Genomic DNA, 53,675 nt, shown 5'->3' with positions numbered 1-53,675 from the left:
TCTGGGTCGACGGTCGGCTGGGTGACGTAGACGGTGCACTCGGTGTCGGAATCCCAGAATCCAATGCGCCGGGCGAGGTGCAATTCATTCGGGGCTGGGACGGCTAGGCGAAGAACAGTCATGTTCGTCCTATCAATCGGGCCGCCGGCTGATGTTGCTGCCGGGGGCGCCTATTGTGTGCTCCTGGCGTGGTTTGGCTAATACGGCTAGGTAAGTATCCCTCCAAAGCGGTTCCGTACCGTCTCCTTCGGCCAGTGACCAGCATTTTTCGCGGTCGGCACCGGCCGGGAACAACGCAAAAATCATAGCGGCGACACCTACCACTCGAGCTGGCAACGCATTAGGGCTGCTAATTTTCATTGCTAGAGCCAAATCTAAGGTCGGGAGCGCAAGTTATCGCGGGCCGCATTCGCGTTTACGAGGCGGGCCACGGTGTTTAGTTGCCCGGGGTAGTGGATGAAATGATCTGAGCCGATTGACGCGTGGGTGGCTCCGTTGCAACGGTCGCCGCCGTATCGGGCGGTGGTTCGAAAACAACGGTCTGCACGTCCGGCCGAGGGCACAGCGAGGTGGGTTCGCGCCGGCCACGCTACAGCGATGCCAGCCGTGGCAACGTCGCATGACGAGGTTGCTGTGACAGGAACCGCTATTACCGTCCCTGCCGCCGCGCACGGTTCTGTCGTTTGCGCGGGTGCAAATCGGGGTTGTCGCAGCGGTTTCCCACGCGCAAGTCGCTTGTGATCGTTTTGCGGATCAGCACCCTCTCACTTCGCGCCCGCATGCCGCATGGGGCGCGAAGCGGTACCCGGGAGTCGGTGAAATTCGGTTTTCGCTGCCGGCGCGGACCAGCGCGCAATCGGCACCGTGTTGCGCGGGATGGGTGAACGTTAGCAATGAGTCGCGGCCCCCGCGTGTCGGCAGGACATCAGCTCCGACGTTTGGCTTTCCGCCCTGTTCTCATTGTTGTGTCGTCGAATATGCCGGTGAGAATTCGGGATCACCCAATCTTGGGCGGCGTAGCTGAGCGTCCGACAATACGGTCACCAGCAACTTAACCAGCCAGCCGGCGCGAATTTCGCCACCACCCTCGTGTGGGCGGTAACCGCCGCGGCAGCGACCTTTCGCCGTCAGCAGGCGTTCGAATGAATCTCGGACAGCAGCGACAAGTCGGGCGGCGCGGTCGCGTCGGGCCGCAGGGTGGCAAGCGTCGCGTCAATGGCGTCGCTGTGTGCGAGCGTGGTGAACTCCGTGCCGAGGGCCAGGTCGACCGTGTCATCCGGTCGTTGGTCTTGAAACAGCTCCATACACGGGGCCACCAGCCAGACCGCCGCGGCGGCTGCCTGGCCCGCGGTCCCGAACCTGAGTTGTCCCTGACACGTCAGCCGGGTGTTGGCATAGATGGGGTCGTTGGCCGCGGTCGGTTGCCCGAATCCGAGGTCGCGCAGCGCACCCGCCACATCGCCGGCCTGACCGCCTTGACCGCTGGCGTTGAGCACCCGGATTTTGGTGTCTACCAGGCGGGCGGGCGCCACTTCGGTCATGGTGGATCGCGACACCTGGGTGCCCAGCCTTGGCGCCGACGGATCGGCGGCGGGCGGTGGGTTGCACGCGACCGCCTCGTGGACCTGGTTCGGCCGGGTCAGCGCGATCACCCAAATGATGGCGGTGATCACGAACATGACCGCGAACACGATGATGGCTGGTCGGTGGTTGCGTCGCCGGAAGGGGCGTCCCCGCTTGTCGAAGGCCGTGCCTTCGGTGATTTGAGCGACCACATCTGAACTGTAAAGGCACTGTTTCGGTAGCCTCTGCGTGGGCCACCAGCAAGTGTGATGCAAATCACACTTGAACATGCCATAATCCGGGCACGAATCCGTTAGGGAATGCGTTCGACGCTGGTACACAGCTCTGCTGCCACGGTTTACGAGGGGACAAGACGATGGCTACGGACTATGACGCGCCACGGCGTACCGAGACCGATGATGTGTCCGAAGACTCGCTGGAGGAGCTGAAGGCGCGTCGCAACGAAGCGCAGTCGGCCGTGGTCGATGTCGACGAATCAGAATCCGCGGAGTCCTTCGAGCTGCCCGGCGCCGACCTGTCCGGCGAGGAACTGTCGGTGCGAGTCATCCCGAAGCAGGCCGACGAGTTCACCTGCTCCAGTTGCTTTCTGGTGCACCATCGCAGCCGTCTCGCCAGCGAGAAGAACGGCGTGATGATCTGCACCGACTGCGCCGCCTAGCCGACTGCGCCGCCTAGCCGACTGCGCCGCCTAGCGGCTCTCAGCTCTGCAGCGCGACCAGCACGCGGTCCGGATGGCGCGTGCTCACCAGCCAATACGGCGTGGGATCGTCGAGGTCATCGAGGACGAGCAGCACCATCGGCCCGATCCAGGCCCGATGCAGGACGTACGCGGCAGGATCGAGCTGGCGACCGAGCGCGGCGAATTTCGCCGACCGCGGAACTTTCGCCTGGCGCGCGATGACGTCGACCGGAAGGTGCGCCTGTCCCGCCCACAACTCGACCTGCCCCGGTTCACCCGCGACACGTACCTCGATTCTGCCCAGCCACACCAGTGCCGCCGCCGCGACCAAGAACAGCGCCGCGAACGCGACCCAGTCCGGCAGGTTCCGCGCGGCCTGGTTCACCTCGAGTGCAATCAGCGCCGCCACCCCGAACGCCGGTGGCCACCACCACCACGGAACCCACAACCGCTCGCGATAGCGCACCGTTTGCGACGTGGCGCGCGTATCGGACACCCGGCCAAGGGTAATCTCTAACGTCGTGTCCACCCCTCTGGCCGTCGTCCGTTTGGACCCCGGGCTGCCGATGCCCAGTCGCGCCCACGAGGGCGATGCCGGCATCGATCTTTACAGCGCCCAAGAGGTCGACCTGGCACCCGGACAGCGGGCCCTGGTGCCGACCGGTATCGCGGTGGCCATTCCGTTCGGGATGGTGGGGCTGGTACATCCGCGGTCGGGTCTTGCGGCGCGCGTGGGGCTTTCGATCGTCAACAGCCCCGGCACCATCGACTGCGGCTACCGCGGTGAGATCAAGGTGGCGCTGATCAATCTCGATCCGAGCACCCGCATCATCGTGCATCGCGGCGACCGCATCGCCCAGCTGCTGGTGCAGCGGGTGGAGCTGCCCGAGCTGATCGAGGTGACCTCATTCGACGAGGCCGGGCTGGCCGCGACGTCGCGCGGTGACGGCGGCCACGGTTCGTCCGGCGGGCATGCGAGTTTGTGATGGCTGACGAACAAGACGAATTCGAAGGTCCGTTCGACATCGACGATTTTGACGATCCCGAACAAGCGACGGTGGGCCGCATCGATCTGGGCTCGGTATTGATTCCGATACCCGAAACCGGCCAGCTGCAGGTGGAACTCACCGAGACGGGCGTGCCGAGCGCGATATGGGTCGTGACGCCGCATGGCCGGTTCACCGTCGCGGCCTATGCCGCGCCGAAGAGCGGCGGGCTGTGGCGCGATGTGGCCAAGGAACTGGCCGACGCGCTGCGGAAGGATTCCGCCAAGGTCAGCGTCGAGGACGGGCCGTGGGGCCGTGAGGTCGTCGGCGCCACCAACAGTCTGGTCAGGTTCATCGGTGTCGACGGCTACCGCTGGATGATCCGCTGCGTGGTCAACGGCCCATCGGAAGGCATCGCGACGGTGACCGAGGAGGCGCGTAACGCGTTGGCCGACACCGTTGTTCGCCGCGGCGACACGCCGATGCCGGTGCGCACGCCGTTGCCGGTGCAGCTGCCCGAGCCGATGGCCGCTCAGCTGCGGGCCGCGGCCGAACAGGCCGCCGGTGAGCAGGGCGTCCCGCAGCGGGACGAGCCGCCGCAGCCGGCAGCCCGCCGTACCGCTGCGATGCAGCAGCTGCGCACCACGATGGGCGGCTAGGCGCACTCAGACGTCGGTGAGCGCCGCGAGGCAGGCGGCGCCCAGCGCGCTCGGATCGGCCCCGATCTCGGCCAGCGTGACCGTGCGCAGCGCCGCCCGCGGCGCGGCGGCCACCCATTCCACGCCAACCTCCAGCGGATGCACCGGGTCGTCGACGGCAGACACCACCCCCATCGGGGCCGCGAGACCTTCCAACTCCCGGCACGACGGCGCGACGTAGCGCGACGCCTCCTCCAATGCGTCGGGCAGGTCCGGCCACTGTCCGACCCACGACCGCGTCAGCTCGTCGGCCAGCCACTCGGGGCTCGTCGAACGCATCTGAGCGGTTGCTGCGACCAGCCCGTCGCGGCGCAGCGCGTGCGCAGACTGCCGCGCCGCCAGTGCCGCCGGGGCAACTTCGGGCGAACCCGTCCACGCGGGCAGCGCGGCCAGCACGGCGACGGCACGACCGGGGTGGGCCAATGCCCAAGCGGCGGCCACCGCGGCGCCGATCGACACGCCGCCAACCGCGATCGGTGCTTCCCGGGCAGCGCTGTCGAGGGCGCCGGTGTACCCGCCGATCAGCCCGTCGGGCTGCGGCGGCTGGGCCATCACCAGGGCGCCGACGTCGTGCAGGGGCCCGGAAAACGCCCGGTAGACGTAGTCGTCGTCGGAACCGGTGCCGGGCAGCAGGACGGTGCACACCCCGCGCAGGTTGACAGCCATCACCCGATCCTGCCCGGCCAGCAAAACAGGTCGTGGACCGGGCCCGGTGCGGCGTGGCGCTGCGGTTCTAACAGGTCTACCGTTGCGGTGGCAGGGTGAAAAACCCACAACAACAGGAGAGGCCATGGCCACGGCCGAAGGATATCTGCGCCGCCTCACCCGCCGGTTGACAGAGGACCCCGAGCAACGTGACGCCGAAGAGCTGACCGACGCGGCCACCAATACCGGCGCGCACCGGGCGATCGATTGCCAGCGCGGCCAGGAAGTGACGATGGTCGGCACTTTGCGCAGCGTCGAGGCGAACGCGAAAGGCTGCGCCGGGGGAGTGAAGGCCGAGCTGTTCGACGGCACCGACACGGTCACACTGGTTTGGCTCGGGCAACGCCGAATTCCCGGCATCGAGTCCGGGCGCACGCTGCGGGTGCACGGCCGGCTGGGCAAGCTCGAGAACGGCTCCAAGGCGATCTACAACCCGCACTACGAGATTCAGCGGTGACGGCGGGCGCTGACGCCGACCGGTCCGACGGCCGGGCGGCCGAAGAACCGCAATCCGACCAGCATGCGCCGCCAAATCAAACCGGCGCGCAGGCGCTGCTGGCGCAGATGGGCGGCGTCAGCGGGCTGATCTATTCGTCATTGCCGGTGGTGGTTTTCGTGCCAGTGTCGACGACACTCGGGTTGCTGCCGGCCATCGGCGCGGCGTTGGCAGTGGCAGCACTGGTGCTCATCTGGCGGCTGTGGCGACGTGAGTCCGCCCAGCCGGCGATCTCGGGCTTTTTCGGCGTCGCGGTGTGCGCCGTGATCGCATACCTGGTGGGCGAGAGCCGGGGCTATTTCTTGCTGGGCATCTGGACTTCGCTGCTCTGGGCGGTGGTCTTCGCCGCGTCGGTGTTGATGCGACGACCGGTGGTCGGCTACATCTGGGGCTGGTTCAACGGCCACGACACCGGTTGGCGCAAGGTGCGACGCGCGGTGTGGGCGTTCGACATCGCCACCCTCACCTGGGTTGTGGTGTTCGCCTCGCGGTTTTTCGTGCAGCATCGCCTCTACCAGGCCGACCAAACCGGCTGGCTCGGGGTGGCCCGCATCGCCATGGGCTGGCCGCTCACGGCGCTGGCCGCGCTCGCGACGCTGCTTGCCATCCGGGCCGCCCAGCGCGCGGTGCGGCGGAGCCGGCCCGCGGCCGCTACGGAATAGCCGGCTTCAGCAGCAGGTCGCGCAGCTGGTCCTCGACCTCGGGCACCGCGACGAACAGCAACTCGTCGCCGCCCTCGAGCGGCTCGTCGGCCGCCGGGACGATCACCCGCGGACCACGCACGATGGTGACCAGCGCGGCGTCGCGCGGTAGCTGGAGCTTGCGCACCGGGCGGCCGCCCCACGCGGTGTCGTCGGGCAGCGTGATCTCGACGAGGTTGGCCTGGCCCTTTCGGAACTCGATGAGCCGCACCAGATCTCCGACGGCGACGGCCTCCTCCACCAATGAGGCCAGTATCCGGGGGGTCGACACCGCGACATCCACCCCCCACGCGTCGTCGAACAGCCACTCGTTGCGCGGGTCGTTGACCCGCGCCACCACCCGCGGCACCGCAAACTCGGTCTTGGCCAGCAGACTGACCACCACGTTGGCCTTGTCGTCGCCGGTGGCGGCGATCACCACGTCGAACTCCTCCATGTGCACCGACTCCAGCAGCGACAGCTCGCAGGCGTCGCCGAGACGCCAGTGCGCCGACGGGATCGCGTCGACGTCGACGTGGTCGGGATTGCGTTCCAGCAGCGTCACGTCGTGGCCGCTCTCGAGGAGTTCCCGAGCGATCGAGCGGCCCACCGCGCCCGCCCCGGCGATCGCGACCTTCATGCCTCGAGGTCCTCGCTGGGCGGCCGCGCGGCGATGGCCATCGTCTCGGCGATGTGCCCGGACACCGCCGCGACGTACACCTGGTCGCCGGCCTGGATCACGGTCTTCGCGTCGGGCAGCACGCCGCGGCCGAACCGGATCATGAACGCCACCCGCGAGCCGGTGGCCGCCTCCAGCTCCGTCACGCGGTGGCCGACCCAGTCCTCGTGCAACGCCACCTCGGTGACGCCGACATGGCCGGTCGGGTCGCGCCACTTGGTGGTTTCGGTCTCACCGGTCAGGATATTGAGCAGGCGATCGGTGGTCCACGGCACCGTCGCGACGGTCGGGATGCCCAGCCGCTCGTAGACCGCCGCGCGCTTGGCGTCATAGATGCGGGCCACCACGCGCTTGATCCCGAACGTTTCGCGGGCGACCCGCGCGGAGATGATGTTCGAGTTGTCGCCGGACGACACCGCCGCGAACGCGCCGGCCTCCTCGATGCCCGCCCGCTGCAGCACCTCCCGGTCGAAACCCATGCCCACCACCCGTTCACCGGAGAAGTCCGGGGACAGGCGGTGGAAAGCGGAGCTGTCCTTGTCGATGATCGCGACTTCATGTCCGATTCGCGACAAGCCGTCGGCCAGAGATGCGCCGACGCGGCCGCACCCCATCACCACTACGCGCACTGCGGGGTCCTTTCGACTGCGTCGAGCGGCCGGCGACGGTGAACTACCGGCACAACCGTACAGCGGCTACCCCGGGGCGAATAGTCTTACTCCTCGTGTCCAAGGTCATGACCGCCGCGCGCCGGCTGGTCCTCGGTCGGCCCTTCCGCAGCGACCGGCTCGCCCACACGCTGCTGCCGAAGCGGATCGCGCTGCCGGTCTTCGCATCCGATGCGCTGTCGTCTGTCGCATATGCGCCGGAGGAAATTTTCCTCGTGCTGTCGGTGGCCGGCCTGACCGCCTATGCGATGGCGCCGTGGATCGGTCTGGCGGTGGCCGCGGTGATGCTGATCGTGATCGCGAGCTACCGGCAGAACGTGTATGCCTACCCGTCGGGCGGCGGCGACTACGAGGTGGTGACCACGAACCTCGGGCCCACCGCCGGGCTCATCGTCGCTAGCGCGCTGCTGGTGGATTACGTGCTGACGGTCGCCGTTTCAATGTCCTCGGCGATGTCGAACATCGGATCGGCAGTGCCGTTCGTGGCCCAGCACAAGGCGCTGTTCGCGGTCATCGCGATCCTGATCCTGACGTCGATGAACCTGCGCGGCATCCGGGAGTCGGGCACCGCCTTCGCGATCCCGACCTATGCGTTTATGGTCGGGATGTACATCATGCTGGCTTGGGGTCTGTTCCAGATCTACCTGTTGGGCACCCCGCTGCGCGCCGAGTCGGCCGGATTCCAGATGCATTCGGAGCACGGCGACGTGCTCGGCTTGGCCCTGGTTTTCCTGGTGGCGCGGGCGTTCTCGTCCGGCTGTGCGGCGCTGACCGGTGTCGAGGCGATCAGTAACGGCGTGCCGGCATTCCGAAAGCCCAAGTCCCGCAACGCCGCCACCACGCTGCTGCTACTGGGGGTCATCGCGGTCAGCCTGTTCCTGGGCATCATCATGTTGGCCAGGGAGACCGGTGTGAAGATCGCCGAGCGGCCCGGCGAGCAATTGATCGGTGCACCCGCCGGCTACCACCAGAAGACTCTGATCGCGCAACTGGCCGACGCCGTCTTCCACGACTTCACGCCGGGTCTTTGGATCATCGCCGGCGTGACCGCGTTGATCCTGGTGCTGGCCGCCAACACCGCATTCAACGGCTTCCCGGTGCTGGGATCGATTCTCTCCCAGGACCGTTACCTACCCCGCCAGCTGCACACCCGCGGCGACCGGCTGGCGTTCTCCAACGGCATCTGGTTCCTGGCGTTCGCGGCGATCGCGTTCGTCGTCGCGTTCAACGCCGAGGTGACCGCGCTGATCCAGCTGTACATCGTCGGCGTGTTCGTGTCGTTCACGCTGAGCCAGATCGGCATGGTGCGGCACTGGACGCGGCTGCTGCGCACCGAAACCGACGGCGCGGCGCGGGCGCGGATGATGCGCTCGCGGGCGATCAACACCGTAGGCTTCATCTGCACGGGCACGGTGCTGATCATCGTCGTGCTGACAAAGTTCGTCGCCGGCGCGTGGATCGCGATTCTGGCGATGTCGGCCATCTTCGTGATCATGAAGATGATCCGCCGGCACTACGACACCGTCGCCCGGGAGCTTGCCGAGCAAGCCGCCGCCGAGGACGGGGACATGGTGCTGCCCAGCCGCAACCACGCCATTGTGCTGGTGTCGAAGCTGCATCTGCCGACGATGCGCGCGCTGGCGTACGCGCGGGCCACCCGGCCCGACACGCTGGAAGCCATCACCGTCAACGTCGATGACGCCGAAACGCGCGAGTTGGTGCACAAGTGGGAGGAAAGCGACATCAGCGTGCCGCTGAAGGTGATCGCCTCGCCCTACCGCGAGATCACCCGCCCGGTGCTCGACTACGTCAAGCGGGTCAGCAAGGAGTCGCCGCGCACCGTCGTTACGGTGTTCATCCCCGAGTATGTCGTCGGGCATTGGTGGGAACAGCTGCTGCACAATCAGAGTGCCCTGCGGCTCAAGGGTCGGCTGCTGTTCATGCCGGGCGTGATGGTGACTTCTGTTCCGTGGCAACTAAATTCGTCGGAACGGCTCAAGACGCTGCAGTCTCAGCATGCACCGGGCGACGTCCGCCGCGGCTTCCTCGCGTGATCGAAACCGGCACTGAACTCACGCTGAGGACCAAGGCTCCGGCCAACGGCGGCAGCTGCGTTGCCCGCCACGACGGACGCGTGGTGTTCGTGCGCTTCGCGCTGCCGGGAGAACGGGTGCGGGTCCGCGTCACGGCCGACCGGGGGGCATTCCTGCACGCGGAGACGATCGAGGTGGTCGAGCCGTCGCAGGATCGAATTCCGTCGTTGTGCCCGATCGCCGGCGTCGACCGGTCCGGCTGCTGCGACTTGGCATTCGCCGCACCGCGGGCCGCACGAACCCTGAAGGCCGAAGTGGTGGCCAATCAGTTGGCCCGGCTCGGCGACCACCAATGGTCCGGCGCAGCCGAACCCGTCGGATCGGGATCGCCGACCGGGTGGCGGACGCGCGTCCGGCTGGCCGTCGGGGCGCACGGCGAGCAGGCCGGCCGCGCCGGCTTTCACCGCTACCACAGCGCCGAACTGGTCACCACGCTGCTGTGCGGTCAGCTGGCGGCGGGAATGCTCAACGGGTTGGCAAAACGACGGTGGCCGCCCGGCGCGGAACTGCACGTCGTCGTCGACGACGCCGGACGGCGCCATGTGGTCTGTTCGCACCGGGTCCGTCGCGGACACCGACACGAGGTCATCGAGGGTGCCGGCACATCCGAGCAGCGGGTTGGGCTGCGCCGCTGGCAGGTACCGGTCATCGGGTTCTGGCAGGCCCATCGCGACGCCGCGAGCATCTACAGCGAGTGGGTGGCCGGGTGGGCGCAACTGGAGCCGGGCATGACGGCGTGGGACCTCTACGGCGGTGCCGGCCTTTTCGCCGCGGTGCTCGGCGACGCCGTCGGCGCGGGCGGTCGCGTGGTCAGTGTGGACATCTCGCCGGCGGCGGCCCGTGCGGCGCGCGCGGCGCTGGCGGACCTCCCGCAGGTCGAGGTGGTTTCCGACTCGGTGCGGCGGGCGCTGGCCGCGCAGCGAGTGCCGGCCGACGTTGCCGTTCTTGACCCGCCGCGCGCCGGGGCGGGGCGCGAGGTGATCGGCCTGCTGGCCTCCGCCGGCGTGCGCCGTGTCATCCACATCGGTTGTGATGCAGCGTCTTTCGCGCGAGACGTGGGCCTGTATCGCCAGTGCGGCTACGCGGTGGAGGAACTGCGCGTGTTCGACTCGTTTCCACTCACCCACCACGTGGAATGCGTGGCCGTTTTCACCGGCCAGGGCCGCACATCCGGCCGCTAGCCGAACAGCTACCCGAACACGAAGTACCGCAGCCACAGGTAGATGGCCGACAGCCCGATCGACACCACGGTCACCAGCGCGCCCTTTCGGGTGAATTCCCAGAATGAGATCCGATCGCCTGCGCGCCGGGCGATTCCGAGCATCACGACGTTGGCGCTGGCACCGACGGCGGTCAGGTTGCCGCCGAAGTCCGCGCCAAGCGCAAGCGCCCACCACAGCGCGTCTTGGTGGACCTGACCATGCAACGCCGCCGACAGCTCGCCGACGATCGGCGTCATTGTGGCCACGTACGGGATGTTGTCGATGATGCCGGACACCGGTGCCGAGACGCCGAGGATCAGCATCCCGGTCAGCAGCGCGTTTCCGCCGGTCAACTCGGTCGCCGAGCGGGCGAGGTGGGCGACGACGCCGGTCTTCACCAGCGCCCCGACCATAATGAACAGCCCGGCGAAGAACAGCAGCGTCTCCCACTCGACGCCGGACAGGTAGTCGGACCGATCCAAGCGCGACAACAGCACAAGAATGCCCGCGCCCAGCAGTGCCACGATCGACGGCGCGATGTGCAGCACCGAGTGGGCGACGAATGCCGCGAACACCGCGACCAGCACCACGGCGCACTTGATAAGCAGCGCCGGATCGCGGATCGCCTCCCGCTCTTCCAGCGACAGCACGTCGGCGACCCGATCCGGGTCGACGTCGAACGAGCCGCGGAACAACCGCGGCAACAGCGCGACGAAGACCACCATGACGATCAGCACGATCGGCGTGGTGTGGACGAGAAAATCGTTGAAGGTCAGACCCGCCCGGCTGGCGATGATGATGTTGGGCGGATCCCCGACCAGCGTCGAGGTGCCACCTATGTTGGAGGCGAACACCTCGGCGATCAGAAACGGCGCCGCGCGGATGGCGAGTCGGTCGCAGACCAGCAGGGTGACGGGGGCGATCAACACGACCGTGGTGACGTTGTCCAGCAGCGCCGACGCAAACGCGGTGACCAGCACCAGCAGCACCATGATCCGCATTGGGGAGCCCTTTGCGCGTTTGGCCGACCAGATCGCGATGTATTCGAAGACCCCGGTCTGCCGCAGTACGCTGACGATGATCATCATGCCGAGCAGCAAAAAGATGACGTCCCAGTCGATTCCGGTTTCGCGCGAGAAAAACACGTCGTCGGAGTCGATCGTGTTCAGCACGGCGCCGACCGCGACCACGATCGCCGCGCCGGCGAGTGCGATGAGTGTCTTGTTGACGCGATCGCTGGCAATCAGCGCATAGGCGACCACGAAGACCGCGATCGCGAAGAAGGTCATCGGTCAACGCGTCAGCGCCGCAGCCAACAGACGCGATGCGGTGATCACCCCGTGCAGCTTGCCATCTTTCATCACGGCGAGCAGCGGACTCCTCAGCCGCGCCATGATTGCGGCCACCTCGATGATCGTGTCATCGGCGTTCGCCGCGGGTACATCGAGCAGATGCTCCGGCAGTACGTCGCGCACCGTCTTGCCGCCCAACTTGTCGGCGGCGCGGTCGGCCATTGACTCGTTGAGCACACCGGCAAGCGAGGGATCGTCTTGGACGTACTGCGGCACGATGAACCGCACCACCTGCGACGCGGGCAGGATCGCGTATGGCTTACCGGACGAGTCAGTGACGACGATTCCCGGCAGGCGGTGCTCGGCGAGCATGCGCGCCGCCTCCAGCGCATCCGAGTCGACGGTGACGACGGGGAAGTCTTCGGCGATCTCCTCCGCGTGCATACGAGCACGATACGACCGGCGGTCACGGTTGACGGCGAGAGCGGACATGGTGGCCTTTCGCGGACCGGCTACTGACCACCGACCCGACTTCCCGGCACACCCGCACGAAAATGTAGTCGAACCCGGCAGCCCGCACGAAACCTTTTTCCGGAGCATTCTCCGATGCCCTTTTCGAAGGCCTTCGCCAAGGGCTTTTCCGGGCCTTTCCGGCAGGGTTTGTCAGGACCGCACGGCGACGGCATGCGTACACTGACCGAATGCTTGAACAGATCCGCGGTCCCGCTGATCTACAACACCTTTCCCAGCAACAGTTGAACGCGCTGGCCGAGGAGATCCGCCAGTTCCTCATCCACAAGGTCGCCGCCACCGGTGGTCATCTGGGGCCTAACCTCGGAGTCGTCGAGTTGACCCTCGCGCTGCACCGGGTGTTCGACTCGCCCCACGACCCGATCGTGTTCGACACCGGGCACCAGTCCTACGTGCACAAGATGCTGACCGGGCGCTGCCAGGACTTCGACAGCCTGCGCAAGAAGGGCGGGCTGTCCGGTTATCCGTCCCGCGCCGAGAGCGTGCACGACTGGATGGAGAACAGCCACGCGTCGACAGCGCTGTCGTACGCCGACGGCCTGGCCAAGGCGTTCGAGCTGACCGGGCACCGCAACCGTCACGTGGTCGCGGTGGTCGGCGACGGCGCGCTGACCGGAGGCATGTGCTGGGAGGCGCTGAACAACATCGCGGCCGCGGGCCGGCCGATCGTGATCGTGGTCAACGACAATGGCCGCAGTTATGCCCCGACGATCGGCGGGTTCGCCGACCACCTGGCCGCGCTGCGGCTGCAACCCGGCTACGAGAAGCTGCTGGAGGGCGGCCGCAAGGCGGTGCGCGGCATGCCCGTCATCGGCGAGCTGTGCTACCACGCCATCCACAGCATCAAGGCGGGCCTGAAGGATGCGCTGGCCCCGCAGGTGATGTTCACCGACCTCGGCGTGAAGTACGTCGGGCCAATCGACGGGCACGACGAGCACGCGGTCGAGGTGGCGCTGCGCCACGCACGCGGCTTCAACGCGCCGGTGATCGTGCACGTCGTCACCCGCAAGGGCATGGGCTATCCGCCCGCGGAGAACGACGAGGCCGAACAGATGCATTCCACCGGGGTCATCGACCCACTGACCGGGATGGCCACGTCGGTGGCCGCGCCGGGGTGGACGTCGGCGTTCGCCGACGCGTTGGTGTGCTACGGCGCCAAGCGCCGCGACGTCGTGGCGATCACCGCGGCGATGCCCGGGCCGACGGGCTTGATCAAGTTCCGCGAGCGCTTCCCGGGCCGGTTCTTCGACGTGGGCATTGCCGAGCAGCACGCGATGACGTCGGCGGCCGGGTTGGCGATGGGTGGGCTGCACCCGGTGGTCGCGATCTATTCGACGTTCCTCAACCGGGCATTCGACCAGATCATGATGGACGTCGCGATGCACAAGCTGCCGGTCACGATGGTGCTTGACCGCGCGGGCATCACCGGCCCCGACGGCGCCAGCCACCACGGCATGTGGGACCTGTCCATGCTCGGCATCGTGCCCGGCATGCGGGTGGCCGCGCCGCGCGACGCCACCCGGCTGCGCGAGGAGCTCGGCGAGGCGCTTGACGTCGACGACGGCCCGACCGCCATCCGGTTCCCGAAAGGCGATGTGGGCGGGGACATTCCGGCGATCAACCGGCGGCACGGCGTCGACGTGCTGGCCCTGCCCGCGACCGGGCTCTGCGAGGAGGTGTTGCTCGTCGCGGTCGGGGCGTTCGCGTCGATGGCGCTGGTGGTGGCAGAGCGGCTGCGTGACCAGGGCATCGGCGTGACGGTGGTCGACCCGCGGTGGGTATTGCCGGTGCCCGACGCGGTGCGCGAGCTCGCGGTGCGCCACAAGCTGGTGGTCACGCTGGAGGACAATGTCGTGGGCGGCGGCGTCGGGTCGGCGGTGTCGGCGGCGCTGCGCCGGGCCGAGGTCGACGTGCCGTGCCGCGACGTTGGGTTACCGCACGCGTTCCAGGCTCACGCGTCGCGCGGCCAGGTGTTCGCCAACGTCGGGCTGACCGATCAGGACGTGGCCCGCCAGATCACCGGCTGGATCGCCGCGTTGGGCAGCGCCGACGCCGAGTCGGCTGTCAGCGAACAGGTCGACTGAGTCCGGGTGTGAACCAGCGCGAAGACGTCCGGATCTCCTCCCACGGTGAGCAGCTCGCCGCTTACCTGTACCGGCCGAAGAAGACCAGCGGCGACATGCCCTGTGTTGTGATGGCCCACGGGTTCTCGGCGACCCGCGACGACGGCTTGCCCGGCTACGCCGAGGCATTCCGCGACGCGGGGTTCGTCGTTGTGCTCTTCGACTACCGGCACTTCGGCGCCTCGACCGGCGAGCCGCGCCAGCTGCTCGACATCGCTCGCCAGCACGACGACTACCGCGCGGTCGTCGACTGGGCACGTCGACTGGATGGGGTCGACCCCGACCGGATCGTGCTGTGGGGTTCGTCGTTAGCCGGTGGGCACGTGCTGGCGGTCGGCGCTACCGATCCGCGCATCGCGGCGGTCGTTTCGCAGGCGCCGTTCACCGACGCGATCCCGACGCTCATGTTGGTGCCGCTGCGCAACCAGGTCCGGATGCTGCTCGCCGCGCTGCGTGACCTGGCCGGCGCGTGGCGTGGCCGGCCGCCGGTTCTGTTGCCGGCCGTCGGTGAGCCCGGCACCCTCGCCGCGATGACCGCGCCAGAGGCCAAGCCCGGCTTTGACGCCCTCGTCGGGCCGGATTCTAAGTGGCGCAACGAATTCGCCGCGCGACTGATGCTCAGCTTTCCGTTCTACCGGCCGCGTCTGAAGGCGTCGAAACTGACGATGCCGCTGCTGATGTGCGTGTGTGAGCGGGATGCGACGACACCGGTCGCGCCGGCGCTGAAGGCGGCGCAGCGTGCGCCCGGCTCGGAGCTTCGGCGCTACCCGTACGGTCATTTCGACATCTACCACGATCCCGCGGTGAAGGCGGATCAGGTCGCGTTCCTGCAGCGCACGTTGGCCGGCGCGGCGACACAATGACAGCACAATGACAGGGTGGGATTGTGGACGCCGAACTCGAAGACTGGAAATCGCGTGGGAACTATTTCGACTACCTGGGTTTCGACGTCTTCTACCGCACCGAGGGCACCGGACCGCGGCTGCTGCTGATCCACGGTTACCCGTTCAATTCGTGTGACTGGGCGCCGATTTGGCCCACGTTGACGAAACGCTTCAGTGTGATCGCCCCGGACATGCTGGGCATGGGGTTCTCCGACAAGCCCGTCCGGTACGAGTATTCGGTGCCCGACCACGCCGACATGCACGAGGCGCTGCTGGACCATCTTGGTGTCGACAGCTGCCATGTCGTCGCCCACGACATCGGTGTCTCGGTTGCCCAGGAGATGCTGGCCCGTCACGACGCCGCCCAGCAGTCCTACCGGCGGTTCCGGATCGAGTCGATCACATGGCTCAACGGTGGCCTGTTCAACGAGGCATACACGCCCCGGCTGATACAGCGGCTGATGTCGCGCACCCCGGTGGGCGAGCTCGCCGGCCAGCTGCCCCGCGTGGTGTTGTCACGACGACTCCTCGAGCGTGCCATCGACGAGTTGTTCGGGCCGAACACCAAACCGACCGCACGGATGCACGAGCTGTTCGACCAGATCCTGGAGTTCAACGACGGCAAACGAGTCAGCCACAAGGTCGGCCGCTTCATCAACGACCGCTACGTGTACCGCAACCGTTGGGTCCGCGCGATGCGGCAGACGACGGTGCCGATGCGGTTCATCGACGGGCCGGTCGATCCGAACTCCGGCAGGCACATGGCCAACCGCTACCGCCAGCTCATCGATGATGCGGATGTCGTTGTGCTGGACGACGATATCGGGCACTGGCCGCAGATCGAAGCGCCCGAGGCGGTACTGACCCACCTGTTCGACTTCCTCGGCCGCGCTTAGTCGGCGGCTTGCTCCGCGCTGTCGGGTGACAGCGCCTTGGCCAGCACCGGCACCACAAGCTCGCGCTGCCATCGTCTGGCGCCGCCGTCGCGCAGGAAGGTCTCGACCGCTTCCGCAGCGTTGTCGGCGCCCGGCCAGTCCCAGCACAGCCGTCGCACCAGGTCCGGACTGACGAGGTTTTCGATGGGCACCGACACCCGCTGCGATACTTCGGCCAGGCCGTTGCGCACCGCGGTCAGCCGCGTGGCCGCCTCGGGTTTGCGCCTGGCCCACCGCGACACCGCCGGGGGACCCGTCGACGGTTCAACCGAATTCGCCGGCTCGGGATTGTCGCGGGCCCTGGCCAGTGCCGCCAGCCAGACGTCGGCGTGGCGGCGTTGCCGCGACCCGCCGAACACCGCCAGCGCGGTCAACTCTTCGACGGTCTTCGGGTCGACGGTCGCGGCCTGGATGATCGCCGAGTCGGGCAGGATCCGGCCCGGCGCGATGTCACGCCGCTGCGCAATCAGGTCCCGGGCGCTCCACAGCTCACGTACCGCGGCAAGCCCCTCGGCAGTGCGCACCTTGTGAATGCCCGACGTTCGCCGCCACCGGTCGCGCCGCGGCGGCGGGGGTTCGGCGGTGCGCACGTACTCGAATTCCTCGGCGGCCCATTCCGTCTTGCCCTGCCGGGCAAGCACCTCGGCCTCCGCCGCACGCAGGTCGATCAGCACCTCGACATCCAGCGCGGCATAGTTCAGCCAGGCCGGCGGCAACGGTCGCTTCGACCAGTCGGCCGCGCCGTGGCCCTTTGCCAAACCAAGGCCGAGCAGCCGCTGCACCATCGCGGCCAGGTTCACCCGTTCGTAGCCGGCCAGCCGCCCGGCCAACTCGGTGTCGTACAGCGCCGGCGGCCGTAGGCCGACGTCCGCGAGCGAGGGCAGGTCCTGGTCGGCGGCGTGCAGAATCCACTCGTCGGTGCGCAGCACCTCGGCGATCGGCCGCAGCCGTTCGGTCGGGTCGCCGTCGCCGCTGACCGGATCGATGAGCACGGTCCCGGCCCCGGCCCGCCGCACTTGGATCAGATACGCCCGGCTGGAATACCGGTACCCGGATGCACGCTCCGCGTCCACCGCGAACGGTCCTCGCCCCGACGCCAGAAGTCTTGCAGCCGAAGCTATTTCGTGGGCAGTGCTGGTGAGTTCCGGCACCCCGTCGGCGGGCAGCAGCAGCGGCGACGGCTCGGGCTCGCCGGGCTCCGGCTGCGAGTCGGGACCGACCTCGTCGACGTCGGTCATACCCCTAGTCGCTCCGCTCCTGCCCGCCGGACGGTCATTCCCCTAGTCGCTCCGCTCCTGCCCACCGGACGGTCATTTTCAGGCGCGCGAGCGCGAGCCCAGGTCCGTCACCCCCACCGGGGGCAACCCCGCCGCGTGTTCCAGCACCTCGCAGAACGCCTCAACGTGGACACCGAGGTCCGGGCTCGTTGCCGTCCACGACGCTCGCAGCTCCAGTTGGTGTGCGCGCGGCGGCCCGGAGATGTCGCCGTAGCGCACCGACGTGGTGGCGGTGACGGTGCCCCCGAGCGCGGTGACGTGCTGAGACCGCGACTCCAGCGCCTCCACCAGCCAGCTCCAGGCCACCTCGGGCAGCAGCGGATCGACGGCCTCACTGCCGTCCAGGTCGGCTTGGATGTAGGCGACCAGCCGCATGGTGCCGTCCCAGGCGTCGGCGCCGTCGGGATCGTGCAGCAGGATCAGCCGGCCGAACGCATCGCCTTCGGAGCGCTCCGGAACGATGTCGGTCTCCGGGTGGCGCACCTCGGCACCGAGCGCATAGCTGAACGGCGCGAGCCGCTGCGGTGGCCGGATAGGCCCGAGTTCGATCTCGGGTCGCACGATTGCGGCGTTCATCGCCGTGACGGCCGCGCGGAAGACAGCCGGTTCGGCATGGGTCACAGGTCGACGCTAGTCCAATTGCGTCGGCGCGGTCGCAGACGCGCCGAATCCGCCCCTCCCGGGTCGCCGATCTCCCGCCGGTCCCCGATTGCTGCGCCCCCTGCCCGCCGCGAGGTCGTGGCAGCATGGAAGGCCATGAGTACCCGCCGTGACCTGCCGAATTCCGCCTATTTGGCCGCCGCGACCGGGCGCAAGCCCCCCCATGTGCCGGTCTGGTTCATGCGGCAGGCCGGTCGTTCGCTGCCCGAGTACCGCGCGTTGCGCGCACAACACAGCATGCTGGCGGCCTGCTTTGATCCCGAGCTGGTTTGCGAGATCACGCTGCAGCCGGTGCGCCGGCACAAGGTCGACGCCGCGATCCTGTTCTCCGACATCGTCGTGCCGCTGCGGGCGGCGGGTATCGAGCTGGACATCGTGCCCGACGTCGGCCCGGTGATCGAGCATCCGGTGCGTTCTCTCGCCGACGTTGCCGCGTTGAAACAACTTGAGCCCGAACAGGTTTCCGGAGTCGGCGAGGCCGTCGGGTTGCTCGTCGACGAGCTCGGCGACGTTGCGCTCATCGGATTCGCCGGCGCGCCGTTCACGTTGGCGTCGTATCTGGTCGAAGGCGGCCCCAGCCGCCACCACGAGCACACCAAGGCGATGATGCTCGGGGAGCCGGCGACCTGGCACGCGCTGATGACCGCGCTGACCGACATCACGATCGCGTTCCTGCGCGTGCAGATCGACGCCGGCGTCGACGCGATCCAGGTCTTCGACTCCTGGGCGGGCACGTTGTCGCTGGCCGACTACCGGCAGTACGTGTTGCCACACAGCGCAAGGGTTTTCACCACGCTCGCCGGCGCCGGTCTGCCGATGACGCACTTCGGAATCGGCACCGCCGAGCTGCTCGGGGCGATGTCGGCGGCCGGGGCGACCGTCGTCGGCGTCGACTGGCGCACGTCGCTGGTCGACGCCGCGGCGCGCATCGAACCCGGCAAGGCGCTGCAGGGCAACCTCGATCCGGTCGTGTTGCTGGCCGGTTGGCCGGTCGTGGCGGCGGCGGTGCGGCGCGTGGTCGACGATGGCCGCCGGGCGGTCGACGCGGGCGCGCGCGGGCACATCTTCAACCTCGGTCACGGTGTGCTGCCGGACACCGATCCCGACGTGCTGACCGACGTGGTGTCGCTGGTGCACTCGCTGTGAGCCGCGCCCACTCCCGAGCCGATTCCGGCGCCCATTCCGGCGCCGATTCTCGCGCCCATTCGCCGGCCCATTCGCGTGCCTATTGCGTTGTCGGCGGCGGTATTTCCGGCCTGGCGGCGGCGTATCGGCTGCGGGTGGCCCTGGGACCTGCGGCGCCGATCACCCTGTTCGAGCCGGCCGACCGGCTCGGTGGCGTGTTGCGCACGATCCAACTCGGCGGCCAGCCGCTGGACGTCGGCGCGGAGGCGTTCGTCGCGCGCCGTCCGGAGGTGCCGGCGCTGCTGGCGGAACTGGGCATGGCCGACGAGCAGCTGGACACCACCGGTGCGCGGCCGCTGATCTACGCCGGCGGCACCCTGCACCCGCTGCCGGAGCAGACCATCCAGGGCATCCCCATGACGGCGGCGTCGGTGCGCGGCCTGGTCGACGACGCGACCGTCGAGAAGGTCGCCACCGAGCCGACTCGCCCGCTGACGTGGTCGCCGGGCGCCGACCCCGCGGTGGCCGACCTGGTGTCGGAACGGTTCGGGCCACAGCTGGTGGCCCGGTCGGTCGACCCGTTGCTGGCCGGTGTGTACGCCGGGTCGGCGGCGACGATCGGCCTGCGCTCGGCGGTGCCGGGGGTGGCCGCGGCCCTGGACCAAGGGGCCCACAGCCTGACCGAGGCGGTCCGCACCGCGCTGCCGCCACCGACCGGTCGCTCGGTGTTCGGTGCGGTGCGCGGGGGATACGGCGTGCTGGTCGACGAGCTGGTCCGCCGCAGCCGCATCGACTGGGTGCGGCAGGCCATCGTTTCGGTGAGCCGAGACCTACGGGGTTGGCAACTGTGCGGCGAAGACGGCGACCTGTGGCACGCCGACGCGGTGGTGGTTGCGGTGCCCGCCCCCCGGCTGCCCCCGATGCTGACCGGCGTCGCACGCCGGACAGTGTCGGCCGCCGGCCGAATCCCGGTGGCGTCGTCGGTTGTCGTCGCGTTGGCGGTGCCCGCCGACACCCCGCTGCCCGACCGGTCGGGTGTGCTGGTAGGCAGCGGAGAACCGTTGCACGCCAAGGCCATCACGCTATCCAGCCGCAAGTGGGGTCAGCGCGGCGATGTCGCGCTGCTGCGGCTGTCGTTTGGACGCTTCGGTGACGACGTGGCCCGCGGCGTCGGCGACGCCGAGCTGCTGGCGTGGGCCGTCGACGACCTCGCCGCCGCATTCGGGGTTAGGGTCGAGCCGCTTGAGGCGCACGTGGCGCGGTGGCTGGACTCGATGCCGCAGTACGGGCCGGGCCATGCCGGCCTGGTCGCCGAGATGCGCGCCGGGCTGCCACCCTCGCTGGCGTTGGCCGGCAACTACCTCGAAGGGATCGGCGTGCCGGCGTGCATCGCGTCGGGCACCGCGGCGGCCGCGTCGCTGGTCACGGCGACCGTGGCACCATAGAAGACATGGCCCGGCTGGATTTCGACGCGCTCAACTCGACCATTCGCTACCTGATGTTCTCGGTGTTCGCGGTGCGGCCGGGCGCACTCGACGAGGACCGGGCCGCGGTCGTCGACGAGACCGCGACCTTCCTCAAGCAGCAAGAAGACAACGGTGTGGTGGTGCGCGGGCTCTACGACGTCGCCGGGCTGCGGGCCGACGCCGACTTCATGATCTGGACGCACGCCGAGCGGGTCGAGGCGCTGCAGGCGACGTATGCCGACTTCCGGCGCACCACCACGCTCGGGCGGGCCACCACGCCGGTGTGGAGCTCGGTCGCACTGCACCGCCCCGCCGAGTTCAACAAGAGCCACGTCCCGGCGTTCCTGGCCGGTGAGGAGCCCGGCGCATACGTCTGCGTATACCCGTTCGTGCGGTCGTACGACTGGTATCTGCTGCCCGACGAGGAGCGCCGCCAGATGCTGGCCGAGCATGGCATGGCCGCCCGCGGTTACAAGGACGTGCGCGCGAACACGGTGCCCGCGTTCGCCCTCGGTGACTACGAGTGGATCCTGGCGTTCGAGGCGCCGGAGCTGCACCGGATCGTCGACCTGATGCGCGAGCTACGCGCCACCGAGGCCCGCAGGCACACCCGTGCGGAGACGCCGTTCTTCACCGGCCCGCGGGTGGCGGTGGAGCAGCTGGTACACGCGCTGCCGTAATTTCGACCAGATTGCCGCCACGGCTGTCGTCCCGCCAAAATCACGACCTCGGCGGCCGACATCACGACGCCCGGAATTCAAGTTCGGCGCCTACCCTCGCCGGTATGACTGCTCCCGTCGATCCGACCCGCTTCGAAGAGATGTATCGCGATGACCGCACCGCCCACGGCCTGCCTGCCGCCACGCCCTGGGACATCGGCGGCCCACAACCCGTGGTGCAGCAACTGGTGGCGCTGGGCGCGGTCAGGGGCGAGGTGCTCGACCCTGGTACCGGCCCCGGCCACCACGCGATCTACTACGCGTCACAGGGTTACGCCGCGACCGGTATCGACGCGTCGCCCGCCGCGATCGAACGTGCCCGGCAGAACGCCCAGCGCGCGGGGGTTTCGGTGAACTTCCAAGTGGCCGACGCGACGAAGCTGGACGGACTGGAGGGTCGGTTCGACACCGTCGTCGACTGCGCCTTCTATCACACGTTCAGCACCGACGAGATGCTGCAGCGGTCGTATCTGCAAGCGCTGCACCGCGCGACCAAACCGGGTGCGCGGCTGTATATGTTCGAATTCGGCACACACGACGTCAACGGGTTGAGCCTGCCCCGCTCCATTCCCGAGCAGAGTTTTCGGGAACTGCTGCCCGCCGGCGGTTGGCAGATCACATATCTGGGGCCTACGACGTATCAAGTCAACGTCAGCATCGAGGCGTTCGAGGCGATGGCCGCTCGAAATCCCGACATCGCCGACCAATTCCAGCCGCTGATCGAACGACTCCGCGTGATCGAACCGTGGCTCGTCAACGGCCGTGCTCACGCCCCGTTCTGGGCGGTGCACGCCACCCGCGTCGACTAGAACCACTCTTCCCGGCGTCGCAACGTTGCTAGTCTTTGATGGCCTCGTGCGCCGAGAGCTTCATCGCCGACGCCGTCGACCGACGCGCGGAGTGCCGGATTTTGCGTGGACTGTGCCATGGTCCACTGATGGGGTTGCCGAAGGTGGCGTGGATCAAGGGTATCGCCGCGGCGGCGGGCATTGTGTTCGCTGCCTGGCTGATCATGGGCTGGGGCGGCGCGTCGACGGTCCGCATCGTTGACGACGTCGGGCTACTGATTTTCGCGGTATTCGCCGCCGTCTGTGTCGGGTTAGCCGCGTGGTCGGCCCGCGGCCGGCAGCGAGCCGCCTGGTTTTGCCTGACGCTCGGGATCGTCGGTTGGGTCGTCGGCGAGGCGGTGAGGACCTACTACCAGGTGGTTCGGGGAATGGCATCCGCCCCGTTTCCGTCGCTGGCCGACGCGGGTTTTCTGCTGTTTCCGGTCGGCGCCTGCCTGGCGTTGGTGTTCTTCCCGGTCGGATATGCCGGCCGGTCGCAGAGCCGCCTCGTGCTCGACGGGCTGATCGTTGCCGGCTCGCTGTTCTTCATCTCCTGGGTGACCGTGCTGGAAAGCGTTTACCAGGCCGGCGGCGCAAACCGCTTCGCGTTGGGTCTGTCGCTGGCCTATCCGGTCGCCGATCTGGTGATCATCACCGTTGCGGTGCTGGTGCTGGCCCGGGCCCCCACCGGTCAGCGCATGGCGTTGGCGTTGCTGAGTGCGGGGATCGTTTTCATGGCGGCGTCCGACAGCGCGTTTGTGTATCTCGTCGCCCGGAATGCCTACAACAGCGGCAACGTCATCGACGCGGGCTGGGCAGCCGGTCTGTTGGCGGTGAGCATGGCTGCGCTGGCCGGTCGCCGGTCGCCACACCCCGATGCCGAGGCGGCGCAGGTGCCCTCCCAAGTTTCGCTGTGGTTGCCGTACGTGCCGCTGCTGTTGGCCGGCGCAGTCGGAGTCCGGCAGTTTTGGCCGAGCGTCGGATCCGGCCCGACGCTAGCCGTGGCGCTGCTGCTGGTAATCGCCGTGCTGGCACGGCAATTCATCGCCGTGGGGGAGAACCAGCGGTTGCTGGTGATGGTGGCCGATCAGGCATTGCGCGACCCGCTGACCGGTCTGGCGAACCGCACCCTGTTTCACGACCGGCTGACGCATGCGGTGCAACTGCATCAACGCGACCAGCGGCCGGTCGCGGTGTTGTCGCTTGACCTCGACGATTTCAAACTCGTCAACGACACCCTTGGTCATCCCACGGGGGACGCCGTGCTGACCCGGGCCGCCGAACGGCTACTCGGCTGCGTCCGGACCGGCGACACCGTCGCCCGGCTGGGCGGCGACGAGTTCGCCGTGCTGTTGGAGGGCGGAGTCGAGCACTCGCACCTGGTCGCGCATCGAGTGGTTGAGGCCTTCGACGAACCCTTCGTCATCCACAGTCAGAAGTTGTTGATGCGGCCCAGCCTCGGGCTGGCCGTGGCGTCGGCCGACAACCCTGGCCTGACCGCCGACACACTGCTCAAACAGGCCGATGTGGCAATGTATTCGGCGAAGCGTTCGAGGGCCGGCGGCCTGCATACGTTCACCCCGGAGATACATTCGATCGAGCCGGACGAACCCGACGCGGAAACGGAATCCGACGGAGCCGCCCGAGCCGGTGGCACGGGTACGGTCCGGCTGCTCGCCGAGCTGCGCGATGCCATCGACCGCGTCGACTTGAGCGTGCTCTACCAACCGAAGTTCGACCTGCGCACCGCCGACGTCGTCGGCGTCGAGGCACTGGTTCGCTGGCCGCATCCCGAACGCGGCCTGCTGGGTCCGGACCGTTTTCTACCGCTGGTCCGCCAGCATGGCCTGATGCGGGCCGTCACCGAACTGGTGCTGGCACAGGCCCTCGATGACGCCGCGCACTGGCATTCGAAAGGTATCGGGGTACCGGTTGCGGTCAACCTTTTCGCACCGTCGCTGGCAGACATGCATCTGCCCACACAGATCGCGCACGCGCTTGCCGACCGCCACCTGAACGCGGACGCGCTGATGGTCGAGATCACCGAAGACCTTCTGCTCGACAACGTCGGCCGGACTCGCGCGGTGCTGCATCGGCTGCGAGAGCGCGGGATCCGGATCGCCATGGACGATTTCGGCAGCGGCTATTCGGCACTGTGCTATCTGCGCGAACTGCCCATCGATGAGGTCAAGCTCGACCGGCAGTTCATCGCGCCGATAGTCGCCGATCCCCGGGCCGCGGCAATCGTCCGTGCCGTCATCGACCTCGCGCACGTCTTGGGTGTGACGACCGTCGCCGAGGGCGTCGAGAACGCAGAAACCGCGGGCAAACTCCGCGAGTACGGCTGCGAAGTGGCCCAAGGTTTTTACTACAGCCCGCCGGTCACATCCCACGTGATGCTGAAACTGCTTTCGGCGCCACGCCATAACGGTGCCGTCGGAGCGCTGCCGGGTCCCGATGCAACCCCGGCAATACCGACCCAGGATCAGGTCCTCACCACCCGGCTAACGCCACCGCCGTAAACACCCTCGGCGCGGGTGTCCTCACGCCTCCACGGTGGCTCGCTGCTCTTCCCTGCGCGGCTGCAACCAGGCCGGATCGAGGCCGGAATCGAGCCGATTCTCCGCCTTGGCGTCCAGGTAACGGAAGTACAGCACCGAGAACACCACGACGAGCATCAGTGACCAGCCCCAGGTGACCTTCATGTACTCCAGGAACCGGCCCGTCGTCGGCCAATGCCCGAGCAGCCACCGGTCCGCGCTCATGAAACCGTAAATCGCGACCCATGCGGGCCAGTTCCGGATCACCGAGTTCGGCAGCACCACCGTCATCAGGAACGGGAACAGCATCATCGAGTAGTAGCCCTGGCCCAGCGACAGCACCAGGAACGACGCGATCAGCAGCACGCCCGACGACGTGCAGAACCAGAACAGTGGATCGCGTGTGCGGTAGTAGCGATACAGCAGCCACAACGACGCCACCGCGATCACGGCGAATGCGATGCGCAACAAGACGATCAGCCAACCGGGCAAGCCGTAGTAGACGCCGTTGCCGAGAATCGAGCTGTTGAAGTAGTCACGGGTGCTGAAGATGTAGGGAAGCGTGCGGGTGACGAAGTTCATCGGATCGCTGACCAGCGGCCACGCCGCGGCGTTGAACAGCAGCGGCACCCCGATCGCGGTGACGATGCACCGCCATTGCCGGTTCAGCAGGGGCAACAAAAGCAACGGCGCCAGCACCGGTTTGACCACCAGGGACAAGCCGATCGCCACCCCCGCCCACCACTGATGGCTCGCCTTGCCGTCGAGCAACCACCGGAAGAACAACACCTCCAACAGCAGGACGCAGCCGTTGATGTTGCCGAAAACCAGTGTGTTCACCACGCTTTCGGTGCAGAACATCGCCGCCAACAGGGCCGGCGCGGCGACCGAGGTGATCGTGAAGCCGAACAGCCGAAGCAGGAAATACGCGGCGATGACGATCGCGACGGTGTTGATGGTGATGAACCAGTAGCGCGACGCGTCGACGGGCAGATAACCGAATGGCGCCATCAAGAGCGTGCCGCCGGGCGGATACAAGTAGTGCGGGTCGACGTAGTCGAGATGCTCGTTGTAGATGTCCCAGCCGCGCTTGAAATTGACCACCGCCCGATACACCGGCCCGTAGTCGTCGGTGATGTAGCCATTGGTGGCCAGCACGTAGCTGCGGTGAACGATGAAAATGATCGCCAGCGGCCACAGGATCGAGCGCAGCACCGCCGCCGTGCTCGGCGGGCTGGTGGGAGGCCGGAACGCGGTCAGCAGGGCGGCGCGAACCGGGCCAACCGGGCCGCCGCGGGTCCAGGCGCGTGGCGTCACGAGCGCACCATATACCGGCGGCCTGGACCAGCCGATCAAGCGGGGCAGTACGTATCGGTGGGCGGCAGGTTGCCGCTGTCCAGATAACCGATCAACGGCGGCATCGCGCACGCCGAGTAGAGGCTCACGCCGTGCCCGATGCCCTGCCACATCACCCGCTTGCTGTTGGCACCGGCGTTGATGATCGTCGCCGCCGACGCCGCGACGCCGTCACTGCCGGCGATCGGATCGAACTGCCCGCCCAGCAGCAGCACGTGGATCTTGAGGTTCTTCGGTTCCTGCGGCGCCGACCCGCTGGGCCAGTTAAGGCACTTGACGAGGTTCAGCGCGCCGACCGTGCCGAACTGCGGATAGAGCTTGCCCCACGCGACGTACAGCTCGCGGACCCGGTCGGGGGTCGGACGGTTGAGCGCGTCACTGCAGCCGTTGATGAACTGGCCGTCCGTCCCGCGCACCGATTCGGCCTGGTTGATCAGGTTTCGCAGTTGATTGGTGTCGCCCGACCGGGAGGCCGCCAGCGCGGCGGCGAGGCCGTTGGTCGTCGAGACCCGGTCGCCGTGCGGGAACGCCAGCGCGGTGGTGATCGCCGAGACCACCGCCGCGACCGAATCCGCCCCGGGACCGCGGGCCCCGCGCGCGGTGGCCAGCAGCGAATTGACCGCGCCCTTCGGGTCGGGGCCCAGCGGGCAGTTCGGCGCCGCCGCGCACTGCGAGGTGAACGCGTCGAGCGTGGCCTGCTGACCCTTGACGCGCTGTTCGGCGGCCGCCTCCGCGCTGATGCCCGCCGGGATCGGCGAGTCCAGGATCAACCGGGCCACCTTGCCCGGATGCGAGCCGGCGTAGGCCAACGCCACCTGGGCGCCGTTGCCGATGCCGAGCAGCGCCAGCGCCGGCACGTCCCACGTGCTGCGCAGCCGTTCGAGATCCTCGGCGGCGTGCGCGTTGTCGTAGGCGGAGTCGCCCGGCGCGATGGTGTCGGTGCAACTGGTCGTCGCCGTCGTCGAGATCGCGCCGAGGTTGGCCACCGGATCGTCGCCGGACTCGAACTGCGCCTGGTCGCGCATCTCGCGGCGGTCGAACGGATCGCGGCACTCGATCGCCGCCGACGTGCCCATCCCGCGCCGGTCCACGGCCACGATCGGGTGGCTCTTCAGCACGTCGCCTCCGGCCCGTGACAGCCACACCGGCAGCTGCAGCGACGACGGCAGGTCCGACCCGGTGGTAATGACCAGCGGCCCGGCGTCCGGCGGCGTTTGCGGCGAGCGGGCGCGCATCACGCCGATGCTCAGTGTGCCGGTGGCGCCGTTGATCGGGTCCAGGTCGGCGTCGTAGTTCGCACAGTCCAGGGTCACCCCGACGGGCGGTGTGGCCGCCGCGGCGCCGAACGCCCGCGACGTGCAGTCGTGCCAGGCCAGATCGTTCTTGGGGGCGCCGATCTTCGGCGGACCGCTGGGCGGGGGCGTGGTGTTGACAGCGCCGCGCGGGTGGTTGTCGGAGTTGGTGGCATACCGCGGATTTGCGGCCAGGCCCGGCGCACACGCGGCCAGCAACGCGGTAACCGCGACGGCGACCGTCGCACGCTGAGCTGGCCCAGGCATGCAGCCCAGAGTAGCGACAGTCCTACGCATCCCGGCCGAACAGCGTGTAAAGGTACCCTTCGGCATCGGTCAGGATGTGCACCGCGCGGAGATTCGCCGTCACGGCCGCCCTGCCGCCGGCGACGCGCGGTGCGCCGCCGGCAACGAGGATCGGCGCGATGGTCAATCCGAGCTCGTCGAGCAAACCGTGCCCGATGATGTCGCCGAGCAGCGTCGGGCCGCCCTCGCACAGCACCCGATACAGCCCACGCCGGCCCAACTCGGCCACCACCGCCGCGGTGTCGACGGCGATCGGGTCCGATGTCGACGCGTCGATCACCTCGGCCCTGCCCTGCAGCCGGTCACGGGTGGCCTCGAACGACACGGTGGTCGTGAAGATCAGCGGCGGCGCCTCGGTGTGGGTGAACAGCTTGCTGTCGGGTTCCAGCGCGCCGGACCCGGTGACGACGGCGATCGGCGGGATTTCGCCTTGGCCGCGTCGCTGCCGTCGCTGGCGGCCGGCCACGGTCAGGACCGCGCCGGAGTAGTTCTCGGCCCGCACCGTGCCCGCGCCGACGAGCACGACGTCGGCGACCTCGCGCATGACCTTGAACAGTGCCCGGTCACCCGCGCCGCCGAGCCCGCCCGCGCGGCCGTCAACGGTTGCGCCGCCGTCGAGGCTGGCGATCATGTTCGCCCGCACCCAGCAGCCGTTCAAGCCGGCGGGATAGGCATACAGGTCGGCGAGCCCGGCGGTATCGACCGCGGTGGCTACACCGAGCACGGTGAACTGCGTCGCTGCGTCGTCGTCGGACACAGGCTTGATTGCAGCATGTCATTAAGGTGCGAGCATGCACGCCCCCGTCGACCGCGGCCCCGCCCACCTGGTGGACCGGCATCCGACGGTGTCGGCGGACCGGCTGATCCGCGACCTGGCACCGCCGCCGACGTTCGCGGCGGTGAGCTTCGACAGCTACCGTCCCGACCCGGCCGAGCCCAGCCAGGCCGCGGCAGTGCAGGCGTGCAAGCAGTTCTGCGAGGTGGCCGTGGCGCGCCGGGCGGGAAAGCGACGGCTGTTCGGCAAGCCGGCGGTGCTTGCCGGCGCGGGCCTCTACCTCGACGGCGGTTTCGGCGTCGGCAAGACGCATCTGCTGGCGTCGATCTACTTCGCGCTGCCGGACACCGCCCCCAAGGCGTTCTCGACGTTCGGTGAACTGACCCAGCTGGCCGGCGTGTTCGGCTACGCGGAATGCATCGAACTGCTGGCCGACTACGTCATGGTCGGCATCGACGAGTTCGAGCTGGACGATCCCGGCAACACCACGCTGATGTCACGGTTGCTGTCCGAACTCGTCGCCCGCGGCGTGTCGGTGGCCGCGACCTCCAACACGCTGCCCGAGCAGCTCGGCGAGGGACGGTTCGCCGCGGCGGACTTCCAACGCGAAATCGGTGCTCTTTCAGCAATTTTCCACACCGTGCGGATCGAGGGACCCGACTATCGGCACCGCGATCTGCCGCCGGCGCCGGAGCCGTTGACGGACGCGCGGGTGCGGTCGCGGGCCGAGTCGGTCCCCGGTGCCACGATCGACGACTTCGACGCGTTGTGCGATCACCTGGCCACCATGCACCCTTCGCGCTACCTGGCGTTGATTGACGGCGTCACAGCGGTGTTTCTGACCGGTGTGCATCGCGTCGACGACCAGAACGTCGCGCTGCGGCTGGTGTCGCTGACCGACCGGCTGTACGACGCCGGGATACCGGTCGTCGCGTCGGGAGCCAAGCTCGACACCATCTTCAGCGACGAGATGTTGGCCGGCGGCTTCCGGAAGAAGTATCTGCGCGCCACGTCGAGGCTGCTGGCGTTGACGACGATGCCGCCGCCGATGCCGCCGGCTACAGCGGGCGCACCATGACGTAGTCGTTCTCGATCGCGTCGCCGATCCGGAAGGTCTTGGTGCCGGCGATCGCAAACTTGTGCCTGGCGTAAAACCGTTGCGCCCGCTGATTTTTCTGGTTGACGCCCAACCACACGCACCGGGCGCCCAAATCCCTGGCGTGCGCCAGTGCGGCGTCCATCAACGCGTCCGAGACGCCGCCGCCGTGATTGTCGGGCAGCACGTACATCTTGGACAGCTCGGCGGCCGGCCGGATCGTGACGGCACGCTGCACGTCGGCGTCGTCGAGCACGCCCCGAATCAGCATGGCGTATCCGATGATTCGTCCGTCCCGGTGCGCGCCGATAACAACACGCGCGGGGTCGGCGACGTATTCGGTGAACCGCGCCGCAGACAGGTTGGCGTCGATGAACTTGACGATGTCGTCCGGCGTCAACGACGGCGGGCAGGCCAGCGGAAAGGTGCGCGCCGCGACGGCGGCGAGTTCGTCGGCGTCGGCGGCTCCGGCCACCGCGACTTGCACAGCCATGCGACCTTACGGTAGCGGCGATCCCGGCTGCCAGAAATTCCACTGGGCCAGGTGGCTGCCCGACTTCTTGTCCAGCAGAACGACGTTCGTCACCAGCCCGCGCCAGACGTCCCAGTACACCGCGCCGCTGACGGGCGAGCCCGGCGACGCGCGCAGCAGCGCGGTGTCGAGCGCGTCGGGGGCGTCGGTGTGTCGCGAGGTGTAGGCGTCGGCGTACGGGGTGACGCCGTCGAACGTGAACATCACCGACAGGATGTAGGGGCTGGGGACCTTGATCGGTTGCACGGTCACCAGCCCGCGCCACGGCCAGCCGCGGCAGGGCGGGCCGAGCGAATGACCGGTGCCGGGCTGGTCACAGCCCCAGCCCGGCGGGATGGCGTCGGCCGGCAGCACGTCGTGGACCGTGACGTCGGCGATGACCTCGCCGAGGTTGGGCTCGGTGTACTGCACGCGCAGCGTGTCGCCCTTGTTGCCGATCGGGGCGTCGGCGTGCGCCGGCGGTGCGAGGACGGCGGCGACCGTAACGATGGCGGCTACCAGGGCCGGCGCGTATCGGCGCATCATCCCTCCTTGGCTGCCCTCGCATCTTGGCACATCGGCCGGGTGCCCACAGGACGGTTAGCCGAAGCCGGGCGTCAGCCGGCCCACGGACCCATGCCGCCGACTTGCTCGATCGTGATGCGGGTCAGGTAGCCGGGCGGTGCGTCCGGCGGCGGGAAGTGGGCATCGCGGCCGATCATGGTCTTCGCCAGCTCGGCGAGCAGTTCGGGCGCGCCGCCCTCCTCGATGCGCGCGGTGCCCTTGATCGACAGATACGGCGTCATCGGCGCGCTGCGGTCGGTGGACAGCACCGTCACCGCGACCCGGGGGTCGCGGCGGACGTTGCGGACCTTCTGGTGTTCCAGCAGGTGCGCGGTGACCAACTCGTCGTCGCCGTCCGGGGTGGTCTGCAGCGCCACCCACACCACGCTGACTTGCGGGCTGCCGTCGGGGTTGAGGGTGACCAGCGTGGCGTCCGCGCCGGCTCCGATGAGCACGCGGGCGTCGTCGTCCAGTTTCATGATGCGACCGTACTCCCGCCAACGGCTAGGCCGCTTCCAGTTCCAGCAGCGCCGACTTCGCGGCACGCCCGCCGACGTACTGGCCCGTCGAACCGTCCGAACGCACCACCCGGTGGCACGGGATGACGACCGGCAGCGGGTTGTGCGCGCACGTCGAGCCGACGGCACGCACCGCCCGGGGATTCCCCACGGCCGCGGCCACCTGCGCGTAGGTCTCGCGATGGCCGTAGCCGATGTCGCGCAGGTGCGCCAAGACGCTGCGCCGGAAGCCGTCGGCGAGTCGCAGATCCACCGGCAGCGCGAACGTGGTGCGCCGCTTGGCGAAATACTCCTCGAGTTGGCGGGCCGCGGCGTCCAGACGGCCGGGTGCACGCAGCACCCGGGGACTGATGGCGTCGGCCAGCTTGGCCAGTACCGCGTCGTGGTCCTCGACGTCGTAGGCCACCCGGACCAGGCCGATGCCGGTGCTCGCCAGCAGCAGCGTGCCGACCGGGGTGTCGATGGTGCGGTAGGCGACGTCGAGTAGGCCGGCGTCGGTGGCCTTGCGCTCCAGCGTGGCGTGCAGCCGGGCGAGTGTGGCCGCCTCGTTTGGGGCGGCAAAGATGTTGGCGGTCATGACGTTTCCTCCGGGTATATCTTTCGCAGGGTCTTGATGCCGTCGGCCGCGGCGCGTCGGGCGGCGTCGGGGGAGTTGCCGATCAACTCGGCGATCTCGGCGTAGGGCAGGCCGGCGATGTAGTGGTATGCCACCGCGCGTCGTTGTTTGTCCGGCAGCCGCTGCACCGCCGACCAGACGCCGTCGTCGCGGCTGGCGGGATCCGCGTTGGTCGCAGGCCGTTCCGGCACGGCCTCGGTGGGGACGGGCCGGCGGGAGCGGGCGCGGACGACATCGATGGCCCGCCGGTGCGCGATCCGCACCAGCCAGCCTTCGACGTTGGCGTCGCGCGGCAGATCCGGGTACGCGCGCAGCGCCGACAGGAACGTCTCCGACCACGCGTCGTCGGCGTCGACCGGGCCGAGCACCGCGCGGCACACCCGCAGCACCGTGGCGCCATGCTGGGCCACCACGTCTTCGAACGGTCGCACCTTCACATCCACATCTTGTAGACGGTGCGCGGCGTCGCGACGTGAGGTCCGGTTATTGCTCGCCTTGCTCGGCGCGCCCCTTCAGGATCTCGTCGAAGACCTTGCCCAAGTTCGCCTCGACGGGTTCCTTCTCGAGGCCGGCTCGGTGCAACGGCCCGTCGCCGTCTTCGAGTTCGAGCAGCGCCAGCAGCATGTGTTCGGTGCCGATGTAGTTGTGGCCCAACCGAAGAGCCTCACGGAAGGTCAACTCCAGCACCTTGCGGGCCTGACCGTTGAACGGAACCAGCGCCGGCGGGTTGTCGACACGCTCGGGCAGGGTCACGGCGCCGCGCACGTTGTCGACGCTCACGCCTTGCCCGGCGATGACCTTCATCGCCAGCGATTCCGGGTCTTCGAGCAGACCCAGGACCAGGTGCTCGGGCCGGATCTCGGCGTTTCCGGCCGCATGAGCCTTGTTCTGAGCGAACACCACGACGCTGCGCGCCCGCGGGGTGAACCGCGCGAAGCCCGCGTTCGGGTCCAGCGCCGCCTCCGGCTTCGGCACGAACCGCTTCTGGGCGGCCTGCTTCGAGACGCCCATGCTGCGGCCGATGTCGGTCCACGACGCGCCGGATCGGCGGGCCTGGTCGACGAAGTGGCCGATCAGGTGGTCGGCGAGCTCGCCGAGGTGCTCGGCGGCCAGCACCGCGTCGGCCAATTGGTCCAGCGCGTCGGTGTGCACCTTCTTGATCGCGTTGATCAGGTCGTCAAGGCGGACGGGAGAGTCGATGGGCGCGGGCGAAGTCATGCGTCAACTCTAGGTTGACGACCCCAAATCGTCAACCCAGAGTTGACGTACGGCGCGCGTCATTTCCGTCGGTGCGGGTATCCGGTACCGAACTCGGACGAAAGGATGCAAGCGAATGTCAGTGACACGAGACATAGCGACCCCGCCCCAGCGGGTATGGGACGTGCTGGCCGACGGCTGGCTGTATGCGAACTGGGTCGTCGGGGCCAGCCGGATACGCGCCGTCGACAAGGACTGGCCCGCGCCCGGCACCCGCATCTGCCACTCGGTCGGGCCGTGGCCGTTGGTCATCAACGACGAGACCGTCTCGGAAGACTGCGTCCCGCTGCAGCAACTGGTGCTGCGGGCCGGAATCTGGCCGGTCGGCGAGGCGCGGATCACCATGCGGCTGACGGAGATCCCCGGCGGCTGCCGCGTCGAGATGGACGAGGTGGCCATCGGCGGACCGCCGAAGCTGCTGCCGACGGCCGTGCAGCACACCGCATTCGCGCCGCGCAATCGCGAGTGCCTGTGGCGGCTCGCGAATATCGCGGAACACAAGCAGCCCAGCGAGGTTTAGCAGCGTGACCGTTTCCGGCGATACCGACGCGGTGGTGATCGGGGCGGGCCACAACGGATTGGTGGCCGCCGCGACGCTCGCCGACGCGGGCTGGGACGTGCTGGTGTTGGAGGCCGGGGATGAGCCGGGTGGTGCGGTGCGTAGCGCCGAGCTGATTCCAGGATATGTAACGGATCTCTACAGCGCGTTTTATCCGTTGTCGCTGGCGTCGCCCGCCATTCGCGGGTTGCATCTCGAGGAGCACGGGCTGCGCTGGTCGCATGCCCCGGTGGTGGTCGGACACCCGCGCCGCGGCGACGATGCCGATGCACCCGTCATCTACCGAGACCCCGCGCGCACGGCCGAGCAGTTCGCCCGGCGGGAACACAGCGACGGCGACAACTGGTGGCGGCTTGTGGAGCTCTGGCAGAAAATCAAGGCCCCGCTGGTCAATTCGCTGCTGCTGCCGTTCCCACCGCTGCGCGCGCCGATTCAGTTGCTGCGGAAGCTCGGAACGGCTGAGGCCTTGCGGCTGGTGCGGCTGTTGATGTTGCCCGCAGGCGTGATGGGCGACGAACTGTTCGACGGCGAAGCACCGAAGCTGCTGCTGATGGGCAACGCGATGCATGCCGACGTCCCGGTCGATGCGCCCGGCAGCGGCGCGATGGGCTTCCTGCTGACGATGATGGCGCAGGACGGCGGATGGCCGGTACCGGTCGGCGGCGCCGGGCAGCTGACGGCGGCGTTGATGGACCGGGCCCGCTCGGCGGGCGCCGAAATCCGTTGCGGCGAAGAGGTGTCCGGCATCGAGGTGCGCGGCGGACGCGCGGTCGCCGTCCGCACCGGCGGTGGCCGGACGGTAACGGCCGGCCGGGCGGTTGTCGCCGACGTGTCCGCGCCGCGGCTGTACCGGGAGTTGCTGCCGCGGGCGGCGGTTCCGCAGCGGATGCTGCGCGATCTCGACCACTTCATCTGGGACACACCGGTTGTGAAGGTGAATTACGCCCTGGACGCGCCGATCCCGTGGCGCTCGCAGAACCTGAAAAGCGTCGGCACCGTGCACCTGGGTGCCGACGCTCACGGGCTGGTTCGCTGGATGGCCGACCTGAACACCGAGGTCGTCCCCGACCATCCGTTCATGTTGCTCGGCCAGATGACGACCGCCGACCCCAGCCGCTCGCCGGCCGGAACCGAAAGCGCTTGGGCCTATACACACTTGCCGCGAGAGGTGATTGACGACGCGTCGGCGGACAAACTGGCCGAGTCCGTCGACCGAGTGGTGGAGGAGCATGCGCCCGGCTTCCTCGGCCACGTGATCGGCCGGTTCGTGCAGCGCCCGTCGGATCTGCAAGACTCGGACGCCAACCTGTACGGCGGCGCCGTCAACGGCGGTACCGCCCAAATTCAGCAGCAGCTGATCTTCCGCCCGACGCCGGGGCTGGCGCGACCCGAGACGCCCATCGAGCGCCTGTATCTCGGCAGCGCCTCGGCCCATCCGGGCGGATCCGTTCACGGGTCGTGCGGGCGCAACGCCGCGCTGGCTGCCTTGCGCGCCGATGGAATGACGGGCTGGCCCCGGCGCCGACTCAACCAGGCGCTGATCTCGCTGCTGAATCGCTGAGGCGTCACCCGCGCCCTTGACGCAGTCTTACTCGCCTACGTATATTCGTCGACGAGTATTGCTGGGAGCACGGAATGGCCACGAAACGCAAGGTCGACAACTTGATGGCGCTCGCCGTGCTCGCGACGGTCGTGCAGCGGCCGATGCACCGCTACGAGATGGCGTCGATCATGCGGGCGCGCGGCAAAGACAAGGACATGCACGTCAAGTGGGGATCGCTGTACACCGTCGTCGGCAACCTGGCCAAGCACGGATTCCTTGAGGAGATCGGCAGCACCCGGCAGGGCGCCCGCCCCGAGCGCACGGTGTACCGCATCACCGCCGCGGGCCGCCATGAGCTGATCGACTGGACCCGGGAGCTCCTATGCGAACCGCAACCCGAACAACCGAGCTTCGCCGCCGGCCTCTCGGTGCTGTCGCTCCTGCCTCCCGACGAAGTGGTCACCCTGCTGCAGTCGAGGCTCGGCACGCTGAACGCCGCCATCGCCACCGAACGAGCCCAGGCTGAAAAGGCCGAGAATGACGGTGTGCCAAGGCTTTTCCTCGTCGAAAGCGAATACACCGTCGCGATGCTCGAGGCCGAGGCGGCGTGGATCGGGTCGCTGCTCGACGAACTTACCTCTGGCACTTACCCGTATCTCGCGCAGTGGCGGAATTTCCACGCCACCGGCGAGATGTCGACCGAACTGGCCGAACTAGCGGAGAGGGGGGCGACACCGCACTGACCAACCCGGTCGCGGTGCGGCAACACCGCGACCGGGATTCCCCGAGACCGATCTCGCCAGAGCAAGCCCGGCCACGAGGTGGCACCGATCAGGATAGCTGGGTTCTGTGCCGGGATTGGTTCGACCGCTGTCGGTGGCGTAGCCGTCACCGCAATTGAAGGAGAGAACCTTGTCCACAGTACGAAGCGCACTGGTTATCGGCGGCGGCATCGCGGGGCCCGTCGCGGCGGCCGCGCTGCACAAGGCGGGCATCGCAGCCAAGGTCTACGAGGCCTATCCGGAAGCATCGAACGGCATCGGCGGGAAGCTGGCACTCGAAGCGAATGGCCTTGCGGCGCTAGAAATTATCGGTGCAGCCGATGCCGTTTGTGCCGCGGCCACCCCGATCACGCGTTCGGTCATGTCGTTCGCGCGCAAGGGCCCCGTGGAAATGCCGCAGCTTCACGAAGTGCCGCCACGGCGGGTGATCGACCGTGGTGACCTGCATCGGATCTTGCACGAACGGGCGTCCGCGGCCGACGTCCCGTTCGCCTACGGCAAGCGCCTGGTCGGTATCGACGAATCCGATGGCGGTGTGAAGGCCACATTCGGTGATGGCAGCACCGCCCGGGCTGACATCCTGGTCGGCGCGGACGGCGTTCGGTCCACTGTGCGGCGGCTGGTCGATCCGCAGGCCCCCAATGCCAAGTACACCGGCATGCTCGGTTTCGGCGGGGTGGTTGACGCGGATTTGGGTCTGGAGCCGGGCGTGATGACGTTCGTGTTTGGCCGCCGCGCTTACTACCTGTACTGGCCGGAACCGGACGGCCGGGTGTCGTGGGGCGCGAATCTGCCTTCCGAGCGCTATCTGACGGTGACGCAAGCCCGCACGGTTGCGCCCGAAGAGTGGTTGCGGATTCTGCGCGAGACGTACGCCGACGACGATCCCGGTGCGTTGCTGGTGCAGGGCACTGCACCGCAGACGCTCGACGTCGCCGGGGCGTTGCACATCATGCCGCCGGTGCCGCACTGGCATCGCGGCCGGATGGTGCTCGTCGGCGATGCCGTCCATGCGCCGTCGAACAGCACGGGTCAGGGCGCGTCGCTGGCGATCGAAAGCGCGATTGAGGTGGCGCGCTGCCTACGTGACTTCCCCGATGCCAGTTCGGCTTTCGCGGCATATGAGGGCGTGCGCCGGTCACGCGTGGAGAAGATCGCCGCGCGCGGCGCGAAGATCAATTTCACCAAGGCGCCCGGACCGCTGGCACGCAAACTGATGCCGGTGATCTTGCCGCTGGTGTTCAAGACGATGAATGTCGAGAAGACGATCGGGGCGGAAACCGGCTACCGAATCGACTGGTCCGAACCGGTGATGGCGTCGTTTCGGCCAACTTAGAGCAGCCGCACGCCGCGTGGATAGCCGCGCCGCACCGTGCGGTCAAGGATGCCGAGCGTGGCCCGAAGGGCGCGTTCCGGAATGACCGGAAAGATCGCTGCCTCGCGCCATTTGGGGTCGATGCCGGACCAGTCGTAGAACGCGGTGACGAGGGTGCTCTTGCCGTCCTCCGAGGGCTCGAGCCGATACCCGTAGAGGTGTCCGAGTTGTGGCCGGATTCGGCCGAGCACCGTCCAGGCGATCAGCTTGTCGGGTTCGAATTCGCGGATCGAAACCGTGACGTCGTACTTTCCCATCTCGGGGAAGTCGTTGAGCGATTCACGATCCATGTGCACGACGAAGCTGTCACCAACGGCCTCGACGGGCTCGCCGTCGGCGTCCTGAAGCATCCCGGTCGAGTCGATCGCGACGTGTCCCTGCGGATCGCACAGCACCGCGAAAATCTCGTCGGCCGGCGCGGCAATGGTCCGCGCCACCTCGATGCGTTCAGTCATGCCGCGGCCTCACTGGCGCCAACGCCGGTACGACGGTCAGTCTGGAGGCCAGAAGCCGCTACCCGTATACCACCCGGGCTGCCAGCCCTGGTCGCCGAGGCACAGCATCGGTAATCCATCGGGGGATTGCGCCGCCGACTGCGGGCCGGGGCATGGCGCACCCGGGTTCTGCACTCCGTACAGCGGATACGAAATGGTCCAGAACCCGGTAGTCACCGGCGGCCACTGGTTTGGAATCCAGTGGCATGCCTCGGCCTGGCCGCCCGGGCCGCGCCCGAAGACGAACCGCTCCCAGCTGTCGCAAGGCGCCCCGAGGCTGGCGTCGTAATTCATGTTCGGCACGTCGCTGCCATAGTGACCGGGCTTATCGAAGTAGATGTTCTCCTCGTTGTCGCCGGCGGCGACCGGAGCCGTACCGATTGCCGCGCCCGCGACTGCAGCGGCGATGAGCACTTCGCGAATCATGTCCACCCCAAAGGTCTCGACAACTGCGCCCGGTTGACCTGCGCGCCGGTGGACCAAAGCGTAGCCGCTATGGCCGGCCACGACACAACTTCCCTGCGATCTCGCCGACAATGCACAAGCGGTGATCGCCACCTTGGGATACACCGACTACGTGGTTGTTGGGCACTCCATGGGCGGTAAGGTCGCGCAAGCGCTCGCCGCGCGCGGGACGCCAGGCCGGTCGATTCCACAGAACAACTTGACCGCCGAGCAGCGGCATGGCCGAAATACCCTCTGGTGCAAGGTGTCTCGGCCGGACTATCCGACATCGACATCCCGACCCCGGTGCTCTCGGGCAACCACGACAGAGTCGAGCCGCCCGACGTGCTCGCTGACCACCAACTGCCCCTTCTGACCCACGGCATCATGAGCGTGCTCGAGGACACCGGTCACATCACCACATTCACAGCGCAGCTGCGTCGTCGCGCGTTGCGGTCGAGGTGGCAAACTCAGGAAGGCGACGGACATGGGTGAACGGAACGTGAGCGACTTCCTGTGGGCGTCGCCACCGGCGCGCATCAACCCGCCGCGCGAGCCGGGATGGTGCCGACAAGCTGTGTCCCGGCCCCAGGAGGTGCCGCGCGCGTAGCGCTCCAGGGTCGGACCATCGATGAGCCGTCGATGCAGCGCACCAGCGCGCCAACAGCGCGCATGACACAGGCTAAGCGCCAAAGTCCGAGATCGGCCGGCCCGCCGAGAAAACGTTGAGCGACTCACACGATGCCCCAGCGGGCCCCAACGGCGGAAAAATACGGCTGACCAGACACAACAGTGAGAAACGTTATTGGCGCACAGCCACTCTCAGCGTCTCTTACGGTTTCGGCCAGGTTATTCCTAAGCTGCTCTGGGCAATCTCTGCGCATGAACAAAACACTCGTAGGGTTAACGACGACAGCGCTGGTGTCCGCAGGTATGGGTTTGGCCGGCTTGGGGTTGGCGGCGGGAACAGCTCAAGCTGAGCCCGGCCCCTTCCCGACGTATCACTGGTGCCCGGGCGACTTTTGGGATCAGGGCTGGGGCTTCAACTGGGACTGGGGCCGTTGCCATGACGATCATCATGCCGACGCCGACGGCTGGGACCACAGCCGCGACTGGTGGGGCGATCAGCGCGGCGACCGCGACCGGGGTGGACCGCCACCGTGGCAGCCTTGGTGGCCGCACTAGTCGTAGCGCCTAAGGGGGCCCCAGCGGCCCCCTTAGGCTCGTCGTGCGCCGGTTTGTCCGACGACGATGTACGCGGCTGCAAGTCGGCCTGGTGCTGCACTTCATCCGGTCGATAATCGCCGCCGCAGCGTTTGAGTTTCTGCGCGCCTTGGTGCGCAGCGGCCCGCCTGCGTCAATCGCGAGGCGACATACGCATGAGAGGCCGTCAACGACCGCCTTTAGCCACATAGTGCGACAGTGAGACCGCGCCAATCGCCGATCTCGGCCAGGCGCGCAGACGTTGCACCTGTGACCCCTGTAACGCATGCGACTACTGAGGCGATGATCATCGCAACGGGCTTGTGGTCGCAGAAGGGTAGGGGGTCCGGTGTTACGACGCTTTGGCGCGGTGTTAGGCACCGCGGCGGTGGCAGGTGCCGCGTTGGTTGGTCTCACAGTCGGTGTTGCACATGCGGAGCCCGGTTGCCCCGACGTCCATTGGATCGGCACCGCCGGCTCGGGTGAGCGTGACGATCCGACGGCGTACGGCGGAATGGGCCGCGTGATCTTTCAGTCGTATCGGGATCTTGCGCAGCAGGTGCAACGGGATGGCCGAAGCATCACCGCTGAGGCGGTCGACTACCCGGCCAAGGCGGTGCCCGCCGACGGTGACTTGCTGGGCTGGGCCGGCTTCATGAGCAGTGTGGATGCCGGGACGGCCGCGTTGGGGACGCAGTATGCGTCGTTCGCTCAGCGCTGCCCCGCCACCAAGGTGGTGCTGGCAGGTTACTCACAGGGGGCGATGGTGGTGCACCGCAATCTGCAGGTGCTGGCCGACAGCCCGAACGTGGCTGCGGCGCTGTTGGTCGCCGACGGCGACCGGCTGCCCGACGACAACGTCATCACCATGGGTTCGGTCGCCGCGACGCCGGGCAAGGGCAAAGGTGTAGCGCAGGACTGGCCGACTCTGGCGCATGCTCCGGCCAAGCTGCCTCTGACCATCGGGAAGCGCACGATCAGCGTGTGCGACCGCGGCGACGCGGTCTGCGACTACGTCTCCGATTCCCAACAGGTGACGCCTGCCGCGGTCGCCATCCACACGAGCTACGCGACGAGCACCAGCCCCGGGTATGCCTGGACGAGTCCCGTCTACCAACTGCTCGGGCCATCACCTCAGGTCTCGGCGCCCGGGTTGGATGCCCGCGCAACGAGCAGGACCACCACGCCGGCGGACGGCGGTAGCGCCGCCGGCGCCGCGACGATGGCGTCGATCCCACCCTCCGGCGACATCCCTGCGCGCTGAATCGCCATCCAACTGGGTAGGCGGCCAGTGGGATCATCGGCTTCATTCAGCAGGCTCTTGCGGATAACGAGAATGGGATGTATCGCGACACACAAAGGGGGGTCGTGATATCGGGACTTGCGCGTCTAGCAAAGAGGCGGCGGGACCGGCTTCCTGTATTGCACGTTCAAACCGCCGCCCTACATGTGGACGGCAGCGAAGACGAGCAGAAAGGAGACCGAAGGTGAATCTGACGAAAATCGCCGGGACGGCCACGATCGCCGGTGCGCTGGGGGCTGCCGCGCTCGGGCTGGGCGCGGGAACGGCGCAGGCCGACGATTGGGTGCCTTGGGTGCCATGGGTGCCGCATGTGGACAATCCGGTTGATTGGAACCCGTTGCCGCCCGGCCAGGCCAAGAAATTGTGCCCCGTGGATATCCCACCAGGTCAGTGGCTTGGCGGTCCGCATGGGATGGCCTGTGTTCCTGAGCCGTAACTGACCCGCGATGGCCGCCTTGCTTGTTGGGCGAAGGTGCCAGACTGCGACGCCCTGCCATTCGTCGACTACGCACCAGAACTGTAGATCTTTGGCTCTGCTGCTGTTGAACCGTCCTTTGTCACGGGCTGCAGGAGATGATCGGCAGACCGACGAATTCCATCACCCGTCGAGCTCGCCTACGGCAAAACGCGCTTCACCTTTCCCACCGACGATGATGCGTTCGGCAGCGATGTCATGCACGCGAACGTACGGACTTTCAAGTCTGCCGAAGACCTTCCATACCGCGGATGATCGGCTGGCGTCTCGCGTCCCTGCTCCCTCCCCAGAGGAAGCTACTGTGCATTTCGACATAGAAGCTCGCGCTTGCACAACTAACGATGAAATCCGGCTGACAGTTCGAGCCTTCAACGGTCGGATGTGCGACCACGCCATATCCGAGAAGCATGAAGAGGCTTGCGATGTACAGCTCCCACCGCACGCCGAGGTGCTGGCCATCGTCGATGTCAGTGAACCTGTTATCGCGTTTCGCGTTCGCCGGGTGGTCGACGAACCACGCCTCGAGTAAGGCACGCACCTTGTCCCACGGGGCGCCAGCGACTGGATTCAGGAATTGATAGCTGCTCTCCGACAAGCGCGCCGGACTGGTGTCCGCCCTTTGGATATCGTCGAAGAGCTTCACGGGATCCGAACCGCGTTCGAGATCGGCACAGTCGCTGGCCCGTCGAGCGCCGCGCGGGCGGGTGCCTCCCCACGTGCCCAGCGCCGCGCGGCCATCGCCGAAACGCTCAGCGCCAACCCCGAGCCAACCGCGAGATAGCGGGCCAACTCGGCTGCGACCACAAGACCGTCGCCACGGTGCAAGCCGAACTCCAAGAAGCTGGAGAGATACCCGAACAGGGTTAGCGCACCGTCACCGTCACGGTCACCAAACCGGCGCGGTCCCACACCACCAGCGGCGCCGATCGTCAGCCGGTGGTATGGACGATAAGCACGTCGGTCTTGGCCCTGCCCGAGACATTGGCGGGGACTGAGCCGAGCAACCGCCCGCGGATCGTGCCCAGTCCCACGTTGCCAACTACGACCAGATCGGCCTCAACCTCCTTGACCAGGTTCAACAGCGTATGGACCGGAAGACCCCGAATCGGCCGCTCCTCAACGTTCCTCGCTCCCGCCGCCATGGCCCGGTCGCGGGCCTCGCGCAAGATCGCGTAGATCGCCGCGTCGCCGTGCATCTTGTAGCCCTCGCCCTTGAGGATTTCGGCCGCGCGGAACTCGTCGATGTGGGGACTGTGGGGAAAGTAGGCGATCGCGATGATCAGCTTCGCGTTCAACGCGGCGGCAATCTCGCCTGCGCGGGTGACCGCCCGCAGCGACGTCTCCGAGCCGTCGGTCCCTACCACCACGGTCTGATAGGAGCTCATTTAGCTGACCGACACAGCCACGATCGCGTCCGGATGCCGTCCGTGTTCGCCGGCGCGCTGGGCCGCCGTGCACCCCACGAGCACGGCGAGGAATCTAGCGACCATGTGCCGGATCGTATGGCGGCTTCGGAGCAGAGCGCACGAGTAGTCGACTACTCCATATGCCATCGCTCAACCTCCGATCGCGTCCGGCCGCGTTCGCGTCTTGGTCGGCGCCGCTCACAACCACCACAAAATGATTGAGATCCAAAACCCCCAGGATGGGACCCCCTCCCCGGGTGGTCGCCGCCTGCCGCAGCACCCTACACAATGGCCTGTGTACGCGATCCCACACTTCGCGATTTCGAAACCATAACCGCCCCAAGGTAATTGAAGATAGCGCGGTTGAGTCATTGCGGCGGCTAGGTGGGGCCGTTTCCGTGCGCGGTTGGGAAACTCCCCACACGGGTGGCATGATTCCGGCTGGCCGGCTGGCCGCCGCGAGTAACGGCTGCTGGCCGAAGTAGGGAGTTTGCGAGGTTGTCGCACATGTGGAATCACACGGCAACGCGTGGTCGGGGTCGACCGGCCGCCCGGCGAGCACGGCGTCGACTGCCGCCCAGACGTCAGCGGCCGTCACCGGTAGGTCATTCCGGGGGGAGTCGTCGAGCTGGCCGCGGTAGACGACTCGACGCTCGCCGTCGAAGACGAGCATGTCGGAGCGGGCGTGTCTACCGATGCGGAGTATCGCCGCCGTTTCAACCGCGAGGTCGACTTGGCAGCTAAGCCCTGGCATCTCAACAAACGTGGTCACCACAGTATGAAGCGTGGGCACCCGTGAGCGACGGTCTGACGCCGGGCTACAGAACGGTCGGGGAACTCAGTGATACGGCGTAAAGCGTGCCGTCGCTTGGATCGGTGACGTAGAGGATGCCGTCGGTGCCGATGGCGATGCTGCCGGCGCCGGTGGTCGGGTTCTGGTCGGTGGTTACGGTGCCGATCACCGTGTTGGTGCGGGTGTCGATGACGGTGACCGTCTTGCCGTCGGACTGCGTGACATAGGCTCGGGTGCCGTCGGGGCTGACCGCCACGTCTTGTGCCCCGTCGGGCACGGTTATCGTTGCGATCCTTGTGTTGTAGGTGGCGCTGGCGGGGTTGGTGTCGATTACCGATACCGCGCTGTAGGTGCCGGTCACCACCCACGTGTTGCCCTGGGAGTCGGTGATCAAATAGCCGCTGGAGTAGCCGCCGGAGGCGGGCTGGACCACGCGGACTTCTTCGGTCACGTAGGCGCGGTTTCCGTCGGGGCTGACCGCAATGTTGTGGGCGACATCGACTGGGCCGGGGCCGGCGTCGATGTTGCCGACGGTTCGCATGGTCTTGCTGTCGAGCACGACCACGGTATCCCTGACGCCGTCGGCGGCATAAATGCGGGTTCCGTCGCTGCTGAGTTCCATGTCGCCGTCCCAGAAGCCGACCGGGGTGGTGGAGATGACTTGGTTGTAGGTGGGGCTCGTCGGGATGGTGTCGATGATCGAGACGGTGCCGTCCCCGCGGGCCGCGTAGACGCGCGTGCCGTCGGGGCTGACCGCTACATCCCAGACCCCGTTGTAGTATTCGCCGTCTTGGACAGGAATGGCGACGGTGCTGATCACGGTGTTGGTGGTGGTGTCGATCACTGAGACGGTGTCGTAGTTGGCGACGTAGACACGTGTGCCGTCGGCTGAAGCGACCGCGCGTGTTGGTGCGAAGCCGACCGGAATGGTTTGGGCGACTTGGTTTGTGGCGGCATCGACCACGGAAACGGTGCCGTTGTTGGAGTAGTCGCCGGTGTTGACCACGTAGACGGTGCTGCCACTGATCGCCACGCCGGTGGGATTTGTTCCGACCGCAGTGGTTTTGGTGGTGGCGCTCAGTTGCGGCGGGCTGGCGGCGGGCTGGGGGGAGATCGGCACTGTCACCGCGTCGAGAGTGACGGCCTGCCCGTCGCTGACGGCGACAGTGAAGTGGTCGTAGTCGTCTCCGGTTGTCTGTGCGGCCTGCTGGCGGGCGGCGTCGGTGGGGGTGTAGGTGTAGGTGCCGGCGGCGGGGTCGTAGGTGACGGTGCCGCTGGCCGGGCTGCTGGCGGTGGTGTAGCTGAGTTTGTCGCCGTCGATGTCGGTGGCGCCGAGCGAGCCCGTGACCGACCCGGTGGTCGGATCGGGGGTGCCCACCGTCGGTGCGCCGTTTACCGTCGGTGCGGTGTTGACGTGCACCAAGGAGAGAACACGGACTGTTTGGTCGACGGCGTCGGTGACGTAGATTCGGGTGCCGTCGGGGCTGAGCGCGACGACGTGGCCGCCGGTTTCGGCGCTGGGGTCGACCGCGACGGTGCTGAGCAAGCTGTTGTTGGTGGTGTTGATCACCGAAATCGTGTCGTTGCCGTTGGCGACGTAGGCCAGGCTGCCGTCGGGGCTGATCTTGACGCTGGACGGCTGGGGTCCCACGGCGATCGTGTTGGTCATGGTGTTGGTCTTGGTGTCGATCGCCGACACCGTGTTTGCACCGCGGTTGGTCACGTAAACCCGGCTGCCGTCGGGTGCGATCGCCACCGCAGTGGGTGAGGAACCGACCTTAATGGAGTCGATCGTCGAAGTGCTCGGGTTGGTGTCGACGAGCTTGTAGGTGGCGGTGTTGATCACCGACACTGTGCCGCTGCCGCTGTTGGCCACATACAGGCGGGTGCCGTCGGGGCTGACCGCCAGCCCTTGCGGGGAGGAACCGACCTTAATGGAGTCGATCGCCGAAGTGCTCGGGTTGACGTCAACCAGTTTGTTCGTGGTGGTGTCGATCACCGACACCGTGCCACTGCCGGCGTTGGCAACGTAGAGACGGTTGGCGCTGAGCGCCAGCGCCTGGGGCGCGGACCCGACCTTGATGGTGGTTGTCACCGTGTTGGTGGCGGTGCTGATCACCGACACCGAGCCGCTGGCGCTGTTGGCAACATAGACGCTCTTACCGTCGGTACCTGCCACCACGGCGGTGGGGGCGCTCCCCACGGCGATGGGATCGACCACAGATGGCGTGCCGGGTTTGGTGTCGACCAGCCTGCCGGTGGTGACGTCGATCACCGACACGGTGTTGCTGCCCTGGTTGGCAACATAACCGTAGTTGCCGCTGACCACCATCCCCGACGGGCTGGCGCCCACCGTGATCGCCGGGTCGAGCCGACTCTGTGTGGAGGAGATCGGCACCGTTACCGTCGCCGCGGTGGCGGTCTGCCCGTCGGAGACGCCGACGGTGAAGCTGTCGGTGTCGGCGCCGGGGGTCAGGCCGGCGGCCAGCCTGGTGGCCTGTGTCGGGGTATAGGAGAACGCGCCGGTCTGCGGGTTGACCGACACCGTTCCACCGGTCGGCTGGCCGGTGAGACTGTAGGTCAGCGTGGTGTTCGCATCGGCATCGGATCCATTGATCGAACCGTTCACCGTCCCGGTCGCAGCATTGGGCGCATCCCATGTGGGCGCTGCCGACGGCGCCGAACTTGCGGCGGTCGCGGTGGTCATGGCGAAGCCTTGAGCACCGGTGGTGGGGTCAACATCCTGGCTGGTCTGGGTAGGGCTACAGCCCAGGTTTGCCGGCTGTGTGGCCGCCGCGTCGCCAAGCTGGCGACGCACGACCGCCGCCACCGCCCAGCCCACCGGCGAATCGACCGGCGCCCCAGGATTATTGGTGGCCAACGGAGCTAGACCCCCCGCCGCCAGCACACCCAAGACGAACCCGCTCACCGCGGACTGGACCGGCATCGGCTCCGCCGGCGCAGCCGTGATGGCTGGCGTCGCAACGACATCGGCGTGCGGCAGCGAGGACGGCCCGGTCAGCGCCGTCGCGGCCTGCTGGGCAGCACCCAGGCGGGAATCGATGAGAGTGCGGACAGGCTCGGAGAGTTTCGGCTGCGACGCTGCGGTATCACCATTACCCGCGACGGTGTTGGCCGTCGCGCCGACCGGCGCGTCCAACGACGCCTGCGACTTGGCGAGGGACTGCTGCGCCTGGTCTGAGGACCGCTGCTGCCGGTCGAAACTGGCCTTCGGGGTAGCCGTCGGCGCCCGCGGGCCGCCCTGATCCGGCATTGTTGACTCGTCGGCGGATCGCGGCGTGGTATACGCGACATGGCCGACCGGCGCGTCGGGCCCACTCGGACCCATCGCCACACCGCTTGCAGCCACATCACCGGTTGCCGGCGTCTCAGCTGTCGGCCTGGCCGACGTATGCGCGCCGCCGGTGCCGATCGCCGCGCCCGGCGCCGCCTTGCGCACCGTCGACTCCGTCGACGTGGACCGATCTGCTTTCGATCCGGCAGTCGGCCTGGACTCGTTCCCCGTGGGGGAAGTGCTTTTGGTCTGCGATGAGCCGGTGGCCGGCCCAACTGCGGTTTCCGGCGATGTCCCCGCCGAGGAGGTGGCTTGGGAGGAAGACGGCGTTCGGGAGGAACCAGTCGGCGAAGAGTTCGCCGAAGAGCCATTACGATCGGCGAGCGCAACACCGGCCGTGTTGCCGACCCACGCTCCGATGCCCAGCGCGACCGCAAGCGCTCCGATACGGCCAATGTAATTCGCGGTGCCCATGGTGTCCTCCTCGGATCGGCGTGAGTCGAGGATCCGGTACCGCAAGGCCACGAACATCGGGCAAAGCCCGTAGAAAACCGCGGCGGTGGTCGTATATCCGCACGCAGGCCGGGTCGATCGACCTGTTCGCTGAGTCGGCCAGCGCCCGCGCCTCCAGCGGCCTGCCATCGAGGCGGCGGCAGATCTCGGTGTCGGCCCGTTCCACCCGGGTCAGCAGGTCGGCGTCGTCTTGGTGCACGGTGCCTTCCACGGACTGCGGTGCGGGGACAAAGTCATGCCCCTCCTGCGTGCAAGCGACTTGGCGATCGCGACGCCGACTTGGACGATGTGCCGATGTTGGCTGATCCCGGATGTCGTTCAAGCAGCGGTCGACCAGTTCGCCCAAGGCGGGTCTGGTGACCGTGTGCGGGCACTCCTACGAAGCTACGCGGTTACCGATTTCGGCGCCGGCTGGTGTTGCGGTTAGCAATGCTTCGTGATTGCGCTGGTGCGCCACTTGTGGTGAGGAATGAGCGAAGCCGGAACTGATCGTCGAGCTGTGGTTTGTAGCTACCGCTTTGTCCAGTATGCCAAATAAGCTTGTCGGCCAGCGGTCAATCCCGCGAAACAACCAGAACCTGTGTCGCATTGCAATTGTGGCCGCAGTTAATGAGCTTGGTGGCGGCGATGTGCTCGGCCTGGAACCTGATATCGGCGTCGCTCCAGTCGCCCGGCACGACGATCAATGAGTGACGCCGCCCAACTCGGCGGTGATCGGCTTGTCCAGAATCGGAGTGTTGTTGGCCTTGCGGGCTGCGGCCTGGTCATCGGTGCCCCACACGATAGCGTCGGACGCGGCCGCTGAACCGGTCATGTGAACGTAATCGACCTTGCGATGGTGTGCCAGGTAGCCGCCGACGTCGGCGCCGCCGCACAGGAAGCGAAGCCAGCCACGCGAGATGAACTCGCTGAAAATCTTCGCGTAGAACGGGCCGAGATAGTCATTGATTTTCCGTGACCCATCGTTCGACTATCCGATCTGACGAGGCACGGGGCATCGGTAAGTATCCGTAGATGTGTGATTTGGGGCCGTAAATTAACGCGGTCTGGCTCAGATTAGCGCGCTCTGGCTCGCGTTTTTGTCCCGCAAGCTGATTGTTTTGCCACGTGCGGCTGCTGCATGCCGGTTAGCATGAGCGAAGTTGATCCACGTGCGAAAAGCGCCGATCGACCGGGGGTCTGAGCGTGACCGAATTGCTGCCCACGGGAACGGTGACGTTGCTGCTGGCCGACGTCGAAGGCTCCACGCGGCTGTGGCAGACCCAACCGGAGGAGATGGCCGCCGCCATCGGACAGCTCGATCGCACAGTGTCACACGTTGTTGCGATGCATGGCGGTATACGGCCTGTCGAACAGGGCGAGGGGGATAGCTTCGTGGTCGCGTTCGCGCGGGCCAGCGCCGCGGTGGCGTGTGCGCTGGAGTTACAGCGGGCACCGCTGGCCCCGATCAGGCTGCGCATTGGCCTCCATACCGGGGAGGTGCAGCTGCGTGACGAGGGCAACTACATCGGTCCAACGGTCAACCGGACCGCGCGGCTGCGCGATCTGGCGCACGGCGGCCAGACGGTCCTGTCGGGCACCACCCATGATTTGGTGGTCGACCGACTGCCGGCCGACGCATGGCTGCGCGATCTGGGCACTCATGATCTACGGGATCTGTCCCGCTCGGAACGGGTGGTGCAGCTGTGCCATCCGGACCTTGGCAACGAGTTCGCGCCGCTACGCACACGGGACACCGTTGTCGCCCAACATCTTCCGGTGCAGCTAACGAGTTTCGTGGGCCGCGAAGCCGAGATGAACGACGTGCGGCAGCTCCTGGCCGACAACAGACTGGTGACGCTCACCGGCGCGGGCGGTGTGGGTAAAACGCGCTTGGTCGTGCAGGTGGCGGCCCAGATCGCTGGGGGATTTCCGGGCGGGGTGTGCTATGTCGACCTGGCCCCGATCACCGATCCCGAACTGGTGCCGGTCGCGGTGATCCGCGCGTTGCGCCTGCCCGACCAGCCGGGCCGCTCCACACTGGACACGCTGGTGCGGTGTGTCGGCGACCGGCGGATGCTGCTCGTGCTCGACAACTGTGAGCATCTGCTCGATGCGATTGCGGCGCTCGTTATTGACGTGCTGGGCGGCTGCCCCGCGGTGACGGTTGTGGCGACGAGTCGTGAGCCGATGGGGGTCGCCGGTGAGGTGACCTGGCGGGTGCCATCGCTGGCGCTGGCCGACGAGGCGATCGAATTGTTCACCGACCGGGCCCGCCTTGTTCGGCCCGATTTCCGCCTCGCCGACGGCAACGTTGTGACCGCGGCGGAGATCTGCCGGCGGCTCGACGGCATGCCGCTGGCGATCGAACTGGCGGCGGCGCGGGTGCGCGTCTTGTCGCTGACCGAGATCCGCGACGGCCTACATGACCGCTTCCGGCTGCTAACCGGCGGTGCACGCACCGCCGTGCGGCGCCATCAGACGCTGCGAACCTCTGTGGATTGGTCGCACGCGCTGCTGATGGAGTCTGAACGGATCTTGTTCCGCCGGCTGGCCGTGTTTATGGGCGGGTTCGACCTCGACGCCGCACACGCGATCGCCGGCGGCGACGTGCGAAGCTACCGGGTCCTCGACCAGCTCACCCTGCTGGTCGACAAGTCCCTGGTCGTGGCCGAAAGCGCAAGTGGCCCGACGCGATACCGGTTGCTGGAGACGGTGCGCCAGTACGCACAAGAAAAGCTCGGCGAGTCCGGCGAAGCCGATGCCGTCCGGTCGCGCCATCGTGACCACTACACCGCCATGGCCGCCTTGCTGGACACCCCGGCGCGCGCCGGCCATGACCGACATCTGGATCAGGCCGACACCGAGATCGACAACCTGCGGGCCGCGTTCGCGTGGAGCCGGGAAAAGTCAAATACCGAGCTCGCATTGCGGCTCGCCTCGTCGTTGCAGCCACTGTGGCTCACACGGGGACGGCTCCGGGAAGGGCTGACCTGGTTCGACGCCGCCCTCAGCGACCAAAGTGCAGACGCGGCCGAGGTGGCGCCAGCCGCGCGCACACGGGCACTCGCTGATGCGGCGTTGCTCGACGGGTGGGCCGGCGCCTCAAGCCGTAGGGATCAGGCCGAACAAGCTCTGACGATCGCCCAGGAACTAGACGACCCCACCCTGCTGGTCCGGGCGCTCATGGCCTGCGGCGGGATACACGCCGACAACCCACAGGTGGCCCGGCGATACTTCGCCGAGGCGCTCGAGCTGGCACGCGCATCAGGTGACAAATGGAGGCTGGGCCAGATCCTCGGCTGGCAGGCACGGGCGGCGTTCACTGCGGGTGATCCCATCGCAACCCGCGCGGCCGCCGAGGAAGGACGCGACCTCGCCGACGCGGTCGGCGACCGCTTCGTCTCGCGTCAGTGCCGCTGCTACCTCGCTGCGGGACAGGCGATCCAGGGAGACCTGGTCGGAGCCGCCGCACAGTTCCGCGACCTGGTCGCCGAGACCGACGCCGATACGCAGTGGACGATTACCGGCCTCCACATCCTGACCCAGGTACTGACGTATCAGGGCGACACGAGTGCGGCCCGGGCTGCGGCCAACGCAGCCATCGAGGGCGCCGCAGAGATTCGCGAGGTCGCCGCGGAGCTTGGCGAGGTCTTTGCGGGCGGCGGCTACGTGGGTTTGGCTGTCGCGGAACTAGCCGCGGGCGACGTTGCAGCGGCGGAGCAGGCGAGCAGGGCGGGCTGGCGGCATGTAAGTGCCCAGCCTGCGGTAGCGGCGATGTACACCGACCGAATTGCGCAGGTCGCCCTGGCGGCTGGTGATCTTGCCGCGGCCCGACAATGGGCCGACGACGCCGTCGCGGCCACGACCGGCTGGCACCTCTCGACGGCAATGACGACACGCGCACGCGTGGCAATCGCCCAGGGCGAGCCCGAGCAGGCCCAACGTGACGCCCACGCGGCACTCGCGATCGCCGCCAGCACCGGGGCATACGTTGGCACTCCCGACACCCTCGAATGCCTCGCCGAACTCGCCATCGGCGCTGGCAACCACCCTCAAGCGGCGCGGCTCATCGGCGCGGCGGACGCCATACGACAGCGCATCGGCCAGGTCCGGTTCAAGATCCATGACCCCGGCTACGCAACCGCGGTGGCGGCGCTTCGCGACGCGATCGGCGAGGACGACTTCGAGGGCGCATGGGTTGAGGGCGCTAAGCTCTCCACCGAGGAAGCGATCGCCTACGCCCAGCGCGGTTATGGCGAACGTAAGCGGCCGTCGAGCGGCTGGGGCTCGCTCACCCCCACCGAGCGCGAGGTGGTCCGACTCGTCAGCGAGGGGCTTGCTAACAAGGACATTGCCACTAGGCTTTTCATCTCACCCCGGACCGTGGGAACCCACCTCACCCATGTCTACACCAAACTCGGCTTTACCTCCCGGGTGCAGCTCGCCCAAGAAGCAGCGCGTCACGCCTGACCCATCAGCTCAGCCACCAGCTGAACGGCGTCTCGAAATCAACGACTCGTCGCGCGTGATACTTCTGTGATGACAGGTCAGCAGGTCGGCGTCGTCTTGGTGCACGGTCTCTCCCATGACTCCGATCCCGCCTAGCGCTTGACGCCGTCGCCGCGTCTGGTGGTTGCCCAAGAATGCGGTCGCCGATGCACCGAATCAGCGATGGATCTGGCCGACGTCGAAGCCGAACTTGGAGACACTGCCTCTGCGTTCGAGCTTTCGAAAATGCCCTCTCAAGTGGTGCGATAGTCGTGCGCGGTACTGGGATTGAACCAGCGACCTCTTCCGTGTCAGGGAAGCGCTCTCCCGCTGAGCTAACCGCGCCCGGGTGAAACGGATGGAGGTGGAGACGGGAATCGAACCCGTGTGCACGGCTTTGCAGGCCGTTGCCTCACCACTCGGCCACTCCACCGTGGGGTTGATGCCACTTAACAACACCTTCGAGCGGATGACGGGATTCGAACCCGCGACCCTCACCTTGGCAAGGTGATGCGCTACCAACTGCGCTACATCCGCGAGCCACGGACGAGATCGTCGCCCGTCGCGAAGCACGACGATAGTCCACTTCAGCTTAGGCGCACAAATAACGTCCTGTACCACCGGAATCAACTATGGCGTCTGGCCGTGGTCATGGCCGAAAGTGCTGCGCATGCTAATCTTCGACGTCGTTCGGCCGTTGCATTCCGCCCCGCGTGGCTCGCACGGTCTCGTAGCTCAGTGGGAGAGCGTCCGCTTCACACGCGGAAGGTCGCTGGTTCGATCCCAGCCGGGACCACCATCTATCACCCCAGCTCAGCGCCCGTAGAGCAGAGTCATTGGTCTGGATTGGCTATTAACGGTCATCACGCGATGGGGCCAATATGGGCCAACGACGCCAATCACGCTATGGGGCCACGGGCCTGCGAGCTGTGTGGTGCCGGGCTGAAGGTCGTCGAGTAAGTCAAGCGCGGCGGCGATGTTGGCGAGCTCGTCGTCGAAGAGGTCGGCGTAGCTGTGCGCGGTCAAGAATCGATCGTGTCCCATGGCCTTCTGGAGCAGTCGAAGGCAGGCGCCCGCTCGCCGTGACAGCGACTCATCGGTGTGACGAACGTCGTGTACTCGGCATGTGGCCGCCGAGGCCCGACCGCTTGAACGCAATCGGCGATCGGTTGCGGTTCGGTTCGCGCGCGGCGGAAAATATAACAGTGACGATCGCCTGGATCCCTTGGATTCGGACCACGAGAGGCGCCAACACAACCGTGGTGCATGGTTATGCCACGCTGGCTGCTGTCTGCATGCTGATCCCGTTTGGGACGGCGCCACTCGCGTCGGCGGTGCCGCTCGCCGGACCCTCGGTTCAGCCGTCCGCCATCCCCGCGGCCCCACTGCCCCTGTCGTCGGACGACGGCTCCGCGCCGTCCGGGCCGCCGGGCGTGTTGGACGCCCCGGACGGCTGCGTCTTGACGGTGGTCGGAAGTGACGAGAGCGAAGTGCCGGTGCCGCCGCTGACTAACGCGAGTACGTCGCGCGAATACGACGTCTCCGGCACCTTCATCGGGACTGTCACCTGCCGGTGAAACCGCACAGACGGTCCATGCCTCGGCCGGCCCGTGTAAGCAACGTGGTGAGGCAAGAAGTGGCGAGTGTTGTCCTTGGTAACTCTTTCTGTCGGAAATCGCAAAATCCCGACTGAGCTGACCGGCTGGTCCAGCCGAAACGATTGTGCCGCGGTGGCCGGATCGAAGGTTTCGGGAGCGCAGATGATTCAGGTGTGTCGCTGCCGTGGCTAACTGCGTGCGGATGCGTTCGGCGCGGGAAGTCTGCGAGTAACGTCGCGTCCATCAATCAACAAGTCGTCGTCGAACTGGCGGCGCAGCCGC

The 53,675-nt window shown here is 67.5% G+C and carries 52 protein-coding genes, 4 tRNA genes and 1 pseudogene; 27 read left to right on the top strand and 30 right to left on the bottom strand.

Annotated features, from left to right (window positions below; translation table 11 throughout):
• Window positions 1-1,127: 1,127 nt before the first annotated feature.
• The gene (cei, locus tag VE759_RS03635) at window positions 1,128-1,775 is read right to left on the bottom strand and encodes an envelope integrity protein Cei (protein WP_324928319.1); all 648 of its coding nucleotides are present in this window, start codon (window positions 1,773-1,775) and stop codon (window positions 1,128-1,130) included.
• Window positions 1,776-1,939: 164 nt separating this feature from the next.
• Here cei and VE759_RS03630 point away from each other — a divergent pair, with 164 nt between their 5' ends.
• Complete coding sequence (locus VE759_RS03630) at window positions 1,940-2,242, top strand: DUF4193 domain-containing protein (RefSeq protein WP_024445904.1); 303 nt, start codon at window positions 1,940-1,942, stop codon at window positions 2,240-2,242.
• Between the two features lie 40 nt (window positions 2,243-2,282).
• Here VE759_RS03630 and VE759_RS03625 read toward each other — a convergent pair whose 3' ends face one another.
• Entirely contained in the window at window positions 2,283-2,759 is a 477-nt protein-coding gene (locus VE759_RS03625) for a DUF3093 domain-containing protein (RefSeq protein WP_324928314.1), read from the bottom strand.
• 25 nt (window positions 2,760-2,784) lie between these two features.
• On the opposite strand from VE759_RS03625, the gene dut reads away from it, so the two are divergent.
• A complete protein-coding gene (gene dut / locus VE759_RS03620; RefSeq protein ID WP_324928312.1) occupies window positions 2,785-3,249 on the top strand; it encodes a dUTP diphosphatase in 465 nt (154 codons plus the stop codon).
• Window positions 3,249-3,908 (top strand): DUF3710 domain-containing protein, encoded by a 660-nt coding sequence (locus VE759_RS03615; RefSeq protein WP_324928310.1) that lies wholly within the window; start codon window positions 3,249-3,251, stop codon window positions 3,906-3,908. The genes dut and VE759_RS03615 overlap by 1 nt, the downstream gene beginning before the upstream one ends.
• A gap of 6 nt (window positions 3,909-3,914) precedes the next feature.
• On the opposite strand, the gene VE759_RS03610 is transcribed toward VE759_RS03615, so the two are convergent.
• Window positions 3,915-4,613: an alpha/beta hydrolase gene (locus VE759_RS03610; RefSeq protein WP_324928308.1), complete on the bottom strand. Its 699-nt coding sequence runs from the start codon at window positions 4,611-4,613 to the stop codon at window positions 3,915-3,917.
• A 124-nt stretch (window positions 4,614-4,737) separates the two neighbouring features.
• Between VE759_RS03610 and VE759_RS03605 the strand changes: the two genes are divergently transcribed.
• Together VE759_RS03605 and VE759_RS03600 are read left to right on the top strand one after the other, a co-directional pair.
• Window positions 4,738-5,109, top strand: a complete 372-nt coding sequence (locus VE759_RS03605; RefSeq protein WP_324928306.1) for an OB-fold nucleic acid binding domain-containing protein — start codon at window positions 4,738-4,740, stop codon at window positions 5,107-5,109.
• Between the two features lie 107 nt (window positions 5,110-5,216).
• Complete coding sequence (locus tag VE759_RS03600; RefSeq protein WP_324928323.1) at window positions 5,217-5,810, top strand: DUF3159 domain-containing protein; 594 nt, start codon at window positions 5,217-5,219, stop codon at window positions 5,808-5,810.
• Here the strand turns inward: VE759_RS03600 and VE759_RS03595 are convergent.
• Together VE759_RS03595 and VE759_RS03590 are read right to left on the bottom strand one after the other, a co-directional pair.
• Entirely contained in the window at window positions 5,800-6,468 is a 669-nt protein-coding gene (locus VE759_RS03595) for a TrkA family potassium uptake protein (RefSeq protein ID WP_324928304.1), read from the bottom strand. The two genes, VE759_RS03600 and VE759_RS03595, sit on opposite strands and share 11 nt — an antisense overlap.
• On the bottom strand, window positions 6,465-7,136 hold the full coding sequence (locus tag VE759_RS03590; RefSeq protein WP_324928302.1) for a TrkA family potassium uptake protein: 672 nt from the start codon (window positions 7,134-7,136) through the stop codon (window positions 6,465-6,467). Before VE759_RS03590 ends, VE759_RS03595 begins: the two co-directional genes overlap by 4 nt.
• Window positions 7,137-7,231: 95 nt before the next feature.
• On the opposite strand from VE759_RS03590, the gene VE759_RS03585 reads away from it, so the two are divergent.
• On the top strand, window positions 7,232-9,229 hold the full coding sequence (locus VE759_RS03585; RefSeq protein WP_324928300.1) for an APC family permease: 1,998 nt from the start codon (window positions 7,232-7,234) through the stop codon (window positions 9,227-9,229).
• Complete coding sequence (locus VE759_RS03580) at window positions 9,226-10,449, top strand: class I SAM-dependent RNA methyltransferase (protein WP_324928299.1); 1,224 nt, start codon at window positions 9,226-9,228, stop codon at window positions 10,447-10,449. Before VE759_RS03585 ends, VE759_RS03580 begins: the two co-directional genes overlap by 4 nt.
• An 8-nt stretch (window positions 10,450-10,457) precedes the next feature.
• On the opposite strand, the gene VE759_RS03575 is transcribed toward VE759_RS03580, so the two are convergent.
• Together VE759_RS03575 and VE759_RS03570 are read right to left on the bottom strand one after the other, a co-directional pair.
• Window positions 10,458-11,759, bottom strand: a complete 1,302-nt coding sequence (locus tag VE759_RS03575; RefSeq protein WP_324928297.1) for an ArsB/NhaD family transporter — start codon at window positions 11,757-11,759, stop codon at window positions 10,458-10,460.
• A gap of 3 nt (window positions 11,760-11,762) precedes the next feature.
• A complete protein-coding gene (locus tag VE759_RS03570) occupies window positions 11,763-12,206 on the bottom strand; it encodes a CBS domain-containing protein (RefSeq protein WP_324928295.1) in 444 nt (147 codons plus the stop codon).
• A 257-nt stretch (window positions 12,207-12,463) separates the two neighbouring features.
• On the opposite strand from VE759_RS03570, the gene dxs reads away from it, so the two are divergent.
• From dxs to VE759_RS03555, 3 genes are read left to right on the top strand one after another with little or no spacing between them, the layout of a single operon-like run.
• Entirely contained in the window at window positions 12,464-14,377 is a 1,914-nt protein-coding gene (dxs, locus tag VE759_RS03565; protein WP_324928293.1) for a 1-deoxy-D-xylulose-5-phosphate synthase, read from the top strand.
• Between the two features lie 8 nt (window positions 14,378-14,385).
• Window positions 14,386-15,279 (top strand): alpha/beta hydrolase, encoded by an 894-nt coding sequence (locus VE759_RS03560; RefSeq protein ID WP_324928291.1) that lies wholly within the window; start codon window positions 14,386-14,388, stop codon window positions 15,277-15,279.
• A gap of 23 nt (window positions 15,280-15,302) precedes the next feature.
• Entirely contained in the window at window positions 15,303-16,196 is an 894-nt protein-coding gene (locus VE759_RS03555) for an alpha/beta hydrolase (protein ID WP_324928290.1), read from the top strand.
• On the opposite strand, the gene VE759_RS03550 is transcribed toward VE759_RS03555, so the two are convergent.
• Both VE759_RS03550 and VE759_RS03545 read right to left on the bottom strand, forming a co-directional pair.
• The gene (locus VE759_RS03550; RefSeq protein WP_324928288.1) at window positions 16,193-17,473 is read right to left on the bottom strand and encodes a ribonuclease D; all 1,281 of its coding nucleotides are present in this window, start codon (window positions 17,471-17,473) and stop codon (window positions 16,193-16,195) included. The genes VE759_RS03555 and VE759_RS03550 overlap by 4 nt on opposite strands.
• Window positions 17,474-17,551: 78 nt before the next feature.
• On the bottom strand, window positions 17,552-18,133 hold the full coding sequence (locus VE759_RS03545; RefSeq protein WP_324928286.1) for a DUF3000 domain-containing protein: 582 nt from the start codon (window positions 18,131-18,133) through the stop codon (window positions 17,552-17,554).
• A gap of 135 nt (window positions 18,134-18,268) precedes the next feature.
• Here VE759_RS03545 and hemE point away from each other — a divergent pair, with 135 nt between their 5' ends.
• The 5 genes from hemE (at window position 18,269) to VE759_RS03520 (ending at window position 24,831) form a co-directional block, all read left to right on the top strand.
• A complete protein-coding gene (hemE, locus tag VE759_RS03540; RefSeq protein ID WP_324928284.1) occupies window positions 18,269-19,318 on the top strand; it encodes a uroporphyrinogen decarboxylase in 1,050 nt (349 codons plus the stop codon).
• Window positions 19,315-20,742, top strand: coding sequence for a protoporphyrinogen oxidase (locus VE759_RS03535; RefSeq protein ID WP_324928282.1), 1,428 nt, complete (start codon window positions 19,315-19,317; stop codon window positions 20,740-20,742). The genes hemE and VE759_RS03535 overlap by 4 nt, the downstream gene beginning before the upstream one ends.
• Before the next feature lie 5 nt (window positions 20,743-20,747).
• Window positions 20,748-21,443, top strand: a complete 696-nt coding sequence (gene hemQ / locus VE759_RS03530) for a hydrogen peroxide-dependent heme synthase (protein WP_324928280.1) — start codon at window positions 20,748-20,750, stop codon at window positions 21,441-21,443.
• 104 nt (window positions 21,444-21,547) lie between these two features.
• The gene (locus VE759_RS03525; RefSeq protein ID WP_324928278.1) at window positions 21,548-22,291 is read left to right on the top strand and encodes a class I SAM-dependent methyltransferase; all 744 of its coding nucleotides are present in this window, start codon (window positions 21,548-21,550) and stop codon (window positions 22,289-22,291) included.
• Window positions 22,292-22,419: 128 nt separating this feature from the next.
• Window positions 22,420-24,831, top strand: coding sequence for a bifunctional diguanylate cyclase/phosphodiesterase (locus VE759_RS03520; RefSeq protein WP_324928276.1), 2,412 nt, complete (start codon window positions 22,420-22,422; stop codon window positions 24,829-24,831).
• Between the two features lie 21 nt (window positions 24,832-24,852).
• Here the strand turns inward: VE759_RS03520 and aftC are convergent, their stop codons facing one another.
• The 3 genes from aftC to VE759_RS03505 are packed head-to-tail and all read right to left on the bottom strand — an operon-like array spanning window position 24,853 to window position 28,560.
• Entirely contained in the window at window positions 24,853-26,166 is a 1,314-nt protein-coding gene (gene aftC / locus VE759_RS03515; protein WP_324928274.1) for an arabinofuranan 3-O-arabinosyltransferase, read from the bottom strand.
• A 35-nt stretch (window positions 26,167-26,201) separates the two neighbouring features.
• A complete protein-coding gene (locus VE759_RS03510; RefSeq protein ID WP_324928272.1) occupies window positions 26,202-27,764 on the bottom strand; it encodes an alpha/beta fold hydrolase in 1,563 nt (520 codons plus the stop codon).
• Between the two features lie 22 nt (window positions 27,765-27,786).
• Entirely contained in the window at window positions 27,787-28,560 is a 774-nt protein-coding gene (locus VE759_RS03505; RefSeq protein ID WP_414687826.1) for a pyrimidine reductase family protein, read from the bottom strand.
• Window positions 28,561-28,594: 34 nt separating this feature from the next.
• Between VE759_RS03505 and zapE the strand changes: the two genes are divergently transcribed.
• Window positions 28,595-29,656, top strand: a complete 1,062-nt coding sequence (gene zapE / locus VE759_RS03500; RefSeq protein ID WP_324928270.1) for a cell division protein ZapE — start codon at window positions 28,595-28,597, stop codon at window positions 29,654-29,656.
• Here the strand turns inward: zapE and VE759_RS03495 are convergent.
• The 6 genes from VE759_RS03495 to VE759_RS03470 all read right to left on the bottom strand — a co-directional run bounded on the left by VE759_RS03495 (window position 29,637) and on the right by VE759_RS03470 (window position 33,101).
• On the bottom strand, window positions 29,637-30,167 hold the full coding sequence (locus VE759_RS03495) for a GNAT family N-acetyltransferase (protein WP_324928268.1): 531 nt from the start codon (window positions 30,165-30,167) through the stop codon (window positions 29,637-29,639). The genes zapE and VE759_RS03495 overlap by 20 nt on opposite strands.
• A gap of 6 nt (window positions 30,168-30,173) precedes the next feature.
• The gene (locus VE759_RS03490; RefSeq protein ID WP_324928266.1) at window positions 30,174-30,728 is read right to left on the bottom strand and encodes a hypothetical protein; all 555 of its coding nucleotides are present in this window, start codon (window positions 30,726-30,728) and stop codon (window positions 30,174-30,176) included.
• A 74-nt stretch (window positions 30,729-30,802) separates the two neighbouring features.
• Complete coding sequence (locus tag VE759_RS03485) at window positions 30,803-31,228, bottom strand: PPOX class F420-dependent oxidoreductase (protein ID WP_324928264.1); 426 nt, start codon at window positions 31,226-31,228, stop codon at window positions 30,803-30,805.
• A gap of 25 nt (window positions 31,229-31,253) precedes the next feature.
• Complete coding sequence (locus VE759_RS03480) at window positions 31,254-31,844, bottom strand: methylated-DNA--[protein]-cysteine S-methyltransferase (RefSeq protein ID WP_324928262.1); 591 nt, start codon at window positions 31,842-31,844, stop codon at window positions 31,254-31,256.
• A complete protein-coding gene (locus tag VE759_RS03475) occupies window positions 31,841-32,320 on the bottom strand; it encodes an RNA polymerase sigma factor (RefSeq protein ID WP_324928261.1) in 480 nt (159 codons plus the stop codon). The genes VE759_RS03480 and VE759_RS03475 overlap by 4 nt, the downstream gene beginning before the upstream one ends.
• 46 nt (window positions 32,321-32,366) lie before the next feature.
• Window positions 32,367-33,101: a Clp protease N-terminal domain-containing protein gene (locus tag VE759_RS03470; RefSeq protein WP_324928259.1), complete on the bottom strand. Its 735-nt coding sequence runs from the start codon at window positions 33,099-33,101 to the stop codon at window positions 32,367-32,369.
• A gap of 115 nt (window positions 33,102-33,216) precedes the next feature.
• Between VE759_RS03470 and VE759_RS03465 the strand changes: the two genes are divergently transcribed.
• The 4 genes from VE759_RS03465 to VE759_RS03450 all read left to right on the top strand — a co-directional run bounded on the left by VE759_RS03465 (window position 33,217) and on the right by VE759_RS03450 (window position 37,360).
• Window positions 33,217-33,660 (top strand): SRPBCC family protein, encoded by a 444-nt coding sequence (locus tag VE759_RS03465; RefSeq protein WP_324928257.1) that lies wholly within the window; start codon window positions 33,217-33,219, stop codon window positions 33,658-33,660.
• Between the two features lie 4 nt (window positions 33,661-33,664).
• Window positions 33,665-35,260: an NAD(P)/FAD-dependent oxidoreductase gene (locus VE759_RS03460; RefSeq protein ID WP_324928255.1), complete on the top strand. Its 1,596-nt coding sequence runs from the start codon at window positions 33,665-33,667 to the stop codon at window positions 35,258-35,260.
• A 74-nt stretch (window positions 35,261-35,334) separates the two neighbouring features.
• Complete coding sequence (locus VE759_RS03455; RefSeq protein WP_324928253.1) at window positions 35,335-35,985, top strand: PadR family transcriptional regulator; 651 nt, start codon at window positions 35,335-35,337, stop codon at window positions 35,983-35,985.
• Window positions 35,986-36,154: 169 nt separating this feature from the next.
• Window positions 36,155-37,360 (top strand): FAD-dependent monooxygenase, encoded by a 1,206-nt coding sequence (locus tag VE759_RS03450; protein ID WP_324928251.1) that lies wholly within the window; start codon window positions 36,155-36,157, stop codon window positions 37,358-37,360.
• Here VE759_RS03450 and VE759_RS03445 read toward each other — a convergent pair.
• Entirely contained in the window at window positions 37,357-37,854 is a 498-nt protein-coding gene (locus tag VE759_RS03445; RefSeq protein ID WP_324928249.1) for an SRPBCC family protein, read from the bottom strand. The genes VE759_RS03450 and VE759_RS03445 overlap by 4 nt on opposite strands.
• A 36-nt stretch (window positions 37,855-37,890) precedes the next feature.
• Window positions 37,891-38,319 (bottom strand): hypothetical protein, encoded by a 429-nt coding sequence (locus tag VE759_RS03440; protein WP_324928247.1) that lies wholly within the window; start codon window positions 38,317-38,319, stop codon window positions 37,891-37,893.
• Between the two features lie 276 nt (window positions 38,320-38,595).
• Between VE759_RS03440 and VE759_RS03435 the strand changes: the two genes are divergently transcribed.
• The 4 genes from VE759_RS03435 to VE759_RS03420 all read left to right on the top strand — a co-directional run bounded on the left by VE759_RS03435 (window position 38,596) and on the right by VE759_RS03420 (window position 41,279).
• Window positions 38,596-38,832: a hypothetical protein gene (locus tag VE759_RS03435; protein ID WP_324928245.1), complete on the top strand. Its 237-nt coding sequence runs from the start codon at window positions 38,596-38,598 to the stop codon at window positions 38,830-38,832.
• 387 nt (window positions 38,833-39,219) lie between these two features.
• The gene (locus VE759_RS03430; protein WP_324928243.1) at window positions 39,220-39,522 is read left to right on the top strand and encodes a hypothetical protein; all 303 of its coding nucleotides are present in this window, start codon (window positions 39,220-39,222) and stop codon (window positions 39,520-39,522) included.
• Window positions 39,523-39,910: 388 nt separating this feature from the next.
• The gene (locus tag VE759_RS03425) at window positions 39,911-40,804 is read left to right on the top strand and encodes a cutinase family protein (protein ID WP_324928241.1); all 894 of its coding nucleotides are present in this window, start codon (window positions 39,911-39,913) and stop codon (window positions 40,802-40,804) included.
• A gap of 223 nt (window positions 40,805-41,027) precedes the next feature.
• On the top strand, window positions 41,028-41,279 hold the full coding sequence (locus tag VE759_RS03420) for a hypothetical protein (RefSeq protein ID WP_324928238.1): 252 nt from the start codon (window positions 41,028-41,030) through the stop codon (window positions 41,277-41,279).
• A 259-nt stretch (window positions 41,280-41,538) separates the two neighbouring features.
• Here VE759_RS03420 and VE759_RS03415 read toward each other — a convergent pair whose 3' ends face one another.
• From VE759_RS03415 to VE759_RS22855, 6 genes and pseudogenes are all read right to left on the bottom strand, one after another.
• Window positions 41,539-41,961: a hypothetical protein gene (locus VE759_RS03415; RefSeq protein ID WP_324928236.1), complete on the bottom strand. Its 423-nt coding sequence runs from the start codon at window positions 41,959-41,961 to the stop codon at window positions 41,539-41,541.
• Window positions 41,958-42,227 (bottom strand): hypothetical protein, encoded by a 270-nt coding sequence (locus VE759_RS03410; RefSeq protein ID WP_324928234.1) that lies wholly within the window; start codon window positions 42,225-42,227, stop codon window positions 41,958-41,960. The genes VE759_RS03415 and VE759_RS03410 overlap by 4 nt, the downstream gene beginning before the upstream one ends.
• A 20-nt stretch (window positions 42,228-42,247) precedes the next feature.
• Window positions 42,248-42,703, bottom strand: coding sequence for a universal stress protein (locus VE759_RS03405; protein ID WP_324928233.1), 456 nt, complete (start codon window positions 42,701-42,703; stop codon window positions 42,248-42,250).
• A gap of 553 nt (window positions 42,704-43,256) precedes the next feature.
• Window positions 43,257-43,400 (bottom strand): annotated as a pseudogene (locus VE759_RS03400) (thioredoxin family protein); the annotation flags it as partial.
• A gap of 142 nt (window positions 43,401-43,542) precedes the next feature.
• Window positions 43,543-46,977 carry a beta-propeller fold lactonase family protein gene (locus VE759_RS03395; RefSeq protein ID WP_324928231.1) on the bottom strand — a complete coding sequence of 1,145 codons (3,435 nt, stop codon included), beginning with the start codon at window positions 46,975-46,977 and terminating at the stop codon, window positions 43,543-43,545.
• Between the two features lie 1,030 nt (window positions 46,978-48,007).
• Window positions 48,008-48,139, bottom strand: a complete 132-nt coding sequence (locus tag VE759_RS22855) for a hypothetical protein (protein ID WP_414687825.1) — start codon at window positions 48,137-48,139, stop codon at window positions 48,008-48,010.
• 371 nt (window positions 48,140-48,510) lie between these two features.
• Between VE759_RS22855 and VE759_RS03385 the strand changes: the two genes are divergently transcribed.
• Window positions 48,511-51,777: a LuxR C-terminal-related transcriptional regulator gene (locus tag VE759_RS03385; RefSeq protein ID WP_324928229.1), complete on the top strand. Its 3,267-nt coding sequence runs from the start codon at window positions 48,511-48,513 to the stop codon at window positions 51,775-51,777.
• A gap of 291 nt (window positions 51,778-52,068) precedes the next feature.
• Here the strand turns inward: VE759_RS03385 and VE759_RS03380 are convergent.
• The 3 genes from VE759_RS03380 to VE759_RS03370 form a co-directional block, all read right to left on the bottom strand.
• Window positions 52,069-52,140: transfer RNA gene (locus VE759_RS03380), tRNA-Val, on the bottom strand.
• Between the two features lie 14 nt (window positions 52,141-52,154).
• Window positions 52,155-52,228: transfer RNA gene (locus VE759_RS03375), tRNA-Cys, on the bottom strand.
• A 31-nt stretch (window positions 52,229-52,259) separates the two neighbouring features.
• Window positions 52,260-52,332: transfer RNA gene (locus VE759_RS03370), tRNA-Gly, on the bottom strand.
• A gap of 187 nt (window positions 52,333-52,519) precedes the next feature.
• On the opposite strand from VE759_RS03370, the gene VE759_RS03365 reads away from it, so the two are divergent.
• Window positions 52,520-52,594 (top strand) — tRNA-Val (locus VE759_RS03365).
• Between the two features lie 14 nt (window positions 52,595-52,608).
• Here VE759_RS03365 and VE759_RS03360 read toward each other — a convergent pair.
• Window positions 52,609-52,821 carry a hypothetical protein gene (locus VE759_RS03360; RefSeq protein WP_324928227.1) on the bottom strand — a complete coding sequence of 71 codons (213 nt, stop codon included), beginning with the start codon at window positions 52,819-52,821 and terminating at the stop codon, window positions 52,609-52,611.
• Between the two features lie 179 nt (window positions 52,822-53,000).
• On the opposite strand from VE759_RS03360, the gene VE759_RS03355 reads away from it, so the two are divergent.
• On the top strand, window positions 53,001-53,372 hold the full coding sequence (locus tag VE759_RS03355; protein WP_324928226.1) for an MspA family porin: 372 nt from the start codon (window positions 53,001-53,003) through the stop codon (window positions 53,370-53,372).
• Window positions 53,373-53,675 lie beyond the last annotated feature (303 nt).

The sequence above is a fragment of the Mycobacterium sp. genome, from assembly GCF_035640695.1.
GTDB lineage: Bacteria > Actinomycetota > Actinomycetes > Mycobacteriales > Mycobacteriaceae > Mycobacterium.
This window is presented reverse-complemented; position numbering and strand designations above follow the sequence as displayed.

Coding starts and splice junctions, on each gene's coding strand:
- VE759_RS03520 (WP_324928276.1), top strand. CDS start 22,420: ATGGGGTTGCCGAAGGTGGCGTGGATCAAGGGTATCGCCGCGGCGGCG.
- VE759_RS03445 (WP_324928249.1), bottom strand. CDS start 37,854: ATGACTGAACGCATCGAGGTGGCGCGGACCATTGCCGCGCCGGCCGAC.
- VE759_RS03430 (WP_324928243.1), top strand. CDS start 39,220: ATGAACAAAACACTCGTAGGGTTAACGACGACAGCGCTGGTGTCCGCA.
- VE759_RS03610 (WP_324928308.1), bottom strand. CDS start 4,613: ATGGCTGTCAACCTGCGCGGGGTGTGCACCGTCCTGCTGCCCGGCACC.
- zapE (WP_324928270.1), top strand. CDS start 28,595: ATGCACGCCCCCGTCGACCGCGGCCCCGCCCACCTGGTGGACCGGCAT.
- VE759_RS03490 (WP_324928266.1), bottom strand. CDS start 30,728: ATGCGCCGATACGCGCCGGCCCTGGTAGCCGCCATCGTTACGGTCGCC.
- VE759_RS22855 (WP_414687825.1), bottom strand. CDS start 48,139: ATGACCGGTTCAGCGGCCGCGTCCGACGCTATCGTGTGGGGCACCGAT.
- VE759_RS03600 (WP_324928323.1), top strand. CDS start 5,217: ATGGGCGGCGTCAGCGGGCTGATCTATTCGTCATTGCCGGTGGTGGTT.
- VE759_RS03405 (WP_324928233.1), bottom strand. CDS start 42,703: ATGAGCTCCTATCAGACCGTGGTGGTAGGGACCGACGGCTCGGAGACG.
- VE759_RS03470 (WP_324928259.1), bottom strand. CDS start 33,101: ATGACTTCGCCCGCGCCCATCGACTCTCCCGTCCGCCTTGACGACCTG.
- VE759_RS03495 (WP_324928268.1), bottom strand. CDS start 30,167: ATGGCTGTGCAAGTCGCGGTGGCCGGAGCCGCCGACGCCGACGAACTC.
- VE759_RS03615 (WP_324928310.1), top strand. CDS start 3,249: ATGGCTGACGAACAAGACGAATTCGAAGGTCCGTTCGACATCGACGAT.
- hemQ (WP_324928280.1), top strand. CDS start 20,748: ATGGCCCGGCTGGATTTCGACGCGCTCAACTCGACCATTCGCTACCTG.
- VE759_RS03480 (WP_324928262.1), bottom strand. CDS start 31,844: ATGACCGCCAACATCTTTGCCGCCCCAAACGAGGCGGCCACACTCGCC.
- VE759_RS03465 (WP_324928257.1), top strand. CDS start 33,217: ATGTCAGTGACACGAGACATAGCGACCCCGCCCCAGCGGGTATGGGAC.
- VE759_RS03630 (WP_024445904.1), top strand. CDS start 1,940: ATGGCTACGGACTATGACGCGCCACGGCGTACCGAGACCGATGATGTG.
- VE759_RS03510 (WP_324928272.1), bottom strand. CDS start 27,764: ATGCCTGGGCCAGCTCAGCGTGCGACGGTCGCCGTCGCGGTTACCGCG.
- VE759_RS03570 (WP_324928295.1), bottom strand. CDS start 12,206: ATGCACGCGGAGGAGATCGCCGAAGACTTCCCCGTCGTCACCGTCGAC.
- VE759_RS03440 (WP_324928247.1), bottom strand. CDS start 38,319: ATGATTCGCGAAGTGCTCATCGCCGCTGCAGTCGCGGGCGCGGCAATC.
- hemE (WP_324928284.1), top strand. CDS start 18,269: ATGAGTACCCGCCGTGACCTGCCGAATTCCGCCTATTTGGCCGCCGCG.
- VE759_RS03455 (WP_324928253.1), top strand. CDS start 35,335: ATGGCCACGAAACGCAAGGTCGACAACTTGATGGCGCTCGCCGTGCTC.
- VE759_RS03575 (WP_324928297.1), bottom strand. CDS start 11,759: ATGACCTTCTTCGCGATCGCGGTCTTCGTGGTCGCCTATGCGCTGATT.
- VE759_RS03550 (WP_324928288.1), bottom strand. CDS start 17,473: ATGACCGACGTCGACGAGGTCGGTCCCGACTCGCAGCCGGAGCCCGGC.
- VE759_RS03605 (WP_324928306.1), top strand. CDS start 4,738: ATGGCCACGGCCGAAGGATATCTGCGCCGCCTCACCCGCCGGTTGACA.
- VE759_RS03595 (WP_324928304.1), bottom strand. CDS start 6,468: ATGAAGGTCGCGATCGCCGGGGCGGGCGCGGTGGGCCGCTCGATCGCT.
- VE759_RS03525 (WP_324928278.1), top strand. CDS start 21,548: ATGACTGCTCCCGTCGATCCGACCCGCTTCGAAGAGATGTATCGCGAT.
- dxs (WP_324928293.1), top strand. CDS start 12,464: ATGCTTGAACAGATCCGCGGTCCCGCTGATCTACAACACCTTTCCCAG.
- VE759_RS03485 (WP_324928264.1), bottom strand. CDS start 31,228: ATGAAACTGGACGACGACGCCCGCGTGCTCATCGGAGCCGGCGCGGAC.